This is a genomic window from Salmonella sp. SAL04214 (assembly GCF_046550615.1).
Classification (GTDB): domain Bacteria; phylum Pseudomonadota; class Gammaproteobacteria; order Enterobacterales; family Enterobacteriaceae; genus Salmonella; species Salmonella enterica.
Genome location: NZ_JBGDXT010000009.1, coordinates 76,913 through 134,583, shown reverse-complemented (window position 1 = coordinate 134,583; position 57,671 = coordinate 76,913). Strand labels below are relative to the sequence as shown.

General features: G+C 53.9%; 51 protein-coding genes (1 of these 51 cut by a window edge). 42 read left to right on the top strand and 9 right to left on the bottom strand.

What is annotated here, in order from left to right; all coding sequences use genetic code 11:
- The 4 genes from folC to purF all read left to right on the top strand — a co-directional run.
- Positions 1 to 587, top strand: the final stretch of a protein-coding gene (gene folC, locus ACLJQD_RS16015) for a bifunctional tetrahydrofolate synthase/dihydrofolate synthase (protein ID WP_000792275.1). It extends 682 nt beyond the left edge of the window; the window shows 587 of its 1,269 coding nt (coding positions 683-1,269); its start codon lies beyond the left edge, outside the window; the stop codon is at positions 585 to 587.
- A complete protein-coding gene (gene dedD / locus ACLJQD_RS16010; protein ID WP_000157032.1) occupies positions 577 to 1,251 on the top strand; it encodes a cell division protein DedD in 675 nt (224 codons plus the stop codon). The genes folC and dedD overlap by 11 nt, the downstream gene beginning before the upstream one ends.
- A 310-nt stretch (positions 1,252 to 1,561) precedes the next feature.
- Positions 1,562 to 2,050 (top strand): colicin V production protein, encoded by a 489-nt coding sequence (gene cvpA, locus ACLJQD_RS16005; protein WP_000262102.1) that lies wholly within the window; start codon positions 1,562 to 1,564, stop codon positions 2,048 to 2,050.
- A gap of 37 nt (positions 2,051 to 2,087) precedes the next feature.
- Positions 2,088 to 3,605 carry an amidophosphoribosyltransferase gene (gene purF, locus ACLJQD_RS16000; RefSeq protein WP_000334205.1) on the top strand — a complete coding sequence of 506 codons (1,518 nt, stop codon included), beginning with the start codon at positions 2,088 to 2,090 and terminating at the stop codon, positions 3,603 to 3,605.
- Positions 3,606 to 3,640: 35 nt separating this feature from the next.
- On the opposite strand, the gene ACLJQD_RS15995 is transcribed toward purF, so the two are convergent.
- Positions 3,641 to 5,068 carry a sigma-54 interaction domain-containing protein gene (locus tag ACLJQD_RS15995; RefSeq protein ID WP_000168925.1) on the bottom strand — a complete coding sequence of 476 codons (1,428 nt, stop codon included), beginning with the start codon at positions 5,066 to 5,068 and terminating at the stop codon, positions 3,641 to 3,643.
- A 210-nt stretch (positions 5,069 to 5,278) separates the two neighbouring features.
- Between ACLJQD_RS15995 and ACLJQD_RS15990 the strand changes: the two genes are divergently transcribed.
- From ACLJQD_RS15990 to hisP, 10 genes are all read left to right on the top strand, one after another.
- Positions 5,279 to 6,676, top strand: a complete 1,398-nt coding sequence (locus tag ACLJQD_RS15990) for a diaminopimelate decarboxylase family protein (protein ID WP_000132306.1) — start codon at positions 5,279 to 5,281, stop codon at positions 6,674 to 6,676.
- A 90-nt stretch (positions 6,677 to 6,766) separates the two neighbouring features.
- A complete protein-coding gene (locus ACLJQD_RS15985; protein ID WP_017441455.1) occupies positions 6,767 to 8,188 on the top strand; it encodes an APC family permease in 1,422 nt (473 codons plus the stop codon).
- A gap of 1 nt (position 8,189) precedes the next feature.
- Positions 8,190 to 9,293, top strand: a complete 1,104-nt coding sequence (locus ACLJQD_RS15980) for an alanine/ornithine racemase family PLP-dependent enzyme (protein ID WP_000281907.1) — start codon at positions 8,190 to 8,192, stop codon at positions 9,291 to 9,293.
- Positions 9,294 to 9,356: 63 nt separating this feature from the next.
- Positions 9,357 to 10,763 (top strand): amino acid permease, encoded by a 1,407-nt coding sequence (locus ACLJQD_RS15975; protein ID WP_000380353.1) that lies wholly within the window; start codon positions 9,357 to 9,359, stop codon positions 10,761 to 10,763.
- A gap of 26 nt (positions 10,764 to 10,789) precedes the next feature.
- Entirely contained in the window at positions 10,790 to 11,359 is a 570-nt protein-coding gene (locus ACLJQD_RS15970) for a UbiX family flavin prenyltransferase (RefSeq protein ID WP_000825682.1), read from the top strand.
- Between the two features lie 288 nt (positions 11,360 to 11,647).
- Positions 11,648 to 12,430, top strand: coding sequence for a lysine/arginine/ornithine ABC transporter substrate-binding protein ArgT (argT, locus tag ACLJQD_RS15965; RefSeq protein WP_000754423.1), 783 nt, complete (start codon positions 11,648 to 11,650; stop codon positions 12,428 to 12,430).
- A 237-nt stretch (positions 12,431 to 12,667) separates the two neighbouring features.
- The gene (gene hisJ, locus ACLJQD_RS15960) at positions 12,668 to 13,450 is read left to right on the top strand and encodes a histidine ABC transporter substrate-binding protein HisJ (RefSeq protein ID WP_000731868.1); all 783 of its coding nucleotides are present in this window, start codon (positions 12,668 to 12,670) and stop codon (positions 13,448 to 13,450) included.
- Positions 13,451 to 13,632: 182 nt separating this feature from the next.
- Entirely contained in the window at positions 13,633 to 14,319 is a 687-nt protein-coding gene (locus ACLJQD_RS15955; protein WP_000965498.1) for a histidine ABC transporter permease HisQ, read from the top strand.
- Positions 14,316 to 15,023 carry a histidine ABC transporter permease HisM gene (hisM, locus tag ACLJQD_RS15950; protein WP_000569771.1) on the top strand — a complete coding sequence of 236 codons (708 nt, stop codon included), beginning with the start codon at positions 14,316 to 14,318 and terminating at the stop codon, positions 15,021 to 15,023. Before ACLJQD_RS15955 ends, hisM begins: the two co-directional genes overlap by 4 nt.
- Positions 15,024 to 15,036: 13 nt before the next feature.
- On the top strand, positions 15,037 to 15,810 hold the full coding sequence (gene hisP / locus ACLJQD_RS15945; protein ID WP_001293591.1) for a histidine ABC transporter ATP-binding protein HisP: 774 nt from the start codon (positions 15,037 to 15,039) through the stop codon (positions 15,808 to 15,810).
- Between the two features lie 51 nt (positions 15,811 to 15,861).
- On the opposite strand, the gene ACLJQD_RS15940 is transcribed toward hisP, so the two are convergent.
- Positions 15,862 to 16,755 (bottom strand): TIGR01777 family oxidoreductase, encoded by an 894-nt coding sequence (locus ACLJQD_RS15940; RefSeq protein WP_001166274.1) that lies wholly within the window; start codon positions 16,753 to 16,755, stop codon positions 15,862 to 15,864.
- 125 nt (positions 16,756 to 16,880) lie between these two features.
- A complete protein-coding gene (gene yfcG, locus ACLJQD_RS15935) occupies positions 16,881 to 17,528 on the bottom strand; it encodes a GSH-dependent disulfide bond oxidoreductase (RefSeq protein ID WP_000566563.1) in 648 nt (215 codons plus the stop codon).
- 142 nt (positions 17,529 to 17,670) lie between these two features.
- Between yfcG and yfcF the strand changes: the two genes are divergently transcribed.
- From yfcF to yfcD, 3 genes are read left to right on the top strand one after another with little or no spacing between them, the layout of a single operon-like run.
- The gene (gene yfcF, locus ACLJQD_RS15930; protein WP_000043010.1) at positions 17,671 to 18,315 is read left to right on the top strand and encodes a glutathione transferase; all 645 of its coding nucleotides are present in this window, start codon (positions 17,671 to 17,673) and stop codon (positions 18,313 to 18,315) included.
- 55 nt (positions 18,316 to 18,370) lie between these two features.
- Positions 18,371 to 18,922 (top strand): phosphodiesterase, encoded by a 552-nt coding sequence (yfcE, locus tag ACLJQD_RS15925; RefSeq protein WP_000772458.1) that lies wholly within the window; start codon positions 18,371 to 18,373, stop codon positions 18,920 to 18,922.
- A 56-nt stretch (positions 18,923 to 18,978) separates the two neighbouring features.
- A complete protein-coding gene (yfcD, locus tag ACLJQD_RS15920) occupies positions 18,979 to 19,533 on the top strand; it encodes an NUDIX hydrolase YfcD (RefSeq protein WP_000230215.1) in 555 nt (184 codons plus the stop codon).
- A 5-nt stretch (positions 19,534 to 19,538) separates the two neighbouring features.
- On the opposite strand, the gene ACLJQD_RS15915 is transcribed toward yfcD, so the two are convergent.
- Positions 19,539 to 20,558: a LacI family DNA-binding transcriptional regulator gene (locus tag ACLJQD_RS15915; protein WP_000026949.1), complete on the bottom strand. Its 1,020-nt coding sequence runs from the start codon at positions 20,556 to 20,558 to the stop codon at positions 19,539 to 19,541.
- A 252-nt stretch (positions 20,559 to 20,810) separates the two neighbouring features.
- Here ACLJQD_RS15915 and ACLJQD_RS15910 point away from each other — a divergent pair, with 252 nt between their 5' ends.
- The 5 genes from ACLJQD_RS15910 to ACLJQD_RS15890 all read left to right on the top strand — a co-directional run bounded on the left by ACLJQD_RS15910 (position 20,811) and on the right by ACLJQD_RS15890 (position 24,792).
- Positions 20,811 to 21,254 carry a PTS sugar transporter subunit IIA gene (locus ACLJQD_RS15910; RefSeq protein ID WP_000901813.1) on the top strand — a complete coding sequence of 148 codons (444 nt, stop codon included), beginning with the start codon at positions 20,811 to 20,813 and terminating at the stop codon, positions 21,252 to 21,254.
- An 80-nt stretch (positions 21,255 to 21,334) separates the two neighbouring features.
- On the top strand, positions 21,335 to 21,607 hold the full coding sequence (locus tag ACLJQD_RS15905; RefSeq protein WP_000699818.1) for a PTS sugar transporter subunit IIB: 273 nt from the start codon (positions 21,335 to 21,337) through the stop codon (positions 21,605 to 21,607).
- Between the two features lie 20 nt (positions 21,608 to 21,627).
- Positions 21,628 to 23,019, top strand: a complete 1,392-nt coding sequence (locus ACLJQD_RS15900) for a PTS ascorbate transporter subunit IIC (RefSeq protein ID WP_001518515.1) — start codon at positions 21,628 to 21,630, stop codon at positions 23,017 to 23,019.
- Positions 23,016 to 23,846: a transketolase gene (locus ACLJQD_RS15895; RefSeq protein ID WP_001103256.1), complete on the top strand. Its 831-nt coding sequence runs from the start codon at positions 23,016 to 23,018 to the stop codon at positions 23,844 to 23,846. The genes ACLJQD_RS15900 and ACLJQD_RS15895 overlap by 4 nt, the downstream gene beginning before the upstream one ends.
- Positions 23,839 to 24,792 carry a transketolase family protein gene (locus tag ACLJQD_RS15890; RefSeq protein ID WP_000593035.1) on the top strand — a complete coding sequence of 318 codons (954 nt, stop codon included), beginning with the start codon at positions 23,839 to 23,841 and terminating at the stop codon, positions 24,790 to 24,792. Before ACLJQD_RS15895 ends, ACLJQD_RS15890 begins: the two co-directional genes overlap by 8 nt.
- Before the next feature lie 48 nt (positions 24,793 to 24,840).
- On the opposite strand, the gene yfcC is transcribed toward ACLJQD_RS15890, so the two are convergent.
- From yfcC to ackA, 3 genes are all read right to left on the bottom strand, one after another.
- Positions 24,841 to 26,361 (bottom strand): putative basic amino acid antiporter YfcC, encoded by a 1,521-nt coding sequence (gene yfcC / locus ACLJQD_RS15885; RefSeq protein WP_000117932.1) that lies wholly within the window; start codon positions 26,359 to 26,361, stop codon positions 24,841 to 24,843.
- Positions 26,362 to 26,578: 217 nt separating this feature from the next.
- A complete protein-coding gene (gene pta, locus ACLJQD_RS15880; RefSeq protein ID WP_000086692.1) occupies positions 26,579 to 28,723 on the bottom strand; it encodes a phosphate acetyltransferase in 2,145 nt (714 codons plus the stop codon).
- Positions 28,724 to 28,799: 76 nt separating this feature from the next.
- On the bottom strand, positions 28,800 to 30,002 hold the full coding sequence (gene ackA / locus ACLJQD_RS15875; RefSeq protein ID WP_000095689.1) for an acetate kinase: 1,203 nt from the start codon (positions 30,000 to 30,002) through the stop codon (positions 28,800 to 28,802).
- Between the two features lie 339 nt (positions 30,003 to 30,341).
- On the opposite strand from ackA, the gene yfbV reads away from it, so the two are divergent.
- From yfbV to ACLJQD_RS15855, 4 genes are all read left to right on the top strand, one after another.
- Positions 30,342 to 30,797, top strand: coding sequence for a terminus macrodomain insulation protein YfbV (gene yfbV / locus ACLJQD_RS15870; protein ID WP_000106617.1), 456 nt, complete (start codon positions 30,342 to 30,344; stop codon positions 30,795 to 30,797).
- 82 nt (positions 30,798 to 30,879) lie between these two features.
- Complete coding sequence (locus ACLJQD_RS15865) at positions 30,880 to 31,374, top strand: YfbU family protein (RefSeq protein ID WP_000426135.1); 495 nt, start codon at positions 30,880 to 30,882, stop codon at positions 31,372 to 31,374.
- Positions 31,367 to 32,044 carry a sugar phosphatase gene (locus ACLJQD_RS15860; protein ID WP_001555201.1) on the top strand — a complete coding sequence of 226 codons (678 nt, stop codon included), beginning with the start codon at positions 31,367 to 31,369 and terminating at the stop codon, positions 32,042 to 32,044. The genes ACLJQD_RS15865 and ACLJQD_RS15860 overlap by 8 nt, the downstream gene beginning before the upstream one ends.
- 76 nt (positions 32,045 to 32,120) lie before the next feature.
- Positions 32,121 to 33,947, top strand: a complete 1,827-nt coding sequence (locus ACLJQD_RS15855) for an SLC13 family permease (RefSeq protein ID WP_001012861.1) — start codon at positions 32,121 to 32,123, stop codon at positions 33,945 to 33,947.
- A 105-nt stretch (positions 33,948 to 34,052) separates the two neighbouring features.
- Here the strand turns inward: ACLJQD_RS15855 and yfbR are convergent, their stop codons facing one another.
- The gene (gene yfbR / locus ACLJQD_RS15850) at positions 34,053 to 34,652 is read right to left on the bottom strand and encodes a 5'-deoxynucleotidase (RefSeq protein ID WP_000813882.1); all 600 of its coding nucleotides are present in this window, start codon (positions 34,650 to 34,652) and stop codon (positions 34,053 to 34,055) included.
- A gap of 93 nt (positions 34,653 to 34,745) precedes the next feature.
- Complete coding sequence (alaA, locus tag ACLJQD_RS15845) at positions 34,746 to 35,960, bottom strand: alanine transaminase AlaA (RefSeq protein ID WP_000074540.1); 1,215 nt, start codon at positions 35,958 to 35,960, stop codon at positions 34,746 to 34,748.
- A gap of 931 nt (positions 35,961 to 36,891) precedes the next feature.
- On the opposite strand from alaA, the gene lrhA reads away from it, so the two are divergent.
- From lrhA to ACLJQD_RS15765, 16 genes are all read left to right on the top strand, one after another.
- Entirely contained in the window at positions 36,892 to 37,830 is a 939-nt protein-coding gene (gene lrhA, locus ACLJQD_RS15840) for a transcriptional regulator LrhA (protein ID WP_017441456.1), read from the top strand.
- A 79-nt stretch (positions 37,831 to 37,909) separates the two neighbouring features.
- Positions 37,910 to 38,062, top strand: a complete 153-nt coding sequence (locus ACLJQD_RS15835) for a hypothetical protein (RefSeq protein ID WP_001598667.1) — start codon at positions 37,910 to 37,912, stop codon at positions 38,060 to 38,062.
- Between the two features lie 394 nt (positions 38,063 to 38,456).
- Positions 38,457 to 38,900: an NADH-quinone oxidoreductase subunit NuoA gene (gene nuoA, locus ACLJQD_RS15830; RefSeq protein WP_000062993.1), complete on the top strand. Its 444-nt coding sequence runs from the start codon at positions 38,457 to 38,459 to the stop codon at positions 38,898 to 38,900.
- A 15-nt stretch (positions 38,901 to 38,915) separates the two neighbouring features.
- Positions 38,916 to 39,578, top strand: a complete 663-nt coding sequence (gene nuoB, locus ACLJQD_RS15825; RefSeq protein ID WP_000386728.1) for an NADH-quinone oxidoreductase subunit NuoB — start codon at positions 38,916 to 38,918, stop codon at positions 39,576 to 39,578.
- Between the two features lie 86 nt (positions 39,579 to 39,664).
- A complete protein-coding gene (gene nuoC / locus ACLJQD_RS15820; RefSeq protein ID WP_000247855.1) occupies positions 39,665 to 41,467 on the top strand; it encodes an NADH-quinone oxidoreductase subunit C/D in 1,803 nt (600 codons plus the stop codon).
- A 2-nt stretch (positions 41,468 to 41,469) separates the two neighbouring features.
- Positions 41,470 to 41,970, top strand: coding sequence for an NADH-quinone oxidoreductase subunit NuoE (gene nuoE, locus ACLJQD_RS15815; RefSeq protein ID WP_000545038.1), 501 nt, complete (start codon positions 41,470 to 41,472; stop codon positions 41,968 to 41,970).
- On the top strand, positions 41,967 to 43,304 hold the full coding sequence (gene nuoF, locus ACLJQD_RS15810; RefSeq protein WP_000800048.1) for an NADH-quinone oxidoreductase subunit NuoF: 1,338 nt from the start codon (positions 41,967 to 41,969) through the stop codon (positions 43,302 to 43,304). The genes nuoE and nuoF overlap by 4 nt, the downstream gene beginning before the upstream one ends.
- Before the next feature lie 30 nt (positions 43,305 to 43,334).
- Positions 43,335 to 46,061, top strand: coding sequence for an NADH-quinone oxidoreductase subunit NuoG (gene nuoG, locus ACLJQD_RS15805; RefSeq protein WP_017441457.1), 2,727 nt, complete (start codon positions 43,335 to 43,337; stop codon positions 46,059 to 46,061).
- Complete coding sequence (nuoH, locus tag ACLJQD_RS15800; protein ID WP_000118515.1) at positions 46,058 to 47,035, top strand: NADH-quinone oxidoreductase subunit NuoH; 978 nt, start codon at positions 46,058 to 46,060, stop codon at positions 47,033 to 47,035. The genes nuoG and nuoH overlap by 4 nt, the downstream gene beginning before the upstream one ends.
- 14 nt (positions 47,036 to 47,049) lie before the next feature.
- Positions 47,050 to 47,592, top strand: a complete 543-nt coding sequence (gene nuoI, locus ACLJQD_RS15795) for an NADH-quinone oxidoreductase subunit NuoI (RefSeq protein ID WP_000172747.1) — start codon at positions 47,050 to 47,052, stop codon at positions 47,590 to 47,592.
- A gap of 10 nt (positions 47,593 to 47,602) precedes the next feature.
- Positions 47,603 to 48,157, top strand: a complete 555-nt coding sequence (nuoJ, locus tag ACLJQD_RS15790; protein WP_000393522.1) for an NADH-quinone oxidoreductase subunit J — start codon at positions 47,603 to 47,605, stop codon at positions 48,155 to 48,157.
- Positions 48,154 to 48,456, top strand: coding sequence for an NADH-quinone oxidoreductase subunit NuoK (nuoK, locus tag ACLJQD_RS15785; RefSeq protein WP_000612687.1), 303 nt, complete (start codon positions 48,154 to 48,156; stop codon positions 48,454 to 48,456). The genes nuoJ and nuoK overlap by 4 nt, the downstream gene beginning before the upstream one ends.
- The gene (gene nuoL / locus ACLJQD_RS15780; RefSeq protein ID WP_001056582.1) at positions 48,453 to 50,294 is read left to right on the top strand and encodes an NADH-quinone oxidoreductase subunit L; all 1,842 of its coding nucleotides are present in this window, start codon (positions 48,453 to 48,455) and stop codon (positions 50,292 to 50,294) included. Before nuoK ends, nuoL begins: the two co-directional genes overlap by 4 nt.
- 76 nt (positions 50,295 to 50,370) lie before the next feature.
- Entirely contained in the window at positions 50,371 to 51,900 is a 1,530-nt protein-coding gene (gene nuoM, locus ACLJQD_RS15775; protein WP_000926428.1) for an NADH-quinone oxidoreductase subunit M, read from the top strand.
- Positions 51,901 to 51,906: 6 nt separating this feature from the next.
- Positions 51,907 to 53,364 (top strand): NADH-quinone oxidoreductase subunit NuoN, encoded by a 1,458-nt coding sequence (gene nuoN / locus ACLJQD_RS15770; protein WP_000156667.1) that lies wholly within the window; start codon positions 51,907 to 51,909, stop codon positions 53,362 to 53,364.
- A 608-nt stretch (positions 53,365 to 53,972) separates the two neighbouring features.
- Positions 53,973 to 57,671 (top strand): autotransporter-associated beta strand repeat-containing protein (locus ACLJQD_RS15765; protein WP_176169108.1); only part of this gene is annotated, 3,699 nt, incomplete at its 3' end.

Genomic DNA, 57,671 nt, shown 5'->3' with positions numbered 1-57,671 from the left:
GTTATGAGGTGACAGCGACCCACTGGGCGTTTACCGATGGCGACGGTACGCTTGCCGGACTGCCGTTGCCGCAGGTTCCCCAGCCGAATGCCGCCACCGCCCTGGCCGCGCTGCGCGCCAGCAGGTTGAACATTGACGAGCAGGCGATTCGCGACGGTATTGCGCAGGCTACCTTGCCGGGACGTTTTCAAATCGTGAGTGAGTCGCCGCGCGTTATCTTTGATGTCGCCCATAATCCCCACGCGGCGGAATACCTGACGGGTCGTCTGAAAATGTTGCCGAAACGCGGGCGCGTGCTTGCGGTGATTGGTATGCTGCATGATAAAGATATCGCCGGCACGTTAGCCTGGTTGAAAAGCGTGGTTGACGACTGGTATTGTGCTCCGTTAGAGGGGCCGCGCGGCGCGACGGCGGAACAACTTCTGGAACATCTGGGGAAAGGGAATGTCTATGATAGCGTCGCGCAGGCATGGCAGGCCGCTATCGACGCGGCGCAGCCAGAAGATACCGTGCTGGTGTGCGGATCGTTCCACACCGTCGCACATGTTATGGAAGTGATAGACGCGGGGAGAATCGGTGGCGAGTAAGTTTCAGAATCGTTTAGTCGGCACGATTGTGTTAGTCGCGCTGGGGGTTATTGTGCTTCCCGGTCTGCTGGACGGACAGAAAAAGCATTATCAGGATGAATTTGCTGCGATTCCACTGGTACCGAAGCCTGGCGACCGCGATGAGCCGGATATGATGCCTGCCGCAACGCAGGCGCTACCGACACAGCCGCCGGAAGGGGCGGCTGAAGAGGTGCGGGCGGGAGATGCGGCAGCGCCATCGCTGGACCCGTCGCGCATGGCGTCTAACAATGTCGAGCTTGATCCGATACCGGCGGAGACGCCTAAACCGAAGCCGGTTGAAAAACCGAAGCCGCAGCCTAAACCGCAACAGCCGGTTGTCGTCGCTTCCACGCCGACGCCCGCGCCGAAACCGGCCGCCGACGATAAACCTGCGCCGACCGGCAAAGCTTATGTCGTACAGTTGGGCGCGCTGAAAAACGCGGATAAAGTCAACGAGATAGTCGGCAAGCTTCGTTCCGCCGGGTTCCGGGTTTATACTTCCCCCTCAACGCCGGTACAGGGTAAAATAACCCGTATTCTCGTCGGGCCGGATGCGTCGAAAGATAAGATGAAAGGATCGCTTGGCGAGCTCAAGCAGATTTCCGGGTTAAGCGGCGTGGTGATGGGATATAGCCCGAACTAAGGCGCGTTTTGCCTGAGCGCGCAGCGTTAAGGCCTACGGTGTTCACCTGGTAATAGCCGAAGTTCTGTAGGCTGGATAAGGCGTTTACGCCGTCATCCGGCAGAAGGAATAAACCTGGTATCCTGAGCTTATCAGGCCGATGGCAGCTCTTCTGGTCGTGCCCGAAGAGATAAAAAGTGTGATGGCGTTGAATATTTTTTCAGCGCCATTTTTATTTACGCGTGGGAAGGAAATCCCTACGCAAACGTTTTCTTTTTCTGTTAGAATGCGCCCCGAACAGGACGACAGGGCGTAAAATCGTGGGACATCTATGGTCTGGATTGATTACGCCATTATCGCGGTGATTGCTTTTTCCTGTCTGGTTAGCCTGATCCGCGGCTTTGTTCGTGAAGCGTTATCGCTGGTGACGTGGGGTTGTGCTTTCTTTGTCGCCAGTCACTACTACACTTACCTGTCTGTCTGGTTTACGGGCTTTGAAGACGAACTGGTTCGTAATGGGATTGCTATCGCGGTACTGTTTATCGCGACGCTTATCGTCGGCGCTATCGTGAATTTTGTGATAGGTCAGCTAGTAGAAAAGACCGGCCTGTCGGGAACTGACCGGGTGTTGGGGATCTGTTTCGGCGCACTGCGAGGCGCGCTGATTGTCGCCGCCATTCTGTTCTTCCTTGATACCTTTACCGGCTTGTCGAAAAGCGAAGACTGGAGCAAATCGCAGCTCATCCCGCAGTTCAGCTTCATCATCAGATGGTTCTTTGACTATCTGCAAAGCTCGTCGAGTTTCTTGCCCAGGACGTAACAGGTTCTGAGATGTGGCTTAACGAGGAAAATGACGTATGTGCGGTATTGTCGGTATCGCCGGTGTTATGCCGGTCAACCAGTCGATTTATGACGCGTTAACAGTGCTCCAGCATCGTGGTCAGGATGCTGCCGGTATCATCACCATTGATGCGAATAACTGCTTCCGCTTGCGTAAGGCAAACGGGCTGGTGAACGATATTTTTGAAGCTCGCCACATGCAGCGTTTGCAGGGCAACATGGGGATTGGCCATGTACGCTACCCTACCGCAGGCAGCTCCAGCGCTTCGGAAGCGCAACCTTTTTACGTTAACTCGCCGTATGGCATCACGTTGGCCCATAATGGCAACCTGACTAACGCGCATGAGCTACGCAAAAAGCTGTTTGAAGAAAAGCGCCGTCATATCAACACCACCTCCGATTCCGAAATCCTGCTCAATATTTTCGCCAGCGAGCTCGACAACTTCCGTCACTATCCGCTGGAAGCCGACAATATTTTTGCCGCGATTGCCGCGACTAACCGTCAAATCCGCGGCGCCTATGCCTGCGTAGCGATGATTATCGGCCACGGCATGGTGGCTTTTCGCGATCCGCACGGCATTCGCCCGTTAGTGCTGGGCAAGCGTGACGTTGGCGATGGTCGTACGGAGTATATGGTCGCTTCTGAAAGCGTGGCGCTGGATACGCTGGGCTTTGAATTCCTGCGCGATGTTGCGCCAGGCGAAGCTATCTATATTACCGAAAAGGGGCAACTGTTCACGCGCCAGTGCGCGGATAATCCGGTCAGTAACCCCTGTCTGTTCGAGTACGTTTATTTTGCTCGCCCGGACTCCTTTATCGACAAAATCTCCGTCTACAGCGCTCGTGTGAATATGGGCACCAAACTTGGCGAAAAAATCGCTCGTGAATGGGAAGATCTGGACATCGACGTCGTGATCCCTATCCCGGAAACCTCCTGCGATATCGCCCTGGAAATTGCCCGTATTCTCGGCAAGCCATACCGCCAGGGATTTGTCAAAAATCGTTACGTGGGACGTACCTTTATCATGCCGGGCCAACAGCTACGCCGTAAATCCGTGCGCCGTAAGCTCAATGCTAATCGCGCGGAATTCCGCGATAAGAACGTCCTGCTGGTGGATGATTCCATCGTGCGTGGCACCACATCAGAGCAGATCATCGAGATGGCCAGGGAAGCCGGCGCGAAGAAGGTTTATCTGGCGTCCGCCGCGCCGGAAATTCGTTTCCCCAACGTCTATGGCATTGATATGCCGACCGCCAATGAGCTGATCGCGCATGGTCGCGAGGTGGATGAAATTCGTCAGATCATCGGCGCAGACGGGCTTATCTTCCAGGATCTGAACGATCTGATCGAAGCCGTACGCGCGGAAAATCCGGATATCCAGCAGTTTGAATGTTCGGTATTTAACGGGGTATATGTCACCAAAGACGTAGACCAGCAATACCTCGACTTCCTGGATTCATTACGTAATGACGACGCCAAAGCGGTGCTGTTCCAGAACGAAATGGAAAACCTGGAAATGCATAACGAAGGCTAATGGCTTTGCCAGCGGCGCGATGCCGCTGGCCGATGTCAATTACGCACCACGCCGAAGCGAATAGCGTATTTTTGTACTTTGTACTGTAACGTGGTGCGCGATACGTTAAGGCTGCGGGCCGCGGCGGCAATATTCCCCTGATGCGTATCCAGCGCGGTTTCTATTAAATGCCTTTCGTAGTTAGCAACCCGTACCTCCAGCGACCCTTCATACTGCGGATCGGGTGATGAGGGAAGGGGATTTTCCGGCGCGGTTTCCGGTACGCCTAAATTTAACTCGTCCTGTTCAAAAATGATGTGTTTCAGCAGCCCGTCTTTTTCCTGCATGATCATGCTGCGTACAATCGCGTTTTCCAGCATCCTGACATTACCCGGCCAGGCGTGATTGAGCAGATCAGCACGCGCCGTCTCGCTTAGTCCGTGAATGTCCTGCGGCACATCATTACGGTATTTATCAATAAAATAATTCGCCAGTAAGGGAATATCTTCCGGGCGGGCGCGCAGCGGCGGTAACGTCAACATTCCGACGCTCAACCGATAAAAAAGATCCGCCCGCAGGCGTTCTTGTTGAATTAATTTGACGGGCGCTTCGTTCATGGCGGCAACGATCCTGACATCAGAGTGGAGTTGCTGTTGTCCGCCGAGCCGCCAGAAGGTTTTATCCTGCAAGAATCGCAGCAGCTTACTTTGCATTTCTATCGGCATGGCGTTCAGCTCATCAAGAAAGAGCGTTCCCCCGTTTGCCAACTCCAGATAGCCCTGGCTATTTTCCGCGCCGGTATAGGCGCCGCGCACGGTGCCGAAAAGCGTACTTTCGATAAGCGTAGGCGGTAGAGCGCCGCAGTTCAGGGCGATGAAGGGTTTATTCGCCCGCTTGCTGCATTGATGTATCAGGCGGGAAAATAGCTCCTTACCCGTACCCGTCTCCCCGACAATCGTCACCGGAATATTACTGGCGGCCAGCCGTTTGGCTTTGGCGATATTACTGAGCATTTCCGGGTTTTCGGTAATAATGGCATGGTGCTTCTCATGGTGATCGGCATACAGCAGTTGGTTCAGTTCTACCACCTGCTCCTGGAGCCGCCTGACGCCGGACATATTCCTGCCGATTTCGATAACGCCGACCATGCCGCCATCGCTTGCATAGAGCGGCGCGGTGGTGTGCTGATAGTCAACGGCCTGGCCTCGCGCATTGTAATAAATTTGATAATGGCCAATGTATTCCACGCCTTTTTTTAACGATGAAAGCATCGTACTTTGCGTCTCTTTCATGCCCGGATAGACATCCAGCATATGTTTTCCCATTGCCCGTTCAATGCTGTAGCCGTCCAGATCCGCGCTTTCCTGATTGTAGTAAACGTATTCACCACGCTCATTAATGACGGCCAACGGCTGATGAATCAAATCGAAAAAGCGGGAAAACATCCTGAGCGCCGAGGCCAGTTCCTGATTGGTGGATGCCATACATGCATTCCTCATATCTATTATTCATGTTGTCATTATAAAAGTGACGAATTTTCGTCGTTGTGATGAATAACAAACTCAATGACGAAAATGAGAAATAGCTTGTTTTTATAACTAATTGATTATTTTTATAAAAAATAGTGGCATGCCTTTTGCCTTATCCCTGTAAAGAATGCGGATTTTTACCATAAACATTAAGCAGAGGGCGTTATGACTGACTCGATTATGCAGAATTACAACCAGCTACGTGAGCAGGTAATCAACGGCGATCGCCGTTTCCAGCACAAAGACGGTCATTTGTGTTTTGAAGGGGTCGATCTGGACGCTCTGGCGCGCCAGTACCCCACGCCGTTCTATGTGTTTTCTGAGCCGGAGATTATTCGTAACATTCATGAAATCCAGCAGGCATTTGCGGCGCATAAAAATACCAAAACCTTCTTTGCGTCAAAAACCTGCTCGGTCATGGGGGTGTTGAAAGCCATTCGTGACGCCGGAATTTGCGCGGAGGCAAACTCACAATATGAGGTTCGCAAGTGTCTGGAGATAGGCTTTCGCGGCGATCAGATCGTCTTCAACGGCGTGGTGAAAAAGCCTGCCGATCTGGAATATGCCATCGCCAACGATCTGTATCTTATTAATGTTGATAGCCTGTATGAGCTGGAACATATTGATGCCATCTCTCGCAAGCTGAAGAAAGTCGCCAATGTTTGCGTCCGCGTAGAGCCGAATGTTCCCTCGGCGACGCATGCGGAACTGGTTACCGCTTTCCATGCGAAGTCGGGTCTCGACCTGGAACAGGCGGAAGAAACCTGCCGCCGCATTCTGGCGATGCCTTATGTGCATTTGCGCGGCTTGCATATGCATGTGGGCGATCAGGTGCCGGAGTCAGAGCCTTTCGCAAAAGCGACTAAAGTGCTGGTGGATGAATCCCGTCGCCTGGAAGAGGTGCTCGGTATTAAATTTGATTTGATCAACGTGGGCGGCGGAATTCCGGTTCCCTATAAATATGACGACGAGAATGGCGACCCGTTAAAAGATAATATGTATGCCGGTATTACCGCCCAGGATTTTGCCGATGCGGTCATTCGCGAAGTGCATAAATGGCGTACCGATGTGGAAATATGTATTGAACCGGGGCGTAAAGTGACCGGGTCGGCGGCGGTTTTACTGACGGAAGTCTCCTGCGAAAAACGTAAAACAAATTACGATCTTAACGGCAATGTGGAATGCCACGTTGAATGGAAATTTGTCGACGCTGGTTACAGCGTACTCTCTGACAGCCAGCATTTTGACTGGTTCTTTTATGTCTATAACGCCTCTCGCATGACGGCAGCGCACGACGCCTGGATAAAATTAGCCGGGCCGCTGTGTGATGGCGGAGATTATTTCCACATGGGAGTGAAAGGTGAAGAGTTTTTACTGCCGAAGGAGACTCATGTTGGCGATATTGTCGCGTTTCTTGACGCCGGGGCATACACCATTGAAAGTCAAACCGTTTATAACAACCGTCCGCGCACGGGCGTGGTGATGATCGATAAAAATGGTGAGACGCGTCTGATTCGTCGGGAAGACAGTTACGAAGATATGGTCAAGTACGACATTTATTAATACTGTTTTGGGCTTCAGTTTCATGCTGAAGCCCGTCGTCAGATGATAAGAAGAGGGCAGTGATGCCTGAATGCATAACAGGAGATGGCCATGAGTAACACGAATTCTGGCTTACTTGGCATCAAAGACATTGTCTTTATGAATGTCATCGCTATTCTGAGTTTGCGGCAAATCCCTAACGTGGCGCCTTACGGGGCATCGGCCATGTTGTTATGGGTGATCGCCGCATTCTGTTTGTTTTTTCCTTTAGCGATGGTATGCGGCGAGCTGTCAACCGGCTGGCCGAAAGATGGCGGGATATTTGTCTGGATTAAAGAGGCATTTGGTAAACGTATTGCATGGATTGTTGTGGTTTGTTTTCTCTTTTCCTGCGTACTGTTTTTCCCATTAATGCTGCAATTCGGCTTTACCGCGTTGGGCTATATGATCGGCGGCGGCCTAGCGGAAAATAAAGCATTTATCGGTATTGGTTCCGCGGTAATTTTCTGGCTATTAACGCTGATGAATATCCGCGGGATGGAATGGACAAAAATTATTAATAGCATCAGCGCCTGGTGCGGCGTATTTATTCCCTCCGCCATCCTCATTTTGCTGGCGGTGGTATGGCTATGTACCGGACACCAGATGCAGACGGACTACACTACAGCGAAAAACTGGATTCCGGATCTCGGGCACTGGGATACGATCGTTTTCTTATCCAGCATGATGTTTGCGTTTGCCGGACTGGAGGTCGCCCCGATGATTGCTGGGCGTACCCGTAATCCACAGCGTGATTTTCCGCGAGCGATGGCCGTCTCCGCCGCCGTTATCGTCGGGATCTATATGGTCGGCACCTGGGCGCTAAATACGCTTTTACCCGCCGGGAAAACCGACATTGTGGCAGGCGTCATGCAGGCTATGCATGCTGCTGCGGATACGCTGCATATGCCGTGGTTAATTCCTGTTATGGCCATCTGTATGTTTTTTGGCGCTCTCGGGCAGATTAACTCCTGGCTGGTGGGGCCGATTTATATGCTCCAGGAAGCCTCGCGTGAAGATAATCTGCTGGGGGACCGAATCGGCAAATTACATCCGGTGTGGAAAACGCCCGCCTTTGCCTTGACTGTACAGGCGATTATTGTCACGGTCCTGTGTTTTTCGACTTTTATTTCGCCAAGCGTTGCGGCGGCTTACTGGATGTTAACGGCGCTAACGACCATCACCTATTTTATTCCTTACCTGGTGATGTTCCCGGCGTTCTGGCGTTTACGTAAGACTCAGCCGGATACGCCAAGAAGTTTTAAAATTCCGGGCAAGGTTTTACCGGCTATTTTACCCACGCTGGGCTTTCTTTCTATCGCCTTTGCCGTTGCGCTGTTATTTATTCCGCCTTCTCAAATTGATATGGGCGGATATTTCCAGTACGCCGGGAAAATTATTGGCGGAGCCGTGCTGGCGGTTGTCGTCGCGGAGTACATTTACCATCGGGCGCAGAAACGTAATGCCCGTTTAAGCATGGCGGGAGGAAAATAAAATGTATATGCCAGTTCTGGAAATAAATCTACGCAAGCTGGAAGAAAACGCCCGCACGGAAAAAGCTCTGCTGGCAAGCAGCGGTATTGACGTGATGGCTGTCAATAAAGTTTTTGACGGCTGCGTGGAAACCGCGCAGGCGGTGTTCAACGGCGGAATTACCGTTATTGCTGAATCACGAACCTATAATTTGAAAAAAATACGCGAGACAGGATGTACGACCTGCCTGTTACGCAGCCCGTGTCTGAGTGAAATCGAAGATGTGGTGCGCTACGCGGATATTAGTTTAAATAGCGAGCCGGTGGTATTACGGGCATTATCGCAAGAAGCCCAACGCCAGGGGAAAACGCATCAGGTATTACTGATGGTGGATATGGGCGATTTACGCGAGGGTATCTGGTTTGGTGAATATCAACGCATTCTTGAGACCGTGACTCTGATTACTGGTCTGCCCGGTCTGGAATTATATGGACTGGGCACCAACTTTAATTGTTACGGCACCGTGTTGCCAACGGTAAAAAATGGCGAGGATTTTCTGGCGCTGGCCGCCCGGCTGGAAGCCGACAGCGGTATTCCTGTCCGGCGGCTTTCTGCGGGAAACTGCACCAGCTATCACCTGCTGGATAAAGGTATCTGGCCGCAGGGACTGAATCATCTGCGCATCGGCGGACTGCATGAATTCGGCATTGAATATGTGGACATGAAATACCTGAATGAATTTCACCACTCCGCAAAACCGGTCGATAAAGCCTGTTCCGATATGTATATCCTGGAAGCGGAAATCATCGAACTGAACAGTAAACCGACCGTCCCGGTTGGGGAGCTGGGCGTCGATGCCTTTTTGCAAAGTAAAACCTTTGTCGATCGTGGCATACGCCGACGCGCATTGCTGGCGTTTGGTCGTCAGGATGTGCCGTCGGATAACTGTGTGCCATGCGACGACGCTATCACTATCTTAGGGCAAACCAGCGATCATACGCTGGTGGATATTGAAGATTGTCGTCAGTCGCTAAAAGTAGGCGATGTGGTTCGCTTTGAGCTGGATTATACGGGCCTATTAATGGCCTGCCAGACCAAAGGCGTCGCCTGGAGGTTTACGCGTTAACGCATAACCGCCGCGGCTATGTCGCGGCGGCATCTTTGACCTCACGAAAGACAGGGAGTAACGATGGATACCCTGCAACAATCTCCGCCAGCAGAGCCTGAAGGCGGTCTGCGGCGTAACCTGAAGAAGCGGCACCTGCTGATGATGTCGCTGGGCGGCACGATTGGCACCGGCTTATTTATCGGCATTGCCGAACCGTTAAGCAGCGTCGGGCCGGCGGGAACCTTACTGGCCTATCTGTTTGCCGGAACCATTATGCTGGCGACGATGATGTGTCTTGGCGAATTATCATGCGCTTTTCCTCACTCCGGTTCATTTCAACATTACGCGCTGATGTTTATGCCGTCACCTTGCTGGAGCTATACCATTGGCTGGCTTTACTGGTTTAGCTGGGTCTTTTCCCTGGCAGCCGACCTCACTGCCGCAGGGTTTATTGCTCACCAGTTTTTCCCCGCGGTTCCGGTATATATGTTCTGCCTGGCGATTCTGCTCATCCTGACGGCTATCAATCTCACCTCCGCAAAAAGTTTTGGCGAATGCGAATACTGGCTTTCGGCCATTAAGGTCTTCGCGATCGTGCTGTTTATCTGCGCGGGCGGGGTCATGATCTACTCGCTAATGGGCCATAGTGACTGGCACCCGACGTTAAAAATAGACGGAATGTGGTTTCCCCACGGTTGGGAGCAAATTGTGGTCTGTATGACGATCGTGATTTACTCCTTCCAGGGGGTGGAATTGGTAGGAAATGCGGCAGGGGAGACCGAATCGCCGCACATTATTTTACCGAAAGTGATCCTGGGGATCGGTCTCAGAATCATTTTGTTTTACGGCCTGGCGATTGCGGTGCTGGCGCTGGTCTATCCGCATGAACTGACGCCAAATGGACAAAGTCCCTTTGTATGGGTATTCTCCCACGCGGGCATTCCGGGGGCGGATACGCTGATGACGCTGGTGATCTTTTCCGCCGCGGTTTCTGCCGCTAACTCGGCCATTTACGCCAGTTCGCGTATGCTGTGGTCTATGGCGGGCGATCGCTTTGCGCCAGCCTGCTTTGGTAAAACGAACGGCGGCGGCGTGCCGGTGTATGCTATTTTAATCACGGCCTTGTTGGCGTTGGTGTCGTTGCTGACCCGCTATATTCCCGCACAGCAATTTTATTTATATCTGATCGCCAGTACCGGGCAGGTGGGTTGCCTGGCATGGATAACCATCGGATGGTGCCAGTATCGCTTCCGACAATCGGTGCGTAATGGAACGTACGCCAGCGATTTGCTACGCTATCGATCGCCGCTTTTCCCCTGGACGGCCCGATTTGTCATTATCACCAATTTTGCCATTATGGTCGGCACCTGGTTTAGTGAGCAAGGGGTAGTGATAATGTTGGTTGAGCTGGCTTTTATGATAGGGATTCTTTTGTCATGGTATCTCTTCAGACCCACTTTGAGCCGATTACGTAACACAGTGGGATGAACGGCGCTCGTAAACGGTAAGAGAACATGAAACGACTTATTGTAGGAATTAGCGGCGCCAGCGGAGCGATTTATGGCGTGCGCTTATTACAAATTTTGCGCGATGTCGATAGCGTGGAAACGCATCTGGTGATGAGTCAGGCGGCCCGGCAAACGCTGGCGCTGGAGACCCATTTTTCGCTGCGCGAGGTGCAGGCGCTGGCCGATGTGACGCACGATGCGCGCGACATTGCCGCCAGCATTTCCTCGGGCTCATACCCGACGGCGGGAATGGTTATCTTGCCCTGTTCGATTAAAACGCTGTCGGGGATTGTCCACAGTTATACTGACGGACTGCTTACCCGCGCGGCGGATGTGATATTAAAAGAGCGGCGACCTCTGGTGCTGTGTGTGCGCGAAACGCCGCTGCATATCGGGCATTTGCGTTTAATGACCCAGGCCGCTGAGATAGGCGCGGTGATTATGCCGCCGGTTCCGGCTTTTTATCATCTCCCTCAGACGTTAGATGATGTTATAAATCAAACGGTTAACCGAGTTTTGGATCAGTTTGATATCCCCCTTCCGCACGATCTTTTTGTTCGCTGGCAGGGCGCATAGCGTTGTCTGTTTAGCGTGCATTATTGTCCCTGTTGCCCTGTTTCAGGGCAATTTTGTAACCGCGATCATATCCTCAACATTTAATTCGTTAAAAGCCGCCGAAACGCTGCGGTTCAACCGTCATACCTGCTATCTTCAACATCAGGACAATATTGCAACGTTTTATTAACAAATTTAACGTCGAATCGTTTTGCTGACGTGAAAATGGCATAAGACCTGCATGAAAAAGTCTGCAAACACACAACACCACGTAAAACATAAGAAAATGACGCCACTTGAGGGGTATGTATGAAGAAGACCGTTCTCGCTTTGTCTTTGCTGATAGGTCTGGGCGCGACGGCGGCCAGTTACGCCGCGCTCCCGCAAACGGTTCGTATTGGAACAGATACCACCTACGCGCCTTTCTCATCAAAAGATGCCAAAGGCGAGTTTATTGGCTTTGATATCGATCTCGGTAATGAAATGTGTAAGCGTATGCAGGTGAAATGTACCTGGGTCGCCAGCGACTTTGATGCGCTTATTCCCTCACTAAAAGCGAAAAAAATTGATGCCATTATTTCATCGCTCTCTATCACTGATAAACGCCAGCAAGAAATTGCGTTTTCCGACAAACTTTACGCGGCGGATTCACGCCTGATTGCGGCAAAAGGGTCTCCCATTCAGCCGACGCTGGAATCGCTGAAAGGCAAGCATGTCGGCGTGCTGCAAGGGTCCACGCAAGAGGCTTACGCCAATGATAACTGGCGCACTAAAGGTGTGGATGTGGTGGCTTATGCCAACCAGGATCTTATCTATTCCGATTTAACCGCCGGTCGTCTGGATGCCGCATTGCAGGATGAAGTCGCCGCCAGCGAAGGTTTCCTGAAGCAGCCAGCGGGCAAAGAGTATGCGTTTGCCGGTCCTTCCGTGAAGGATAAAAAATATTTTGGCGACGGGACGGGGGTTGGGCTGCGTAAAGACGATACCGAGCTAAAAGCCGCGTTTGATAAAGCGCTGACCGAACTGCGCCAGGACGGAACTTACGACAAAATGGCCAAAAAGTACTTCGATTTTAATGTTTACGGCGATTGAGGGAAGGGGATAACGCGCCGCGCTGGGGAACTATCACGGTGCAAAATAGATGTTTTGCACCTTTTTGGTGCATAAGCCGTTGCGGAACAGGCGCATAAATGCATACTTAATCGATTTTTATGCAAAATAAACCGGCTGACAAGGTAGAATGCTTTGCCTTGTCGGCCTGATTAATGGCACGATAGTCGCATCGGATCTGTAAAGATCTCCTGGAAAGACAGTCTGTTGAGGATAGTTATGAAAAAACTGGCGTTATCCCTTTCTCTGGTGCTGGCATTTTCCAGCGCTACCGCAGCATTTGCCGCTATTCCACAAAAGATTCGTATCGGTACCGATCCTACATACGCACCGTTTGAATCCAAAAATGCACAAGGTGAATTGGTCGGCTTTGATATCGATCTGGCCAAAGAGCTGTGCAAACGTATCAACACACAGTGTACGTTCGTGGAAAACCCGCTGGATGCGCTGATTCCGTCTTTAAAAGCGAAGAAAATTGATGCCATCATGTCCTCGCTGTCCATCACTGAAAAGCGCCAGCAGGAAATCGCGTTTACCGACAAGCTTTACGCCGCTGATTCCCGTCTGGTGGTGGCGAAGAACTCTGATATTCAGCCGACTGTCGCGTCGCTGAAAGGCAAGCGCGTCGGCGTGCTACAGGGGACGACGCAGGAGACCTTCGGCAATGAGCATTGGGCGCCGAAAGGGATTGAGATCGTCTCTTACCAGGGGCAGGACAACATTTATTCCGATCTGACGGCTGGCCGTATTGATGCAGCGTTCCAGGACGAGGTCGCGGCCAGCGAAGGTTTCCTTAAACAGCCCGTCGGAAAAGACTATAAATTCGGCGGCCCGGCGGTGAAAGATGAGAAGTTATTCGGCGTAGGAACCGGTATGGGGCTGCGCAAAGAGGATAACGAGCTGCGCGAAGCGCTGAACAAAGCCTTTGCTGAAATGCGTGCTGACGGTACTTACGAAAAGCTGGCGAAAAAGTACTTTGATTTTGATGTTTATGGCGGTTAATCACCGTCGGTGCAGATAAAGCCCAAAGAATGTTGACTGTCTGCATTGCCTGATGGCGCTGTGCATGTCAGGCCTACGGGGAGCATCGTAGGTCGGGCAAGGCACAGCCGCCATCCGGCGTGATGTGAGGCAAAAATGCAAAAGAGGCTTCTTACTTCACCACACACAACAGGACAGGCTGCATGTTGTACGGGTTTTCAGGCGTAATTTTACAGGGCGCGATCGTCACGCTGGAACTGGCGCTCAGTTCCGTGGTGCTGGCCGTGCTTATCGGTCTTGTCGGCGCGGGGGCGAAGCTTTCGCAAAACCGGGTAACGGGGCTTATTTTTGAAGGATACACCACCCTGATTCGCGGGGTGCCGGATCTGGTCTTAATGCTGCTGATATTTTACGGATTGCAAATCGCGCTTAACGTGGTGACCGATTCGCTGGGTATCGACCAGATAGATATTGATCCAATGGTGGCCGGTATTATCACCCTTGGTTTCATTTACGGCGCCTATTTTACCGAAACCTTTCGCGGCGCGTTTATGGCGGTGCCGAAAGGCCATATCGAGGCGGCGACGGCTTTTGGTTTTACCCACGGGCAAACCTTCCGGCGGATTATGTTCCCGGCGATGATGCGTTACGCCCTGCCGGGGATCGGCAATAACTGGCAGGTGATACTCAAAGCGACGGCGCTGGTGTCGCTGCTGGGCCTGGAAGATGTCGTCAAAGCCACGCAGCTTGCCGGTAAAAGCACCTGGGAGCCTTTCTATTTTGCTGTGGTCTGTGGACTTATCTACCTGGTATTCACCACCGTTTCCAATGGTGTGCTGCTCTTACTTGAGCGTCGCTATTCCGTGGGCGTGAAGAGGGCCGATTTGTGATTGAGATCATTCAGGAGTACTGGAAATCCCTGCTGTGGACGGATGGCTATCGTTTTACCGGCGTGGCGATTACGCTGTGGTTGTTAATTTCGTCGGTGGTGATGGGCGGTCTTCTGGCAGTGATTCTGGCGGTGGGTCGCGTTTCCAGTAATAAATTCATCCGTTTTCCCATCTGGCTGTTTACGTATATTTTTCGCGGCACGCCGCTGTACGTACAGCTACTGGTGTTCTATTCGGGGATGTATACGCTGGAGATAGTCAAAGGCACCGATCTTCTTAACGCGTTTTTCCGCAGCGGACTGAACTGTACCGTACTGGCGCTGACGCTGAATACCTGCGCGTATACCACGGAGATTTTCGCGGGGGCGATTCGTTCGGTGCCGCACGGTGAAATTGAAGCGGCACGGGCCTATGGCTTCTCGTCATTTAAAATGTATCGCTGCATTATTTTGCCGTCGGCATTACGCATCGCCTTGCCTGCCTACAGCAACGAAGTGATTTTAATGCTGCACTCTACGGCGCTGGCGTTTACCGCGACGGTGCCGGATTTGTTGAAAATCGCCCGCGATATTAACTCAGCGACTTACCAGCCGTTTACCGCGTTTGGCATTGCCGCCGTGTTGTATTTACTCATTTCGTATGTCCTGATAAGCCTGTTCCGTCGGGCGGAAAGACGCTGGTTGCAGCACGTGTCCTCTAAATAATTCGAGTAACATGATGTCAGAAAATAAATTACACGTTATCGATTTGCACAAACGCTACGGCGGTCATGAAGTGCTGAAAGGGGTATCGCTGCAGGCCCGCGCCGGAGATGTGATTAGCATCATCGGCTCGTCCGGCTCCGGTAAAAGCACTTTTTTGCGCTGTATTAACTTCCTCGAAAAACCGAGCGAAGGCGCGATTATCGTGAACGGTCAGAACATTAATCTGGTGCGTGACAAAGACGGGCAGCTCAAAGTGGCGGATAAAAATCAGCTACGCTTGTTGCGTACCCGTCTGACGATGGTGTTTCAGCACTTTAACCTCTGGAGCCACATGACGGTGCTGGAAAATGTGATGGAAGCGCCGATTCAGGTACTGGGATTAAGCAAGCACGACGCGCGCGAGCGGGCGTTGAAATATCTGGCGAAGGTGGGGATTGATGAGCGCGCTCAGGGCAAATATCCCGTCCATCTCTCCGGCGGCCAACAGCAGCGCGTTTCTATTGCGCGCGCGCTGGCGATGGAACCTGACGTTTTACTGTTCGATGAACCCACATCGGCGCTCGATCCTGAACTGGTCGGCGAAGTGTTGCGCATCATGCAACAACTGGCGGAAGAAGGCAAAACGATGGTGGTGGTCACGCATGAAATGGGCTTCGCCCGCCATGTCTCTTCGCACGTTATTTTTCTGCATCAGGGGAAAATTGAAGAAGAGGGCGATCCGGAGCAGGTGTTCGGCAATCCGCAAAGCCCGCGTTTACAGCAATTCCTGAAAGGCTCGCTGAAATAAAAGAAGCCCGGCGGCGCATCGCTCACCGGGCAGGATACGGCGCTTTAGGAACTAGCGAATCACATCCGCCAGCGCCTCTTCTAAATCATACCAGCGAAATGCGAATCCGGCGGCTTCAAGCCGTTTTGGCAGCGCCCGCTGTCCGCCCAATACCAGCACTGACGACTCTCCCATCAATAAGCGAATTGCCGTCGCCGGAATGCGAATAATCGCCGGACGGCGCAGCGCGCGACCCAGCGCATGAGCAAAATGCTCATTATGGACGGGATACGGCGAGACCATATTGAAGGGACCGCGAAGATCGTTATCCAGCAGCCACAGGATGCCGTTGACCATATCGTCGATGTGAATCCAGGCCAGATATTGCCGACCATTACCCACCGGACCGCCGAGTCCGAGGCGAAACGGCGGAACCATTTTCCCCAGAATCCCGCCTTGCGGCGCCAGGACAACGCCGGTACGCAGCAGGCAGACGCGGGTCTGGTCGCTCTGCGCACGACAGGCAATCTGTTCCCAGCGGGCGCAAAGTTTATGCGTAAATTCGTTGTGCGGCGGCTCATCTTCAGTGACGACAACGTCGCCCAGATCGCCGTAATAGCCCGTGGCGGAGCCGGATATCAACACCGAGGGCGGCGTTGCGCTGGCATGAATTAAATCCACCAACTTTTGCGTGATAGCCCAGCGGCTTTGGCACAACCGTTCTTTTTGTTGCGACGTCCAGCGCTTGTCGGCAATCGGTTCGCCCGCCAGATTGATGATGGCATCAATCTCATTGAGGTGCTCACGTTCCGCCAGCCCTTTCCATAATGTCACTCTGGAATCGAGAATCTGACGCGCGTTATCGGGATTGCGCGTAACGACCGTCACCTGGTGCCCCAGTGTTAACAGCCGGGGAATGAGATGACGCCCTATCAGGCCCGTACCGCCGGTAATCAGAATCTGCATATGACCTCCAGAGTAGGGAGGATTTCCTCTTCCCTAATGTCAGGTTTTTAATACGAATAAGGGTGCCGGACGCAGGTTTTTTCCGTGTATACACCTCTACATCATACATGATGTATGCTACCGCGTTACGCTTTCGTACTGTTACAGTGCAGTTGCGCTTGTAACAGTGCGCGCGCTGTCGCAGGACGCGTGCGAATGCGTTCAAACCAGTTATACACCGCCGGGTAGGTATCAAGATCGATTCGCTGACGCTGATGTGCGTTAACCCACGGCCAACTGGCGATATCCGCAATACTGTAGTGGTCGCCGCCCAGCCACGGGGAGGTTTCCAGGCGTTTATTCAGGACGTTGTATAAGCGTTGCGTTTCAACCTGATAGCGTTCAATCGCATAGGGGATGGCCTGCGGCGCAAAATGGTTAAAGTGATGATTCTGGCCCAGCATCGGCCCTAACCCGCCGACCTGCCAGAACAGCCATTGCAGCGTGGTATGGCGTTCACGCAGCTCCCCGCTAAGCAGTTTGCCGCTTTTTTCCGCCAGGTAGAGAAGAATTTCGCCGGATTCAAAAAGACTAAGCGGTTGACCGCCGTCTGCCGGGGCGTGATCGACGATGGCAGGAATTTTATTATTGGGAGAGATAGCCAAAAAATCAGGGCGAAACTGATTGCCCTTGCTGATATCTACTTTTAGCAAACGATACGCCAGCTCCGCCTCTTCCAGAAACAGCGTTATTTTATGCCCGTTGGGCGTGGGGGCGTAGTAAAGGTCAATCATTTTGGCTCCTGCATGTGCGTAAAGAGTCTGGGCTGAATTAAGTATAGAAAGCCTCCTGATGTGTGTGAGTTTTCATCAGGTGACAGCAGGCGAAAGACGCTATATTTTGGGAAGAAACCTAATACGCCCTCAAGAGGACATTATGAGTAAGCCTGTTATTGTGCTGTGGTCGGATGCGAACTTTTTCTCTCCCTACGTCTTGTCCGCCTGGGTGGCATTACAAGAAAAAGGGCTTTCCTTTACTCTGAAAACTCGCGATCTGGACCAGGGAGAACATCTGCAACCTGGCTGGCGAGGATATGCGCTGACGCAGCGCGTACCGGTGCTTGAGGCCGACAATTTTGAGCTGAGCGAGTCGTCCGCTATTGCGGAATACCTGGAGGAGCGTTTCGCGCCGCCGCAGTGGGAGCGTATCTACCCGCACGATTTACAAAAACGCGCCCGCGCGCGACAGATTCAGGCGTGGCTACGCAGCGATTTACTGCCGCTTCGCGAAGAACGGCCTACCGACGTGGTGTTTGCCGGGGCGAAAAAAGCGCCGCTAAGCGAGGCTGGAAAAGCCAGCGCGGCAAAACTGTTTGCGACGGCTGAAGCGCTATTGGGGCAAGGGACGCAAAATTTATTTGGTGAATGGTGCATTGCCGATACCGATCTGGCATTGATGATCAATCGTCTGGCGCTGCATGGCGATGACGTGCCGGCGTCGCTGGCGGCGTATGCGACATTCCAGTGGCAGCGTGCTTCCGTACAGCGTTTTATTGCGCTTTCCTCGAAGCGTTCAGGCTGAAAATCTATTCATATTCCAGTATCATAACGCCGTTTTTCACAACGAGGAGTGAGCGATGAAACTGATGTTCGCATCGGACATTCATGGTTCTTTACCCGCCACGGAACGCGTGCTTGAGCGGTTCGCGCAAAGCGGCGCGCGTTGGCTGGTGATATTAGGCGATGTCCTTAACCACGGGCCGCGAAATGCGCTGCCTGAAGGCTATGCGCCCGCCCAGGTCGCCGAACGCCTGAACGCGGTGGCGACGCAAATCATTGCCGTGCGCGGCAACTGCGATAGCGAAGTGGATCAGATGCTGCTGCATTTCCCGATAACTGCGCCGTGGCAGCAAATATTGACGCAAGAGAGGCGGCTATTTTTAACGCATGGGCACCTCTTCGGGCCGACGAATCTGCCCGCTCTGCATACTGGCGATGTGTTGGTCTATGGTCATACGCATCTGCCGGTGGCGCAACAGCAGGAAGGACTGTATCACTTTAATCCTGGGTCAGTGAGCATCCCGAAAGGCGGGTATGCGGCAAGCTACGGTATTCTGGATGATAATGTGTTGAGCGTAATCGCACTCAATGATCAAAGTATCATTGCGCAGGTTGCAATTAACTCGTAATTTACCTCACAAACGTAAATGCGCCGTAAGAGCGCCAGAAATAAGAAGGTTTCCTGATGGTGGAACAGCGTCGTTTGGCAAGTACGGAATGGGTGGATATTGTGAATGAAGACAATGAAGTCATTGCACAGTCCAGCCGGGAACAGATGCGTGCGCAACGCTTACGGCATCGTGCGACGTATATCGTCGTTCATGATGGTATGGGTAAAATTCTGGTGCAGCGTCGTACCGAAACAAAAGATTTTTTGCCCGGTATGTTAGATGCTACCGCAGGTGGCGTGGTCCAGGCTGATGAGCAGCTACTGGAATCTGCCCGCCGCGAAGCGGAAGAAGAGTTGGGTATTGCAGGCGTGCCGTTTGCCGAACACGGTCTGTTTTACTTTGAAGACCAACATTGCCGGGTTTGGGGCGCGCTGTTTAGCTGCGTTTCCCACGGGCCTTTCGCGCTTCAGGAAGATGAAGTCAGCGAAGTGTGTTGGCTGACTCCGGAGGAGATCACCGCGCGCTGTGATGAGTTTACGCCGGACTCGCTCAAAGCGCTGGCGCTGTGGATGACCCGCAACGCCAAAAACGAAGCTGCGCTTCAGGAGAAACCGGAAGAGACGGAATAAGCGTTTTAGCAGCTTTCCCGCATACATAAACTGGAGGCGATGGATTTTCGATCGCTCCAGTTTCCCTGATTTAACCTTTCCAACAGCGCCCGTCCGGCTTCACTGCCAATCTTACGGTGCGGTACGGCCATGGTGGTTAACGGCGGCTGGCAGACCCGGCTGACATCGCTATCGCCAAACCCGACCACCGCTAAATCGTCCGGAACTTTGATCCGCCGTCGTTGGCACTCGTATAACGCGCCGCAGGCCAGCTCATCCGATACGCATACCAGCGCGTCCAGCTCCGGCCACGCCAGTAAAAACTCCGGCAGTTGCGACGCGCCGGTAGAAAAATTGGGCGGCAAGGCGGCATTAATCACCCGGTTTGGCGACATATGGTGGCGAAGCATCGCTTTGTACCAGCCGTGCAGATGTTGCTGAAAAATCCACTGTTCCTGATTGGCGCATAGCAGCCCGATATTCTGATAACCGCGCTGAATCAGCATTTCCGTCAGCTCATACATTGCCGCAACGTTATCAATACCGATATTCATATCAATAGGATCGCTGCGAATCGCGCCCATCTCCATCACCGGGATAGAGGCATTTTTCAGCCACTGGCGCACGGTAGTGCTATGTTCGACGCTAAGCAGAATCGCCGCGGCAATGTTGGAGGCCAGCAGCGTTTCGAGCAGCTTCTCCTCTTGTTCCACGCGATGCTGCGATTCCGCCAGCATAATCTGGTAGCCAGCGGGCTGTAAAATTTGTTGCAGCCCGGCGAACATTTCAGAACACCCCGCTTCCGCAAGGTTCGGTACGACCATCGCGATGGTGTGCGAGGAGGCAGACGCCAGCGCGCTGGCGGCGAGATTAGGCATATAGCCCAGCTCATGCACTGCCGCTTCGATTTTTTCCCGGAGTTTATCAGAGACCTGTTCCGGCGTGCGTAAGGCTCGTGATACGGTCATCGTGCCTACACCGGCAAGTTGGGCTACATCGGCGATAGTCACTTTACCGGTACTGCGCCGTTTACGGGGTATCGACATACAAATTCCTGCGTCATTACAACATGTTGAGATGCTTTTTTATTGTCGTTCTTTGCTTCGCATGACTGGCAGTATACGCCTTAAATCCGCTTTTTTGCTGTGATTTCACACCATGATTTTAATTTGATAGCGCTATCACAATTCTGAGTAATAGTCGCTGGTAGCGCTATCTTTGTGATAACGATCGCAGCTAATATCGAATGGCTTGAATAAAGTTTGTTCATAATTTCATACACCGTGGGGGCGAATAACATGCTGGGAACCTGGTTATCTGACGCAACCATCACGCTACAGGAGAGCGTGGAAACGTGGCCGCAGGCGCTGGAAATTTGCGGCAAACCCCTGCTGGACGCAGGTGTTATCGCACCGGAATACCTTACGGCGATTGTTCAGCAGCACCAAAAGCTTGGGCCGTATTATGTATTAGCGCCAGGGTTAGCGATGCCGCATGCGAGGCCGGAAGAGGGGGCGAAAGGGTTAGGTTTATCGTTACTGAAACTACAGCGCGGCGTTTCATTTGGCGCAGACGAATTCGATCCGGTTGACATCATTATTATGCTGGCGGCGCCTGATAAGCACAGTCATATCGAAATGATATCGGCGCTGGCGGAATTATTTTCCAGTGATGTAGATATGGAAAAATTACATCAGGCAAAAAACCTGGAGGACATTAAAACGATTATTGACCGTTTCTGATTTTATTCCATTTTCTTGCGGTAAATAACATTACGCCCGTGCGTGATGCAGACCAACTCTACTTTTAAAAGGTGACAATAATGAAAATCATGGCAATTTGCGGTTCCGGCCTGGGTAGTAGTTTTATGGTAGAAATGAACATTAAAAAAGTATTAAAGAAACTCAATATTGACGCTGAAGTGGAACACTCCGATCTCTCATCGGCCACGCCCGGGGCTGCCGATCTTTTTGTAATGGCCAAAGATATCGCGGCCAGCGCCAGCGTACCGGAAAGCCAACTGGTGGTGATCAATAACATCATCGACATCAACGAACTGGAAACGCAGCTGCGCGCATGGTTCGCTAAACAATAATTATTGCTGGCGAGGTGGATATGTTTATCCTTGAAACGCTGAATTTTGTTGTTGATATTTTAAAAGTGCCCTCGGTGCTTGTAGGGTTAATTGCGCTGATTGGTCTGGTGGCGCAGAAAAAAGCGTTTTCCGATGTGGTAAAAGGCACGATTAAAACCATTTTAGGTTTTATTGTGCTTGGCGGTGGCGCAACCGTACTGGTGGGTTCATTAAATCCGCTAGGGGGTATGTTTGAACACGCTTTTAATATTCAGGGCATTATTCCTAATAATGAAGCGATAGTCTCAATCGCGCTGGAGAAATATGGCGCGTCCACGGCGTTAATTATGGCATTTGGTATGGTGGCCAATATTGTCGTGGCGCGCTTTACGCGTCTTAAATATATCTTTTTGACCGGGCATCACACCTTTTACATGGCCTGTATGATTGGCGTAATCCTGACCGTGGCGGGGTTTGAGGGCGTAGGGCTGGTCTTCACCGGATCGCTGATCCTGGGGCTGGTGATGGCTTTCTTCCCGGCGTTGGCCCAACGTTATATGAGGCGGATTACCGGTACCGATGACATTGCGTTTGGTCACTTCGGTACCCTGGGATATGTGCTTTCCGGCTGGATTGGCAGCCTGTGTGGTAAAGGCTCCCGCTCCACGGAAGAGATGAACCTGCCGAAAAATCTCAGTTTTTTACGCGACAGTTCTATCTCGATTTCGCTGACCATGATGATTATCTATCTGATCATGGCAGTCAGCGCAGGGCGTGAGTATGTCGAAGCGACGTTTAGCGGCGGGCAAAACTATCTGGTGTACGCCATCATCATGGCAATCACCTTCGCTGCTGGCGTGTTCATCATTCTGCAAGGCGTCCGTCTGATTCTGGCTGAAATTGTTCCGGCCTTTACCGGCTTTTCAGAAAAACTGGTGCCAAACGCGCGTCCGGCGCTGGACTGCCCGGTGGTGTATCCCTATGCCCCTAACGCGGTACTGATTGGCTTCCTGTTCAGTTTTCTCGGCGGGCTGGTGGGTCTGTTCCTGCTGGGACAGATGAAGCTTGTGTTAATCCTGCCAGGCGTTGTGCCGCACTTCTTTACCGGCGCGACCGCAGGCGTCTTTGGCAATGCCACCGGCGGTCGCCGCGGGGCGATGATCGGCGCATTTGCTAATGGTCTATTAATCACTTTCCTGCCAGTGCTGTTACTGCCGGTTCTCGGCGCGATCGGCTTCGCCAATACCACGTTCTCGGATGCTGACTTTGGCGTAATCGGTATTTTGCTGGGCAACCTGGCGCGTTATCTGTCGCCGATGGCTATCACGGGGCTGGTGGTGGCGCTATTCGCGCTACTGGTGGCGTACAACGTGTTGGCCAAAAACAAAAAAGCGAATGCCGAAGTGCAGGAAAATAGCGGAGCGAAAGAATGAACGTAACCGAAATCACCCAACTGGCGCGCGACATTCGCGTCGCCACGCTCAAATCCTTAAACCATCTTGGCTTTGGTCACTATGGCGGCAGCATGTCGGTAGTGGAAACTCTGGCGGTTCTGTACGGCGCGGTGATGAAAATCGACCCTGCCGACCCGGACTGGCCGGAGCGCGATTACTTCGTGCTGTCGAAAGGCCATGCGGGCCCCGCGTTGTACAGTACCCTGGCGATTAAAGGCTATTTCCCGCTCGAAGAGCTGAATACGCTTAACCAGAACGGCACCCGTCTTCCCAGCCATCCGGATCGGCTAAAAACGCGCGGCGTGGACGCCACGACCGGCTCACTGGGACAGGGCATCTCTATTGCGGGCGGAATGGCGTTGTCGCATAAACTGGCGCGGCGACCCAACCGGGTATTTTGCATTGTCGGCGATGGCGAGCTCAATGAAGGGCAGTGCTGGGAGGCGTTTCAGTTTATTGCCCACCACCGCCTGAATAATCTGACCGTTTTCATTGACTGGAATAAACAGCAGCTTGACGGCGAGCTGGAGGAGATTATCAATCCATTCGATCTGGAAGGGAAATTCCGTGCGTTTGGTTTCGATGTCGTCACCGTCAAAGGCGATGATATCGCCGGACTACTGGCGGTGGTTCAGCCTGTGCCGCCCGCCGATGCCCAGCCAAGGGTAGTGATCCTTGACAGCATTAAAGGGCAGGGGGTGCCATGCCTGGAGCAGTTAACGAATTCTCACCACTTACGCCTGACGGATGGCATGAAGCAGACGCTCAATGAGGCCATTCATCAACTGGAGGTCATGCATGATTAAGCTTGCGCCCGCAGGGCTTAAAGACGATATCGAAATGCGCAAAGTTTACGCCGGTTTTGTCGCCGGGCAGATTGAGGCTGGAAGCCCAATTATTGCGCTTGAGGCTGATTTAATGAGCTCAATGGCGATGGACAGCGTGGCGCGTGACTACCCGCAGCATGTCATTAACTGCGGTATTATGGAGGCGAATGTGATTGGCACTGCGGCGGGGCTGGCGCTGACCGGTCGCAAACCGTTTGTGCATACTTTTACCGCTTTTGCCAGCCGTCGCTGTTTTGATCAGCTCTTCATGGCGCTGGATTATCAGCGTAACAACGTCAAAGTGATCGCCTCCGATGCCGGAGTGACGGCGTGCCATAACGGCGGCACCCATATGTCTTTTGAAGATATGGGGATTGTTCGCGGGCTGGCGCACTCCGTAGTACTGGAGGTGACGGATGCGGTGATGTTCGCGGATATTTTACGCCAGCTAATGGACCTGGACGGTTTTTACTGGCTGCGTACCATCCGTAAGCAGGCGACGAGTATCTATGCGCCAGGCTCTACCTTTACCATTGGCAAGGGCAACGTACTGCGCGAGGGCGATGATATTACGCTTATCGCCAACGGCATTATGGTGGCGGAGGCGCTGGAGGCGGCGCGCCAACTGGAGCAGGAAGGCGTGAGCGCCGCGGTCATTGATATGTTCACCTTAAAGCCTATCGATCGCATGTTGGTGAAAAACTACGCGGAAAAAACGCGGCGTATCGTCACGTGTGAAAACCACAGCATCCATAATGGACTGGGGTCAGCGGTGGCGGAAGTGCTGGTGGAAAACTGTCCGGTGCCGATGCGCCGTGTTGGCGTCAAAGAGCGTTATGGGCAGGTAGGAACGCAGGATTTCTTACAACAAGAGTACGGACTCACCGCCGAAGCGATTGTAGAAGCCGCGAAATCACTGCTTTAATCATGGAGATATTGCCGGATGGCGCTGACGCTCATCCGGCATTTTGGATCAATGATATCCCATCATCTGCGCGCCAATGACGACCACGCTGGACATAATAAACAGTAGTCCCAGCAGCGACGCCCCCACTTTCAGCCAGTTGCGAAAATCGACCCGGCACACGCCCAGCGTGGCCATCAGCGAAGCTGATGTCGGATAGATAATATGGCTGAAGCCATCGCCAAACTGGAAGGCCAGAACAGTCACCTGACGGTTAACGCCGACCAGATCGCCGAGCGGCGCCAGTAATGGCATGGTTAACGCCGCCTGACCCGAACCGGACGTGACAAAGAAATTAAATACCGCCTGGAAGAGCAGCATAAACCAGGCGGCGATAGCATTATTAAGCCCGCTGATGCCATGCGCGATACTGTTAAGCAACGTATTGAGCACGCTGGGTTCCCCGGCTTCGCCGTTACCGACCAGCAGCAGAATGCCTTTGGCAAAACCCACCAGCAAGGCGGGCGCGATCATCATCCTCGCCCCTTCGGTGAATGAGGACGCCATCACGTTGACCGTCATACCGTTGAGGCGGAAGATAACGCCAATGAGGCCGATCACCACGCCCATGGTGAAAAACTGGCTGGCGATCTCCGGAATAAACCAGGCGTGGACAATCACGCCCCAGACGACCCAAATCATTACGCCGGTCAGGACCAGCAGTACCAGCCAGTCACCAAAGGTGAAAGGGCGCTGGACGACTTCATCCTGCTGTTCGCGGAAATAGCGATCGGATTCGTGGACGCGGGAAAGCAGCGGATTCTTTTTCACGCGTGAGGCGTAGACCAGCGTAAAAACCAGCCCAATCAGCGTGGCGACAATCCAGACCACAATACGCAGCCCGGAGCCGGAAAGTACCGGCACGCCGGCAATCCCCTGGGCGACGACTACGCAGAAAGGGTTCATCCACGAACTGGCAAAGCCAATTTGGGTAGCGATATAGGTCACCAGGACGGTGGTAATGCTGTCATAGCCCAGCCTGACCATCAGCGGGGCTATGATAATTGCAAAGGCGACCGCCTCTTCGCCCATGCCAAATACGGCGCCCCCTAACGAAAAGAGGACAAATAGCACCGGAATAAACAGGACTTCGTTGCCCCGCGTGTGGCGAATAAGCGCCAGAATGCCGTTATCCACGGTGCCGGTACGCATCACGATGCCGAATGCGCCGCCAATCACCAACATAAACATAATGATGCCGACGGCAGTGCCGAATTTCGATCCGGATGTTAACCCTTCAAACGGAAAATTCATCAGCCCTGGTCTTTCATCGCCGGTAGTGAAAAATTGTACGCGATGATACTGCGCTTCCCCGGCCTCATTGGTCACAATGCGAAAAGAGTGCGGATCGACGACTTTGCGGGTTTTTGTCTGACCATCGACCTGATACTGCACTTCCTGGCTATCAAACATCCCAACGGGGACGACCCAGGTGGCGATACTGGTTAAAATGGCGACAAAAAAGATGATGACCAGCGTATCGGGCATTGCCCATTTTCTGGCTGTTTTTGATTCTGTAACGACAGACATGACAGACTATCCCTGTTGCAAAGCAAAGAGGCTAAGTATGAGAAGAAGGGAATAGTTATTCATTGATGCAGCGCAGTTAAGCAAAAAATTCCGCTTTGCAGGGTAAATAGCAGAATGCCGGATGGCGATGCTAACGCGTCTTATCCGGCCTACAACGGTATCTCACCTGTAGGCCGGACAAGGCGTTCACGCCGCCATCCGGCATTAGCTTTTACTGTTACTGCTGCTGTTGAGAAGCCTGGATTGCCGTCAGGGCGATGGTATAGACGATATCGTCAACCAGCGCGCCACGGGACAGGTCGTTCACCGGCTTGCGCATACCCTGCAGCATCGGCCCGATGGAGATCAGGTCGGCAGAACGCTGTACCGCTTTGTAGGTGGTGTTACCGGTGTTCAGATCCGGGAAAATGAACACGGTAGCGCGACCCGCAACCGGCGAGTTCGGCGCTTTGGATTTCGCTACGTCAGCCATGACCGCGGCGTCGTACTGCAACGGACCGTCGATCATCAGGTCAGGACGTTTTTCCTGCGCCAGACGCGTCGCTTCACGTACTTTCTCTACGTCGCTGCCCGCGCCAGAGGTGCCGGTGGAGTAGGAGAGCATTGCCACACGCGGTTCGATGCCGAAGGCAATGGCGGAATCCGCAGACTGAATCGCGATTTCTGCCAGCTGCTCTGCAGTCGGGTCTGGGTTGATTGCGCAGTCGCCGTAAACGTAAACCTGTTCCGGCAGTAGCATAAAGAACACAGAAGAGACCAGGGAGCTACCCGGCGCCGTTTTAATAAGCTGCAGCGGCGGACGGATGGTGTTGGCGGTGGTATGAACCGCGCCGGAAACCAGGCCGTCGACTTCGTCTTGCTCCAGCATCAGCGTGCCAAGCACCACGTTGTCTTCCAGCTGCTCGCGGGCAACCGGTTCGGTCATGCCTTTGCTCTTACGCAGCTCAACCAGGCGAGCGACATAGCTTTCACGCACCACTTCCGGATCGACGATTTCAATACCTGCGCCCAGCTCAACGCCCTGAGATGCCGCGACGCGGTTGATTTCATCCGGGTTGCCCAGCAGTACGCAAGTGGCGATGCCGCGTTCAGCGCAGATTGCCGCCGCTTTGACGGTACGCGGTTCGTCGCCTTCCGGCAGCACTACGCGTTTACCGGCTTTACGCGCCAGCTCGGTCAGTTGGTAGCGGAACGCCGGCGGAGAGAGACGACGGCTACGCTCGGAAGTGGCGGTCAGCGACTCGATCCACTCAGCGTTAACGTAGTTCGCGACGTATTCCTGAACTTTCTCGATGCGCTCATGGTCATCAACCGGGACTTCCAGATTGAAGCTTTGCAGGCTCAGCGAAGTCTGCCAGGTGTTGGTGTTCACCATAAAGACCGGCAGACCGGTGGCGAATGCGCGTTCGCACAGTTTAGAAATGCGTGCGTCCATTTCATAGCCGCCGGTCAGCAACAGGGCGCCGATTTCTACGCCGTTCATCGCGGCCAGGCAAGCTGCGACCAGTACGTCCGGACGGTCAGCGGAGGTCACTAACAATGATCCTGCGCGGAAATGTTCCAGCATATGCGGAATACTACGCGCGCAGAACGTGACGGATTTAACGCGGCGGGTTTTGATATCGCCTTCGTTAATGATGGTGGCGTTCAGGTGACGCGCCATATCGATAGCGCGGGTCGCAATCAGATCGAAGCTCCACGGCACTGCGCCCAGAACCGGCAGCGGGCTGGATTCCTGCAGTTTAGCAGGATCGATTTTGATCACCTGCGCTTTGGAAGAGTCGTCAAAAATCTCCGACAGATCCGGGCGAGTACGGCCTTGTTCATCAACCGGCGCATTCAGTTTGTTGATGATAACACCGGTGATGTTGGTGTTTTTCGCGCCGCCGAAGCTGCTGCGCGTCAATTCGATACGCTCGTTCAGCTGTTCTGGCGTGTCGGTCCCCTGAGACATGACAAAAACGATTTCCGCATTCAGCGTTTTCGCGATTTCATAGTTCAGAGACTGAGCGAACTGATGTTTACGGGTCGGAACCAGACCTTCAACCAGCACCACTTCCGCGTCTTTGGTATTCGCATGGTAGTTCGCGATGATCTCTTCCATCAGCACGTCTTTCTGGTTGCTGGAGAGCAGAGATTCAACGTGGCTCATCTTCAGCGGTTCAGCCGCCGGCAGGGTAGAGTTCGCGCGAACGATAGTGGTGGTCTGGTCAGGCGCATCGCCGCCAGCGCGAGGCTGGGCGATAGGCTTAAAGACGCTCAGACGAACGCCTTTGCGTTCCATAGCACGGATGACGCCGAGGCTGACGCTGGTCAGGCCGACGCTGGTTCCGGTAGGGATCAGCATAATAATACGGGACACGGTTTATCCTCTTTCGTTACCGTCTTTTGGGGACGGGTTACAAAACAGCACCGCCAGCGAGGCTGGCGGTGTGAAATCAGGCAGTCAGACGGCTCGCGTCCTGCGCGATAACCAGTTCTTCGTTGGTTGGGATCACCACCGCCGGACGGGTACCTTCTTTGTTGATGAAACCAGATTTGCCGAAGCGGGCCGCCAGGTTACGTTCGTGGTCGACTTCAAAGCCCAGTACGCCCAGTTTACCCAGAGACAGTTCGCGAACCATCGCGGCGTTTTCACCGATACCGCCGGTGAACACGACTGCATCCAGACGACCGTCCATCAGAGCGGTGTAAGAACCGATGTACTTCGCCAGGCGGTGGCAGTAAACGTCCATCGCACGTTTTGCGTCTTCTTTGGTGGCGTAGTTGTCTTCAACATAACGGCAGTCGCTGGTCACTTCAGTCAGACCCAGCAGACCGGACTCTTTGGTCAGCATTTTGTTGATCTGATCCACGCTCATGCCCAGAGTGTCGTGCAGGTGGAAGATAATCGCAGGGTCGATATCGCCGGAACGGGTACCCATGACCAGGCCTTCCAGCGGGGTCAGACCCATAGAGGTATCCACGCATTTACCGTTACGGATAGCGGAAACAGAACCGCCGTTGCCCAGGTGGCAGGTGATAATGTTCAGTTCTTCTACCGGCTTGTTCAGCATTTTTGCCGCTTCCTGAGTTACATAGAAGTGGCTGGTGCCGTGTGCGCCATAGCGACGAACGCCGTGTTCTTTATACAGGCTGTACGGCAGGGCATACAGGTAAGATTCTTCCGGCATGGTCTGATGGAAGGCGGTGTCGAATACTGCAACGTTTTTATCTTTCAGCTGCGGGAAAGATTTCAGCGCTTCGGCGATACCAATCAGGTGAGCCGGGTTATGCAGCGGTGCGAAAGAGGCGGAATCTTTGATGCCCTGAATGACGGACTCATCAATGACTACGGAGCTGGTATACTTCTCGCCGCCGTGTACGATACGGTGACCAATTGCAGTTAACTGCGCAGACAGTTCTGGTTTTTGTGCCAGAATAGTGTTAACGATAAAGTTCAGCGCTTCACTGTGAGCGGCGCCTGCACCTAAAGCCGCTTCTTGTTTACTGCCGTCCATTTTCCATTTGATGCGTGCTTCTGGCAGATGGAAACATTCGGCTAAACCAGAAAGGTATTCATCACCATTAACTGCATCAATAATTGCAAATTTCAGTGAAGAACTACCGCAGTTCAGAACCAGTACTAACTTACTCGACATGGAAGTACCTATTTATGATACGTGGCTAAAAAAACGTCAGTGAGCCATAGAGCGTAGCGCATGATAGCCCTGACATTTATGATTAACATCATGCGCAGGAGTTTTTTTGGGCATGATGGAAGAAATACCTTTGAGTCTATGCCATTTTGCGTATTTTTCAGCCAATGGCATACTATGTGTAATATTGACGACTCAATGATTTTAAACTACCGGCCTTTGACAGGCCGACACAGGATACCTGATAGTGGGTATCGAAGACAAAATGTTTTGAACGTTGTCCCTCGCAGTTGTTGTTTTGCACAAATTTTTTAAATTTTATATGTGAAGTTGAGGTAGGCCATGTCGACACCGGATAATCGCTCCGTAAATTTTTTTAGCTTATTTCGCCGGGGGCAGCACTACGCGAAGACGTGGCCGATGGAAAAGCGGCTGGCGCCCGTTTTCGTCGAAAACCGCGTCATTCGTATGACGCGCTATGCCATACGATTTATGCCGCCTGTCGCCGTCTTTACATTATGCTGGCAGATAGCGCTGGGCGGTCAGTTAGGTCCGGCCGTGGCGACCGCCCTGTTCGCCCTGAGCTTGCCTATGCAGGGATTATGGTGGTTAGGGAAACGTTCCGTGACGCCGTTGCCGCCTTCAATCCTTAACTGGTTTTACGAAGTTCGCGGTAAATTGCAGGAGGCTGGACAAGCGCTGGCGCCGGTAGAAGGAAAGCCGGATTACCAGGCATTAGCTGACACGCTTAAGCGCGCCTTCAAACAACTGGATAAAACTTTCCTGGATGATTTGTAATTGACCCCGGATTACGCATATAAAAGAAGGCATACCAATGCCTTCTTTTTTTCATCGCCATAGCGTGATACAGGAGTTCAAAATGGAAATGACCAACGCGCAACGTCTGATTTTGTCTAACCAGTACAAAATGATGACGATGCTCGATCCCACCAACGCCGAGCGTTACCGTCGCTTACAAACAATTATTGAACGCGGCTACGGCCTGCAGATGCGCGAGCTGGATCGCGAGTTTGGCGAGCTGACGGAAGAGACCTGTCGTACCATCATCGATATTATGGAGATGTACCATGCGCTGCACGTCTCCTGGACCAACCTCAAAGATACGCAAGCCATCGACGAACGTCGCGTCACCTTCCTGGGGTTTGACGCCGCGACGGAAGCGCGTTACCTCGGCTATGTCCGTTTTATGGTGAATATAGAAGGACGCTACACTCACTTTGACGCCGGGACGCACGGCTTTAATGCCCAGACGCCGATGTGGGAAAAATACCAGCGGATGTTGAATGTCTGGCATGCCTGCCCGCGTCAGTACCACCTGAGCGCGAATGAAATCAATCAAATCATTAATGCCTGAGGAGGCTCGCGTGCAGTGTAAAGGTTTTCTGTTTGATCTGGATGGAACGTTGGTTGACTCATTACCTGCCGTCGAACGCGCGTGGTGTAGCTGGGCCGATCGTTTTAACCTTGCTCATGATGAGGTGCTGGGCTTTATTCATGGCAAACAGGCGATCACCTCGTTGCGGCATTTTATGGCGGGTAAATCGGAGGCGGAAATTGCCGCTGAGTTTACGCGCCTGGAGCAAATAGAAGCCACTGAAACCGCAGGGATCACCGCGTTGCCGGGGGCAGTCGATTTACTCAATCACCTGAATAAAGCGGGCATTCCGTGGGCTATCGTCACCTCCGGTTCAATGCCGGTCGCGCGTGCGCGCCATCAGGTCGCGGGCCTTCCAGCGCCAGAGGTGTTTGTCACCGCCGAACGAGTCAAACGCGGCAAACCGGAGCCGGATGCGTATTTGCTGGGCGCACAACTGCTTGGCCTGGCCCCTCAGGAGTGCGTCGTAGTAGAAGATGCCCCGGCTGGCGTGCTGTCCGGGCTGGCTGCGGGCTGCCACGTCATTGCGGTCAATGCGCCGGCCGACACGCCGCGTCTGGCGGATGTTGATTTTGCGTTGGATAGCCTGACGCAATTATCGGTCGCTAAACAACCAAACGGCGATGTGGTGGTATTAAGAAAGACCTGATCATGATATCGCCCCGCTTTGGCGGGGCATATTTATGGCAGAATCGCGTTATCTTCTCATCTGACAAGGATATGTTGTGAACGGTGAATTGATTTGGGTTCTCTCTTTACTGGCGATTGCCGTCGTGTTGTTTGCGACGGGCAAAGTACGTATGGATGCGGTGGCTTTATTCGTCATTGTTGCTTTTGTCCTTAGCGGTACCTTGACCCTTCCGGAAGCCTTCTCCGGCTTTAGCGATCCGAATGTCATTCTTATCGCCGCCTTATTTATTATTGGTGACGGCCTCGTGCGCACCGGCGTTGCGACGGTGGTCGGTACCTGGCTGGTTAAAATGGCGGGCAGCAGTGAAATCAAAATGCTGGTTTTACTGATGATCACTGTCGCCGGACTTGGCGCTTTCATGAGTTCAACCGGCGTGGTGGCGATTTTTATCCCCGTTGTTCTTAGCGTTTCTATGCATATGCAGACCTCGCCTTCGCGCCTGATGATGCCGCTGAGTTTTGCCGGGCTTATCAGCGGAATGATGACGCTGGTGGCGACGCCGCCGAACCTGGTGGTTAACAGTGAACTGCTGCGTGAAGGCCTGCACGGGTTCAACTTTTTTAGCGTGACGCCGCTGGGGGTAGTGGTGTTGGCGCTCGGTATTGTTTATATGCTGGTGATGCGCTTCATGCTAAAAGGCGATGCGCCCGGACAACAGGCCGGTAAGCGGCGCACTTTCCGCGATCTTATCCGCGAGTACCGTCTGACGGGGCGCGCTCGCCGTCTGGCGATTCGCCCCGGTTCGCCGATGGTGGGACAGCGACTGGACGACCTTAAACTGCGCGAACGTTACGGCGCCAATGTCATCGGCGTTGAACGCTGGCGGCGCTTTCGGCGGGTTATCGTCAATGTGAACGGCGTATCGGAGTTTCGCGCTCGCGACGTTCTGCTGATTGATATGTCGGCGGCGGAGGTTGACCTCAGAGAGTTCTGCGCCGAGCAACTGCTGGAACCGATGGTATTGCGAGGAGAATATTTTTCCGATCAGGCGTTGGATGTCGGGATGGCGGAAATTTCGCTTATTCCGGAGTCTGAACTGATTGGCAAGTCGGTGCGTGAAATCGCCTTCCGTACACGTTACGGGCTGAATGTGGTCGGCCTGAAACGCGACGGCGTCGCGCTGGAAGGGTCGCTGGCCGATGAGCCGTTATTGATGGGCGATATCATTCTGGTCGTGGGGAACTGGAAGTTAATCAGCCTGCTGGGGCAAAAAGGCCGCGATTTTGTGGTGCTGAATATGCCGGTCGAGGTCAGCGAAGCCTCGCCGGCGCACAGCCAGGCGCCGCACGCCATTTTCTGCCTGGTACTGATGGTGGCGCTGATGTTGACCGATGAAATTCCCAACCCGATCGCGGCGATTATCGCCTGCCTGCTGATGGGAAAATTTCGCTGTATTGATGCTGAAAGCGCGTATAAAGCGATCCACTGGCCGAGTATTATCTTGATTGTGGGTATGATGCCGTTTGCGCTGGCGTTGCAAAAAACCGGCGGCGTCTCTCTGGTCGTGCAAGGGTTAATGGATATCGGCGGCGGCTATGGGCCATATATGATGCTGGGATGCCTGTTCGTGCTGTGTGCCGTCATAGGACTGTTCATTTCTAACACGGCAACGGCGGTGCTGATGGCGCCGATTGCGCTGGCGGCGGCGAAATCAATGGGGGTGTCGCCCTATCCGTTTGCGATGGCGGTGGCGATGGCGGCATCCGCCGCCTTTATGACGCCGGTTTCATCGCCGGTCAATACTCTGGTTCTGGGGCCGGGAAACTATAGCTTTAGCGATTTTGTGAAGCTTGGCGTGCCGTTCACGCTTATTGTGATGGCGGTTTGTATTGTGATGATTCCGATGTTGTTTCCGTTTTAACCCCAGGCTGGAAAAGGCCTGATGGCGCTGCGCTTATCAGGCCTGCGGATATCACGCTACGTCCAGGCCGGATAAGACGTTGACGTCGCCATCCGGCACAACCGTTTAAAGCGGTGAATCCTGGCTTATCTCGTCAAGAGAGAGATGGAAACTTGGTACGAACACCGCCATAAAATAGTCCATCTCCTGGCTGCGACGTAATTCCAGCGTTTTTTCCAGCCGCGTTTTTGCCAGTCCAAACTCATTGTTTCCCGCCGAGAGCTCTTCCAGGCATTTCAGGTAGGCGCAAAGCGCATCGGCCTGTTTTACGATTGCCTGTTCTTCTTCGCTCCAGGCATTCTCATCAATAAGCGGTGCGAAAATATCGCGTAATTCATCCGGCGCCATATCAACCAGCTTTTGCTGGGCGATTTTTTCGATCGCTTTATATTCCTGGGCTATCTGGGAATTAAAATATTTTACCGGCGTCGGCAGATCGCCGGTCAGTACTTCCGAGGCATCATGATACATCGCCAGAAGCGCGATGCGTTCAGCATTGAGCTGACCGCCAAATTTACGGTTTTTTATCGCCGCCAACGCATGGGCGACCATCGCCACCTGCAGACTATGTTCGGAGACGTTTTCCGTACGCACGTTACGCATCAGCGGCCAGCGGTTAATCAACTTCATGCGGGAGAGATGGGCGAAAAAATGGCTCTGCTTCATAGATTACCTTTTGTTTTCACTGCGGCAGACTTCATTGTGCGGGGAGGGGGATGAAGATGCAATTCAGGCTACCGAAGTAGCCTGAATTTAAGATTATTGATGGTAACCTGAGAGGAAACGCCCAAAACGGTTGATGGCCATCTCCAGGTCATCTTCACGCGGTAGCGTCACAATGCGGAAGTGATCCGGCCACGGCCAGTTAAAGGCGGTACCTTGCACCAGCAGCACCTTTTCCTGTAGCAGGAAGTCCAGCACCATCTTCTGGTCGTCGTGAATATTAAAACGTTTAGCGTCGATCCTGGGGAACATGTACAACGCGCCGCGCGGTTTTACGCAGGAAACGCCGGGAATATCGTTAATCAACTCCCAGGCGCGGTTACGCTGTTCATACAGTCGACCGCCCGGCAGAATAAATTCACTAATGCTTTGATAGCCGCCGAGCGCGGTCTGAATAGCATGTTGCGCCGGGACGTTGGCGCACAGGCGCATTGAGGCTAACATCTCCAGCCCTTCAATATAGCCCTTCGCATGTTTTTTCGGCCCGTTCAGCACCATCCAGCCCTGGCGGAAGCCGGCGACGCGATAGGTTTTAGACAACCCATTAAAGGTGATGGTCAGCAGATCAGGCGCCAGTGCGGCGATAGAGTGATGCTCGGCATCGTCATAGAGAATCTTGTCATAAATTTCATCGGCGAAGATGATGAGATTATGCTCGCGCGCAATGTTGACAATTTCCATCAACAATTCTTTAGAATAGACGGCGCCAGTAGGGTTGTTTGGATTAATAATGACAATACCACGCGTACGTGGGGTGATTTTGGCGCGGATATCGTCAAGGTCCGGGAACCAGTCGGAAGATTCATCGCAAAGATAATGTACCGCCTTGCCGCTGGAGAGCGATACCGCCGCTGTCCATAACGGATAATCGGGCGCGGGAACCAGCATTTCATCGCCACTGTTAAGCAACGCCTGCATCGCCTGAACGATCAGCTCGGAAACGCCGTTACCGATATAGATATCTTCCACGGTTACATCGCGCATTCCACGGGCCTGATAATGCTGCATAATCGCCTTACGGGCGGAATAAAGCCCTTTCGAGTCGCAATATCCTTGCGCCGTCGGCAAATTACGAATGACATCGACCAGAATTTCGTCCGGCGCTTCGAATCCGAAGGGGGCGGGGTTGCCGATATTCAGTTTAAGAACTTTATTACCTTCTTCCTCAAGGCGTTTCGCTTCTTTCAGAACGGGGCCACGAATGTCATAACAGACATTTTCGAGTTTGCTGGATTTTTCAATGGGGGACATGAATCTTGACCTTTTAGCTGTTATTGCCACTCCCTGCCGTGGAAGTCAGCACGAAACAATGTACTCCCACGACGGTGAGTTTTGAAGAGTGAACAGAAGAAGATTTTGTTTATTTTTAACGCGCTTTCGTGCTGTTTAAAACTTCATAAAATCATTTGTTTAGATGTATTTTCTATTTTTGTTTGTATGTATAGTGTTTTGTTCTGTGTGATTGCTGATAATGTGGTTTTTTATGTTGTCAGAAATTATCTGTTTTATGAGAGATAAGCATTCATCATTAGTGTCGCGTCGGCTATTTCGGAAATACCGAGTATTAAAGGTAAAATGAGAAGGTTAGACCTTTCCGGCGGCGGGGGGTGTGAAACTATTGTTAAGTATAATTAATGAATGGTAGAAATCTTAATTAATTATTATTTAATATTTAAAAAGCATTTACTAAAGTCGTAATAATATCTTTCTGGTCCGATTAGTATAACATATCCCAGGTTAAGATTATTCGTAATAATACTTATAAATATAGCGGTTTTAGGTTAAGATAATGATCCGAAACGGGGGCGTAGTCTGCGTTGTCTGCTAATTATCATGACGCGATTTTATACATAACCTATTGTTCAATATATTGTTTTTGTATCTGTGCGTCTCGGTAAACTATTTGACGCTGTTACAAGATTTACACGTCCATCATTAGCAGAAATCTGTAGACGCCTAAAGGTATGACACATTCTCTTTGATATATCCCGATCAGTTGCATTTGGTATTATATCAGTAAGTAAGAGAAGTGTTTTGGTCGTATTTTCAATTACATTCTAACATTTACCTGGGTAACCAGGCGGTACTGCGAAGGATGCACATTACAAATGGAATTGCTTGTTTCTGAATGCACAGCATTAACCAGGTCAGCCCGATATGACCCGCCAGTAAGTGAAAAATTATGATAAATGCAAATCGTCCGATAATTAACCTCGATCTCGATCTGCTGAGAACGTTCGTGGCCGTTGCCGATCTGAACACCTTCGCGGCGGCGGCGGCGGCGGTATGTCGTACTCAGTCTGCGGTCAGTCAGCAAATGCAGCGTCTTGAGCAACTCGTGGGAAAGGAATTGTTCGCCCGCCATGGTCGTAACAAACTTTTGACCGAACACGGTATCCAGCTTCTGGGGTACGCCAGAAAAATCCTGCGTTTTAATGATGAGGCGTGTTCATCATTAATGTTCAGTAATCTTCAGGGAGTGTTAACAATCGGCGCTTCTGATGAATCAGCTGATACTATCCTGCCTTTTTTGCTTAGCCGAATCAGCTCGGTTTATCCGAAACTCGCGCTTGATGTACGGGTAAAACGCAACGCCTATATGGTGGACATGGTTAAATCGCAGGAAGTAGATTTGGTGGTGACGACTAACCAACCTCATTCGCTGGACTGTCTGAATTTGCGGACCTCGCCCACCCATTGGTATTGTGCGGCTGAGTATGTTTTGCAAAGGGGAGAGCCCGTACCACTAGTCCTGCTGGACGATCCCAGCCCATTCCGCGATATGGTGCTGGAGACGCTAAATGCAGCGGGTATTCCCTGGCGGCTGGCCTATGTGGCGTCTACATTACCGGCGGTACGCGCGGCCGTTAAAGCCGGTCTTGGCGTAACGGCTCGACCTGTCGAAATGATGAGTCCCGACCTTCGCGTGCTGGGCGCCGCAGACGGATTACCGCCTTTGCCGGATACGGAATATCTGTTGTGCCGCGATCCCAATAGCCAGAACGAGCTGGCGATGGTGATTTTCCAAGCGATGGAAAGCTATCAAAACCCATGGCATTACAACCAGTTTTCTGCAGAGGGCGGAGATGATCCGCTGATGGTGGAAGGGGGTTTTGAGTAGCTCGCAGGCAAAAGGCGCTAAGTCGTAAATGTAAAAAAGAGCCGCTGGCGATGAAAAAACGCTCAGTGGCTCTTTTTTTGTGCCCATCTGTACGCGCTTAACCGCACAAATTGTAAAAGTTGCGGTAAATCAGCCAGTAGCGATTTGCAGTTCAATGTGGGTAAAAAACAACCAGAACATCCATTTTATGAATTTGCATGTTAAAAAACTAGAGAAATTGTTGCTGTTTTAGGGGGTGAATTAACAAAAGCGTGTCACAGATCAAGAAAATACTCCCATTTAGGGGGAGGCATCTTCACAAATTCCTGTCAAAATAGGTGTGTGTTATTTCTTTTGCTTCACAACGGACACGATTCAACAACATAAAATCCCCCCTGGTCGAAGAGTCATTTTCTCCAGGATGGCACTTAATGTTAATGATGATGAATTGATGTAAATTAATGTGAAGGAACTTTTGTTAAAGTTGACAAAAGGTTATAGAAAGGAGTAAAAAACCACATCAATTAGCTGTTTTTATCATTTTCTACAGTAATTGTAGGGTTTTTTTTATTCCTCCCCATGAATCGATGTGGCGTCCATCTGCCGTAAAGAGCAGAGGAACTGGCGCTACTTTTGATGAGTAAGCAATGAGTATGTCAACATCCACTGAAGTCATCGCTCATCACTGGGCATTCGCTATCTTTCTTATCGTTGCCATTGGCCTGTGCTGCCTGATGCTGGTAGGCGGTTGGTTTTTGGGCGGTCGCGCACGCGCGAGGCACAAGAACGTTCCGTTTGAATCAGGTATCGACTCGGTCGGCACCGCCCGCTTACGCCTGTCTGCCAAGTTTTACCTGGTAGCCATGTTCTTCGTTATCTTCGACGTTGAAGCGCTGTATCTGTTCGCATGGTCAACTTCTATCCGCGAAAGCGGCTGGGTTGGCTTTGTGGAAGCTGCAATTTTTATTTTTGTGTTACTGGCTGGTCTGGTTTATCTGGCGCGTATTGGCGCGTTGGACTGGACGCCCGCGCGTTCACGCCGCGAGCGTATGAACCCGGAAACGAACAGTATCGCTAATCGTCAACGCTAACCGCGAGGCATTAAGATGGATTATACGCTCACCCGCATAGATCCTAACGGTGAGAATGACCGTTACCCCCTGCAAAAACAGGAGATCGTAACCGACCCCCTGGAGCAGGAAGTTAACAAAAACGTGTTCATGGGCAAACTGCATGACATGGTTAACTGGGGCCGTAAAAACTCAATTTGGCCCTACAACTTCGGCCTTTCTTGCTGCTATGTAGAGATGGTGACCTCTTTTACCGCAGTGCATGACGTTGCCCGTTTCGGCGCGGAAGTGCTGCGTGCGTCGCCACGTCAGGCTGACCTGATGGTGGTGGCCGGTACCTGCTTTACCAAAATGGCCCCGGTTATTCAGCGTCTGTATGACCAAATGCTGGAGCCAAAATGGGTCATTTCTATGGGCGCCTGCGCCAACTCCGGCGGCATGTACGATATTTATTCGGTAGTGCAGGGCGTTGATAAGTTCATCCCGGTGGATGTGTATATCCCTGGCTGTCCGCCGCGTCCGGAAGCGTATATGCAGGCGTTGATGCTGCTGCAAGAATCGATTGGCAAAGAGCGCCGTCCGCTCTCATGGGTGGTGGGCGATCAGGGCGTGTATCGCGCCAATATGCAGCCAGAACGCGAACGTAAACGCGGCGAGCGTATTGCCGTCACGAACCTGCGTACCCCGGACGAGATTTAATTTGCGCCTGTCGGCAGCAGCACTTCACTTCGCTAACCACTATTTTAATAGCGCGAAGCACTGCCGACCACCACGGACCATTTGCAATGGTGAACAATATGACCGACTTAACCGCGCAAGACGCCGCATGGAGTACCCGAGATCACCTTGATGATCCGGTTATCGGCGAACTGCGCAACCGTTTTGGGCCGGATGCCTTTACCGTTCAGGCGACCCGCACCGGTATCCCCGTTGTTTGGGTCAAGCGTGAACAACTACTGGAGGTTGGCGATTTCTTAAAGAAACTGCCGAAACCTTACGTCATGCTGTTTGACTTACACGGCATGGATGAACGCCTGCGTACGCACCGTGACGGGTTACCCGCCGCGGATTTTTCCGTTTTCTACCACCTGATTTCCATTGAGCGTAATCGCGATATCATGCTCAAGGTGGCGTTGTCTGAAAACGACCTGCGCGTGCCGACCTTCACTAAACTTTTCCCTAACGCCAACTGGTACGAGCGTGAGACCTGGGAGATGTTTGGTATTGATATCGAAGGCCACCCGCACCTGACGCGCATCATGATGCCGCAAACCTGGGAAGGCCATCCGCTGCGTAAAGATTATCCGGCGCGCGCGACCGAATTCGACCCGTTTGAGCTGACCAAAGCCAAGCAGGATCTGGAGATGGAAGCGCTGACCTTTAAGCCGGAAGACTGGGGGATGAAGCGCGGGACTGACAACGAGGACTTTATGTTCCTCAACCTCGGCCCGAACCACCCATCTGCGCACGGTGCGTTCCGTATTATCCTGCAACTTGACGGCGAAGAAATCGTCGACTGCGTGCCGGATATCGGCTATCACCATCGCGGCGCCGAAAAAATGGGCGAGCGCCAGTCCTGGCATAGCTACATTCCCTATACCGACCGTATCGAATACCTCGGTGGTTGCGTCAATGAAATGCCGTACGTGCTGGCGGTAGAAAAGTTGGCAGGGATCACCGTCCCGGATCGTGTGAACGTCATCCGCGTGATGCTCTCTGAACTGTTCCGCATTAACAGTCATCTGCTGTACATCTCGACCTTTATTCAGGACGTCGGCGCGATGACGCCGGTCTTCTTTGCCTTTACCGACCGGCAGAAAATTTATGACCTGGTGGAAGCCATTACCGGTTTCCGTATGCACCCGGCCTGGTTCCGTATCGGCGGCGTCGCGCACGACTTGCCGCGCGGTTGGGATCGCCTGCTGCGAGAGTTCCTTGAGTGGATGCCGAAGCGTCTGGATTCTTACGAGAAAGCCGCGCTGCGTAACACCATTCTGAAAGGGCGTTCGCAGGGCGTTGCCGCTTACGGCGCGAAAGAGGCGCTGGAGTGGGGCACCACTGGCGCAGGGCTGCGCGCGACCGGGATCGACTTCGACGTGCGTAAATGGCGTCCATACTCTGGCTACGAAAACTTTGACTTTGAAGTGCCGGTGGGCGGCGGTGTTTCCGACTGCTATACCCGCGTGATGCTGAAAGTGGAAGAGCTGCGCCAGAGTCTGCGCATTCTTCAGCAGTGCCTCGATAACATGCCGGAAGGCCCGTTCAAAGCGGATCACCCGCTGACCACGCCGCCGCCGAAAGAGCGCACGCTGCAACATATCGAAACCCTGATCACCCACTTCCTGCAGGTCTCCTGGGGCCCGGTGATGCCGGCGCAGGAGTCCTTCCAGATGGTGGAAGCGACGAAGGGGATTAACAGTTACTACCTGACCAGCGACGGCAGCACTATGAGCTACCGTACCCGCGTGCGCACGCCGAGCTTTGCGCACCTGCAGCAGATTCCCTCGGCGATCCGCGGTAGCCTGGTCTCCGACCTGATTGTCTATCTGGGTAGTATCGATTTTGTTATGTCAGATGTGGACCGCTAATTATGCACGAGAATCAACAACCACAAACCGAGGCTTTTGAGCTGAGTGCGGCAGAGCGTGAAGCGATAGAGCACGAGAAGCACCACTACGAAGACCCGCGTGCGGCGTCCATTGAAGCGCTGAAAATCGTTCAAAAGCAGCGTGGCTGGGTGCCGGACGGCGCGATCTACGCTATTGCCGATGTGCTGGGTATTCCGGCGAGCGACGTCGAAGGCGTCGCCACATTCTACAGCCAGATCTTCCGTCAGCCGGTCGGTCGCCACGTGATTCGCTACTGCGACAGCGTGGTGTGCCATATCACCGGCTATCAGGGGATTCAGGCCGCGCTGGAAAAAAATCTCAACATCAAACCGGGGCAGACGACCTTTGATGGTCGCTTTACGCTGCTGCCGACCTGCTGCCTGGGGAATTGCGATAAAGGGCCGAACATGATGATTGATGAGGATACTCACAGCCATCTGACCCCGGAAGCCATTCCTGAACTACTGGAGCGGTATAAATGAAAAACGTTATCCGTACTCCCGAAACCCATCCGCTGACCTGGCGTCTGCGCGATGACAAACAGCCGGTCTGGCTGGATGAATATCGTAGCAAAAACGGCTACGAAGGCGCGCGTAAGGCGCTGACCGGCCTGTCTCCGGATGAAATCGTCAGCCAGGTAAAAGACGCCGGTCTGAAAGGGCGCGGCGGCGCGGGCTTTTCCACCGGTCTGAAGTGGAGCCTGATGCCGAAAGATGAATCCATGAACATCCGTTACCTGCTGTGTAACGCCGATGAAATGGAACCGGGCACCTATAAAGACCGTCTGCTGATGGAACAGCTGCCGCACCTGCTGGTGGAAGGCATGCTGATCTCCGCGTTCGCGCTGAAAGCGTATCGTGGTTACATCTTCCTGCGCGGCGAATATATCGAAGCGGCTGTACATCTGCGCCGTGCGATTGCTGAAGCAACCGAGGCCGGGCTGCTTGGCAAAAATATCATGGGCACCGGGTTCGACTTTGAACTGTTTGTCCACACCGGAGCAGGGCGTTACATCTGTGGTGAAGAAACGGCGCTGATTAACTCCCTCGAAGGCCGCCGTGCGAACCCGCGTTCCAAGCCGCCCTTCCCGGCGACCTCCGGCGTATGGGGCAAGCCGACCTGTGTGAATAACGTCGAAACGTTGTGCAACGTCCCGGCAATCCTCGCCAACGGCGTGGAGTGGTACCAGAACATCTCGAAGAGCAAAGATGCGGGTACTAAGCTGATGGGCTTCTCGGGCCGCGTGAAGAATCCGGGTCTGTGGGAATTACCGTTCGGCACCACCGCGCGCGAGATCCTCGAAGACTACGCGGGCGGTATGCGCGATGGCCTGAAATTCAAAGCCTGGCAGCCGGGCGGGGCGGGAACCGACTTCCTGACCGAGGCGCATCTTGACCTGCCGATGGAGTTCGAAAGCATCGGTAAAGCAGGCAGCCGTCTGGGCACCGCGCTGGCGATGGCGGTAGACCACGAAATCGGCATGGTGTCGCTGGTGCGTAACCTGGAAGAGTTCTTTGCCCGCGAATCCTGCGGCTGGTGTACGCCATGCCGCGACGGGTTGCCGTGGAGCGTGAAAATTCTGCGCGCGCTGGAGCGTGGCGAAGGCCAGCCGGGGGATATCGAGACACTTGAGCAACTGTGTCGTTTCCTCGGACCGGGTAAAACCTTCTGCGCGCATGCGCCGGGCGCGGTTGAGCCACTGCAAAGCGCAATTAAGTATTTCCGCGAAGAATTCGAAGCTGGCATCAAGCAGCCGTTCAGCAATACCCATTTAATCAATGGTATTCAGCCGAACCTGCTCAAAGAGCGCTGGTGAGTTAACGATTTTTAATTTGGAAGCATGCTAATGGCTACGATTCATGTAGACGGCAAAGAATACGAGGTCAACGGCGCGGACAACCTGCTACAGGCATGTCTGTCCCTCGGCCTTGATATTCCGTATTTTTGCTGGCACCCGGCGCTGGGAAGCGTCGGTGCTTGCCGCCAGTGTGCGGTGAAGCAATACCAAAACGCGGAAGATACGCGTGGTCGCCTGGTGATGTCCTGTATGACGCCAGCCACCGACGGTACCTTTATCTCTATTGACGATGAAGAAGCGAAACAGTTCCGTGAAAGCGTGGTGGAGTGGCTGATGACTAACCACCCGCACGACTGTCCGGTCTGTGAAGAGGGCGGTAACTGCCATCTTCAGGATATGACCGTGATGACGGGTCACAGTTTCCGTCGCTACCGTTTCACCAAACGTACCCACCGCAACCAGGATCTGGGGCCGTTCATCTCTCACGAAATGAACCGCTGCATCGCCTGCTACCGTTGTGTGCGTTACTACAAAGATTATGCCGACGGCACCGATCTGGGCGTCTATGGCGCGCATGACAACGTCTACTTCGGGCGTCCGGAAGACGGTACGCTGGAAAGCGAATTCTCCGGTAACCTGGTCGAGATTTGCCCGACCGGCGTCTTCACCGATAAAACGCACTCCGAGCGTTACAACCGTAAATGGGACATGCAGTTTGCGCCGAGCATCTGCCAGCAGTGTTCCATCGGCTGTAACATCAGCCCGGGCGAGCGCTATGGCGAATTACGCCGTATCGAAAACCGTTATAACGGTACCGTTAACCACTACTTCCTCTGCGACCGCGGTCGTTTCGGCTATGGCTATGTGAACCTGAAAGACCGTCCGCGTCAGCCAGTTCAGAGCCGTGGCGATGACTTTATTACTCTCAACGCCGAGCAGGCGATGCAGGGCGCGGCGGATATTCTGCGCCAGTCGAAGAAAGTGATCGGTATCGGTTCGCCACGCGCCAGCATTGAGAGCAACTTTGCGCTGCGTGAGCTGGTTGGTGCGGAAAACTTCTACACCGGTATCGCGCGCGGCGAGCAGGAACGTCTGCAACTGGCGCTGAAAGTGCTGCGTGAAGGCGGAATTTACACCCCGGCGCTGCGGGAAATCGAATCTTATGACGCGGTACTGGTATTGGGCGAAGACGTTACCCAGACCGGCGCGCGCGTTGCGCTGGCGGTACGCCAGGCGGTGAAAGGTAAAGCGCGTGAAATGGCGGCGGCGCAGAAAGTGGCCGACTGGCAGATTGCGGCCATCCTTAACATCGGCCAGCGTGCCAAACATCCGCTGTTCGTGACCAACGTGGACGACACCCGTCTGGATGATATCGCCGCCTGGACCTATCGCGCGCCGGTGGAAGATCAGGCGCGCCTGGGCTTTGCGATTGCCCATGCGCTGGACAATACAGCGCCTGCGGTTGACGGTATCGACAGCGACTTGCAAAACAAAATTGATGTCATTGTGCAGGCGTTGGCCGGCGCGAAAAAACCGCTGATTATCTCCGGCACTAACGCCGGTAGCAGTGAGGTGATTCAGGCGGCCGCCAACGTGGCGAAAGCGCTGAAAGGCCGTGGCGCCGACGTCGGTATTACTATGATTGCCCGCTCCGTGAACAGCATGGGGCTGGGTATGATGGGCGGCGGTTCGCTTGATGATGCGTTGGGCGAGCTGGAAACCGGCAGCGCGGACGCGGTGGTGGTGCTGGAAAACGATCTCCACCGTCATGCAAGCGCTACGCGCGTGAACGCCGCGCTCGCCAAAGCGCCGCTGGTGATGGTGGTTGACCATCAGCGCACGGCGATTATGGAAAACGCGCATCTGGTGCTTTCCGCGGCAAGCTTCGCCGAAAGCGATGGTACGGTCATCAACAACGAAGGCCGCGCGCAGCGCTTCTTCCAGGTTTATGATCCGGCCTACTACGATAACAAGACGATTATGCTGGAAAGCTGGCGCTGGCTGCATTCGCTGCACAGCACCGTCGAAAACCGCGAAGTGGACTGGACACAGCTTGACCATGTGATCGACGCGGTCATTGCCGCCATGCCGCAATTTGCCGGCATTAAAGACGCCGCGCCGGATGCGACCTTCCGCATTCGTGGGCAGAAGCTGGCGCGCGAACCGCATCGTTACAGCGGTCGTACGGCGATGCGCGCCAATATCAGCGTGCATGAACCACGTCAGCCGCAGGATAAAGACACCATGTTCGCCTTCTCGATGGAAGGGAATAACCAACCGACTGCCCCGCGATCTGAAATTCCGTTCGCCTGGGCGCCGGGCTGGAACTCCCCGCAGGCGTGGAACAAATTCCAGGATGAAGTGGGCGGCAAACTGCGTCACGGCGATCCGGGCGTGCGTTTGATTGAAGCGACTGAGGGCGGTCTGGATTATTTCACTACCGTGCCGGCAAGCTTCCAGGCGCAGGACGGTCAGTGGCGTATTGCGCCGTATTACCACCTGTTTGGCAGCGACGAATTGTCTCAGCGTTCTCCGGTCTTCCAGAGCCGTATGCCGCAGCCGTATATCAAACTTAACCCGGCGGATGCCGCGAAGTTGGGCGTCAATGCCGGGACGCGCGTCTCCTTTAGCTACGATGGCAATACGGTGACGCTGCCGGTTGAAATCTCTGAAGGGTTAGCGGCAGGGCAGGTAGGGCTGCCGATGGGTATGCCTGGCATCGCGCCGGTTCTGGCTGGCGCGCGTCTTGAAGATCTGCGGGAGGCGCAACAATGAGTTGGATTACACCGGATCTGATTGAGATCCTGCTGAGCATTCTCAAAGCGGTGGTGATTCTGCTGGTGGTCGTCACCTGCGGGGCCTTCATGAGCTTCGGCGAACGTCGTCTGCTGGGTCTGTTCCAGAACCGTTATGGACCAAACCGCGTTGGCTGGGGCGGCTCGCTCCAGCTGGTCGCGGACATGATCAAGATGTTCTTTAAAGAAGACTGGATCCCGAAATTCTCGGATCGCGTCATCTTTACCCTGGCGCCGATGATCGCGTTTACTTCGCTGCTGCTCTCCTTCGCCATTGTGCCGGTTAGCCCTAATTGGGTGGTGGCCGATTTAAACATCGGGATTTTGTTCTTCCTGATGATGGCCGGTCTGGCGGTTTACGCGGTGCTGTTCGCCGGTTGGTCGAGCAACAACAAATACTCGCTGCTGGGCGCGATGCGCGCGTCTGCCCAGACGGTGAGCTACGAAGTGTTCCTTGGTCTTTCCCTGATGGGCGTGGTGGCGCAGGCCGGTTCATTTAATATGACCGATATCGTCAATAACCAGGCGCATCTGTGGAACGTGATTCCGCAATTCTTTGGGTTTGTTACTTTCGCCATCGCGGGCGTAGCGGTCTGTCACCGTCACCCGTTTGACCAGCCGGAAGCCGAGCAGGAACTGGCGGACGGTTACCACATCGAATATTCCGGTATGAAATTCGGTCTGTTCTTCGTGGGGGAGTACATCGGCATCGTCACCGTTTCCGCGCTGATGGTAACGCTGTTCTTCGGTGGCTGGCATGGCCCGTTCTTACCGCCATTCGTCTGGTTCGCGCTGAAAACCGCGTTCTTCATGATGATGTTCATTTTGATTCGTGCGTCGTTACCGCGTCCGCGTTATGACCAGGTAATGTCCTTCGGCTGGAAAGTTTGCCTGCCGCTGACGCTCATCAACTTGCTGGTAACGGCGGCTGTCATTCTGTGGCAGGCGCAATAAGGGACACAAAGACCATGACCTTAAAAGAATTATTAGTAGGTTTCGGCACTCAGGTACGCAGTATCTGGATGATCGGCCTGCATGCGTTCGCCAAACGCGAAACGCGGATGTATCCGGAAGAGCCGGTCTATTTACCGCCCCGTTACCGTGGCCGTATCGTGCTCACGCGCGACCCGGACGGTGAAGAGCGCTGCGTTGCCTGTAACCTGTGTGCGGTAGCCTGTCCGGTAGGCTGTATCTCTCTGCAAAAAGCGGAGACCAAAGATGGCCGCTGGTATCCGGAATTTTTCCGCATTAACTTCTCACGCTGCATCTTCTGCGGCCTGTGCGAAGAAGCGTGCCCGACCACGGCGATTCAGTTGACCCCGGACTTCGAACTGGGCGAATACAAACGTCAGGATCTGGTGTACGAAAAAGAGGATCTGCTGATTTCCGGTCCGGGCAAATACCCGGAATATAACTTCTACCGGATGGCGGGTATGGCAATCGACGGCAAAGATAAAGGCGAAGCAGAGAACGAAGCCAAGCCTATCGACGTCAAGAGCCTGTTACCGTAAGGAGAGGGCAATGGAATTCGCTTTTTATATCTGTGGCCTGATAGCCATCCTCGCGACCCTGCGAGTGATCACCCATACCAATCCGGTACACGCGCTGTTGTATCTGGTGATATCGCTACTGGCGATTTCCGGGGTGTTCTTTTCGCTGGGCGCTTATTTTGCCGGTGCGCTGGAAATTATCGTCTACGCAGGCGCCATCATGGTGCTGTTTGTGTTCGTGGTGATGATGCTCAACCTCGGCGGCAGCGAAATCGAACAGGAACGCCAGTGGCTGAAGCCGCAGGTGTGGATTGGTCCGGCGGTTTTGTCGGCCATTATGCTGGCGGTCATTGTGTACGCCATTCTGGGCGTTAACGACCAGGGCATCGACGGCACGCCGATTAGCGCGAAAGCGGTGGGCATCACGCTGTTCGGGCCTTATGTTCTGGCGGTCGAACTGGCGTCGATGCTGCTGCTGGCAGGCCTGGTGGTGGCGTTCCACGTCGGTCGTGAAGAGCGTGCGGGTGAAGTGCTAAGCAACCGCGCCGATGACCGCGCGAAAAGAAAAACGGAGGAGCGCGCATGATCCCCTTAACACATGGACTGATCCTCGCTGCGATTTTATTCGTCCTGGGTTTAACCGGTCTGGTTATCCGCCGCAATCTGCTGTTTATGCTGATCGGGCTGGAAATCATGATTAACGCCTCCGCGCTGGCCTTTGTGGTCGCCGGGAGCTACTGGGGCCAGACCGATGGTCAGGTGATGTACATTCTCGCCATCAGCCTTGCGGCTGCGGAAGCGAGTATTGGACTTGCGCTGTTGCTGCAACTCCATCGCCGTCGCCAGAACCTGAACATCGATTCAGTAAGTGAGATGCGTGGATGAACATGCTTGCCTTAACCATTATTCTGCCATTGATTGGCTTTGTCTTGCTGGCGTTCTCTCGCGGACGCTGGTCGGAAAATCTCTCCGCGACCATTGGCGTGGGCTCCGTTGGTCTGGCGGCGTTGGTGACAGCGTTTGTCGGGATGGATTTCTTCGCCAACGGCAAACAGGCGTTCAGCCAGCCGCTGTGGACGTGGATGTCGGTCGGTAACTTCAACATCGGTTTTAACCTGGTGCTGGACGGCCTGTCGCTGACCATGCTCTCTGTGGTCACCGGCGTCGGCTTCCTGATCCACATGTTCGCGTCCTGGTACATGCGTGGAGAAGAGGGTTACTCCCGCTTCTTCGCTTATACCAACCTGTTTATCGCCAGCATGGTTGTTCTGGTGCTGTCCGATAACCTGCTGTTGATGTACCTCGGCTGGGAAGGCGTGGGCCTGTGCTCTTATCTGTTGATCGGCTTCTATTACAGCGATCCGAAGAATGGCGCGGCGGCAATGAAAGCCTTCGTGGTGACCCGTGTCGGTGACGTATTCCTCGCCTTCGCGCTGTTCATCCTCTACAACGAACTGGGCACGCTGAACTTCCGCGAAATGGTCGAGCTGGCGCCAGCGCACTTTGCTGACGGCAACAACATGCTGATGTGGGCGACGCTGATGCTGCTGGGCGGCGCGGTCGGTAAATCTGCGCAGCTACCGTTGCAGACCTGGCTTGCCGACGCGATGGCCGGTCCGACGCCGGTCTCCGCGCTGATCCACGCCGCTACCATGGTGACTGCCGGTGTCTACCTGATCGCTCGTACCCATGGTCTGTTCCTGATGACCCCGGAAATTCTGCATCTGGTGGGCATTATCGGGGCGATTACGCTGGTCATGGCGGGTTTCGCCGCGCTGGTGCAGACCGACATCAAACGCGTGCTGGCCTATTCCACCATGAGCCAGATTGGCTACATGTTCCTGGCGCTTGGCGTGCAGGCGTGGGATGCGGCGATTTTCCATCTGATGACGCACGCCTTCTTTAAAGCGCTGCTGTTCCTGGCCTCCGGCTCGGTAATTCTGGCCTGCCATCACGAACAGAACATCTTTAAGATGGGCGGTCTGCGTAAGTCGATTCCACTGGTGTATGCCTGCTTCCTGGTGGGGGGCGCGGCGCTGTCGGCGCTGCCGCTGGTCACTGCGGGCTTCTTCAGTAAGGATGAGATCCTGGCTGGCGCGATGGCGAACGGTCATATCAATCTGATGGTGGCGGGTCTGGTCGGCGCGTTCATGACCTCGCTGTACACCTTCCGGATGATTTTCATCGTATTCCACGGGAAAGAACAAATTCATGCTCATGCAGGGAAGGGGATTACCCATCATCTGCCGCTGATTGTCCTGATGATCCTGTCTACCTTTGTTGGCGCGCTGATTGTACCGCCATTGCAGGGGGTGCTGCCGCAGACAACTGAACTGGCGCATGGTCGCGTCATGACGCTGGAAATTACCTCTGGCGTAGTGGCGATTGCCGGCATCCTGATTGCCGCATGGCTGTGGCTGGGTAAACGCACGCTGGTGACGTCGATCGCCAACAGCGCGCCGGGCCGTCTGCTGGGGACCTGGTGGTATAACGCCTGGGGCTTTGACTGGCTGTACGACAAAGTATTCGTCAAGCCATTCCTCGGTATCGCCTGGCTGCTGAAGCGCGACCCGCTTAATGCGTTGATGAACATTCCGGCTATCCTTTCCCGTTTTGCAGGCAAAGGCCTGGTACTAAGCGAGAACGGTTATTTGCGCTGGTATGTGGCATCCATGAGCATCGGCGCGGTTGTGGTGCTGGCGCTGTTGATGGTACTGCGTTGATCGTAAAGTGAATTTTATCCAAATTCGTTGAAAATCAGGCCTCTGTCAGAGGCCTTAAAAAGGAATAAAAATCGCCATGTTACTACCCTGGCTAATATTGATTCCCTTTATCGGCGGCTTTCTGTGCTGGCAGACCGAACGCTTTGGCGTGAAGGTGCCGCGCTGGATAGCGCTGATTACCATGGGGCTGACGCTGGCGCTCGGTCTGCAATTGTGGTTGCAGGGCGGCTACTCACTGACGCAATCCGCCGGTATTCCGCAGTGGCAATCTGAATTTGTCCTGCCGTGGATCCCGCGTTTTGGCATCTCTATCCATCTGGCGCTCGACGGACTGTCGCTGCTAATGGTGGTGCTGACCGGCCTGCTCGGCGTTCTGGCGGTGCTTTGCTCCTGGCGAGAAATCGAAAAATATCAGGGCTTCTTCCACCTGAACCTGATGTGGATCTTAGGCGGCGTTATCGGCGTGTTCCTGGCCATCGACATGTTCCTGTTCTTCTTCTTCTGGGAAATGATGCTGGTGCCGATGTACTTCCTGATAGCGCTGTGGGGCCACAAAGCTTCTGACGGGAAAACGCGTATCACGGCGGCGACCAAGTTCTTCATCTACACCCAGGCGAGTGGTCTGGTGATGTTGATTGCCATCCTGGCGCTGGTCTTTGTGCACTACAACGCGACCGGCGTGTGGACTTTCAATTATGAAGAGCTGCTGAACACGCCGATGTCCCACGGTGTGGAATATCTGCTGATGCTGGGCTTCTTCATCGCCTTCGCGGTGAAAATGCCGGTGGTGCCGCTGCATGGCTGGCTGCCGGATGCGCACTCCCAGGCGCCGACCGCCGGTTCTGTCGACCTGGCCGGTATCTTGCTGAAAACCGCCGCTTACGGTCTGCTGCGTTTCTCCCTGCCATTGTTCCCGAACGCGTCGGCGGAGTTTGCGCCGATCGCTATGTGGCTTGGCGTTATCGGCATTTTCTACGGCGCGTGGATGGCCTTTACCCAATACGACATCAAGCGTCTGATTGCTTATACCTCCGTTTCCCACATGGGCTTCGTGCTGATCGCTATCTACACCGGCAGTCAGCTGGCGTACCAGGGCGCGGTGATTCAGATGATTGCGCACGGTTTGTCCGCAGCCGGTCTGTTCATTCTGTGTGGCCAGTTGTACGAACGTCTGCATACGCGTGACATGCGTATGATGGGCGGCCTGTGGGGCAAAATGAAATGGTTGCCTGCGCTGTCTATGTTCTTTGCGGTGGCGACGCTCGGGATGCCGGGCACCGGTAACTTCGTTGGCGAATTTATGATTCTGTTCGGCAGCTACCAGGTGGTGCCGATGATTACCGTGATCTCCACCTTTGGGCTGGTATTCGCCTCTGTATACTCGCTGGCGATGCTGCATCGCGCTTACTTCGGTAAAGCGAAGAGCCAGATTGCCAGCCAGGAACTGCCAGGGATGTCGCTGCGCGAGCTGTTTATCATTCTGTTGCTGGTGGTGCTTCTGGTACTGCTTGGCTTCTATCCGCAGCCGATTCTGGATACCTCGCATTCTGCGATGAGCAACATCCAGCAGTGGTTTGTTAATTCCGTTACTACTACAAGGCCGTAAATCGCCATGACAATAACTCCACAACACCTGATTGCGCTGCTACCGCTGCTGATCGTCGGCTTGACGGTGGTGGTTGTGATGCTCTCCATTGCGTGGCGACGCAATCACTTCCTCAATGCCACGCTGTCGGTCATTGGGCTTAACGCTGCTCTGGTTTCGCTTTGGTTTGTCGGCCAGGCCGGGGCAATGGACGTCACGCCGCTGATGCGCGTTGACGGCTTTGCGATGCTCTACACCGGGCTGGTGCTGCTGGCGAGCCTCGCCACCTGTACCTTTGCCTACCCGTGGCTGGAAGGCTATAACGATAACCAGGAAGAGTTCTACCTGCTGGTGTTAATCGCCAGCCTGGGCGGAATTCTGCTGGCGAACGCCAACCATCTGGCGGCGCTGTTCCTCGGTATTGAACTGATCTCGCTGCCGCTGTTCGGCCTGATTGGTTATGCTTTCCGCCAGAAACGCTCGCTGGAAGCCAGTATCAAATACACCATCCTCTCCGCCGCCGCCTCGTCTTTCCTGCTGTTCGGGATGGCGCTGGTCTATGCGCAGTCCGGCAACCTGTCTTTCGAAGCGCTCGGTAAGAGCCTCGGCGATGGTATGCTGCACGAGCCGTTGCTGCTGGCGGGCTTTGGCCTGATGATTGTCGGTCTGGGCTTTAAACTCTCTCTGGTGCCGTTCCACCTGTGGACGCCAGACGTTTACCAGGGCGCGCCTGCGCCGGTTTCCACCTTCCTGGCGACGGCGAGCAAAATTGCTATCTTCGGCGTGGTGATGCGTCTGTTCCTCTATGCGCCGGTAGGCGACAGCGAAGCGGTACGCGTGGTGCTGGGCATTATCGCCTTTGCCTCTATCATCTTTGGTAACCTGATGGCGCTGAGCCAGACCAACATCAAACGTCTGCTCGGTTACTCTTCTATCTCTCACCTCGGCTATCTGCTGGTGGCGCTGATTGCCCTGCAGAGCGGCGAGATGTCGATGGAAGCGGTTGGCGTTTACCTGGCCGGTTATCTGTTCAGCAGCCTCGGCGCGTTTGGCGTGGTCAGCCTGATGTCCAGCCCGTTCCGCGGCCCGGATGCCGATTCCCTGTACTCTTACCGTGGTCTGTTCTGGCACCGCCCGGTTCTTGCCGCGGTGATGACGGTGATGATGCTGTCGCTGGCAGGTATCCCGATGACGCTGGGCTTTATCGGCAAATTCTACGTGCTGGCGGTCGGCGTTCAGGCCAGCTTGTGGTGGCTGGTCGCCGCCGTGGTAGTGGGTTCCGCGATTGGTTTGTACTACTACCTGCGCGTTGCGGTGAGTCTCTACCTGCACGCGCCGCAGCAACCGGGACGCGACGCGCCGACAAACTGGCAGTACAGCGCAGGCGGTATCGTGGTGCTGATCTCCGCGTTGCTGGTGTTGGTACTGGGCGTCTGGCCGCAGCCGCTGATTAGCCTTGTGCAACTGGCGATGCCGCTGATGTAATGCCGCGTTGATGATGTCAATAACCGCCGATTTATCGGCGGTTGAGGCTGATGGCCAACACCGGAGCCTCTAAATGTTGGATTGCATCCAACTTATGAAAACCTGTGACGCATAGAGACCATAGACTCGTTGGGTGAGGCGTAGCCGAAACCCAACACTTTTCCAACGAACACAGAACCAGATGCCGGATAAGGCGTAGCCGCCATCCGGCATCAACGTTGTATTCTCCTTTGTCAGCCATCCGACAGCGCCGCCAGGCGCTATTATATTCACACCTCCTCTATATTCCCCCTGAATAATAGATCAAAGCGATAAAATTCAACGCCAGTCAGCTTTGTTAATATAATTCGCAGTAATGTTATTTTGATTTATTTAATTTACATGAATCCAAACGGTAGAATTACTAATTATTACCGCAACCTCTAAGTGCATATAATCGTTAAATAAATTTATTTACACACCATGTCATGCTAATGTTCATTTATAAAATTTAATAAAATGAAAAATTCCGATTTATTATGTCGTAAACGTTACTCCGATATAGCCGGGTTTTGTGCTGCTTCACGGAGGTAAACAGAAAGGACAAAAAGAAAATAAGGACATAGTAAGTGAACAAAACCTACAATATTATATGGAACGCCGCCCGCGGCATGTATATTGTCACCTCCGAACTGGCGCGCAGTGGTAGCCGCGCTATCGTCAGCGTCAGCGCCTCGTGCGCGGTAACTCTGCTGGCGATGGATGCTGCCCCCGCCGTCGCAGAGGAAACGCGAGTTTCCATTCCCTCCCAGACCACCACCTACACCCTGTCAGGCGCTACGCCGTTCGTCGTGGAAACGGGCAATACCGTCGCCACCGACATAGCGACCAGCGCCGCCATCGTCGGCGATAACAGCAACGACTGGGATCTGCTGATTGAAAGCGGCGCTGTCGTGGGGAGCAGCCTGACCGACAGCCAGGCGATGAACCTGGATTCGTTAACGGGCGCCACCAGCGTACATAACCAGGGGACGATCACCGGTTCCAACGAGGATGGAACGATAATGCTTCAAAACGGCGGCAGCGTGATCAACGATGGCCGGATCGAGAACAGCGCAATCTACGTTCATAATCTCGACTACGGCGCTCCCGAAATAGATGCCGCCATTTATATGCTCAACGGCGGCAGTTATGTCAGCAGCGAAAACGGTGTGTTGGAAGGCGTTTCCGGGGTGATCGTCCAGAGCGGCGAGGTCCACATCACCAACGGCGGGATGATTAACTCCGACGGCTCCTGGCGCTCTTATGGCGTCGAGCTTCGGGGCGGCGCTTACGGTACGATTGTCAATACCGGCACCATTATCACCACGGCCAGCGATGGTTCAGGCGAGATTGAGGATGCGGCGATTTATGCCCATACCTTTGATGATATCGCGGCGGGCGATTATGTTTCTGTTGATAATAGCGGCCTTTTGCAGTCTGATTTTATTGCCGTCGCGCTGTACCACGGCGCGCATTTTGAAGTGATCAACCGCGTCGGCGGGGTAATCACGGCGGGAAACAGCAGCCTCGTCGGCATCCAGTCCGCCGCCATGGAACTTAAAGCGGGCGTCGGCAACCTCGTCACCAATGACGGCACGATTTCCGCATATGGCACCGCCAATACTTACGGCATCCATTATGGCGAAAGTACCTCCGGCGGCGTTATCACCAATACCGGCTCCATTACCACCACGGGCGGCGGCGCGGGAGACGCCAGCGTCTATGTCCACGGCAACGGCGACGGCACCGTCGTCAACAACAGCGGAACCATGAGTTCCAGCGTCTATGGTGTCTATCTCGACTCGGCACGTTCCAAAGGCCATACGCTCAATAACCAGGCCGGGGGCGCAATCTCGGCCAACACGGCGGTGGCGATTAATGGCAACGGCAATACCATCACCAACCAGGGGAAGATGACCGGCGTAAGCGACGGCCTCCTTATCAGCGGCAATAACAATATCGTTACCACCTCAGGCGGTGAAATTTCAGGCAAAAATGGTATCCGCGTCAGTAAAGGCAGCGGCAACCAGATAACGGCCAAAAGTGGAAGTAAGATCACCACCACCAGCACCGGCATCAGTATCGCTGGCGGCAATAACCAGGTCACGACCGAAAGCGGAAGCGCTATCGTCGCCAAAGACAACGGCATTCTGATTAACAGCGGCGCCAACAACGTCACCAATGGCGGCAGCATCACGGCGACCGGCTCCAGTATCTCTTACGGCATCCAGTACAATAGCGGCGCCAGCGGCACTATCACCAACACCGGCACCATTACCACAACGGGTAAAGGCGCCGGGGACGCGAGCGTCTATGCCCACGGCGGCGCTGTCACGATTAACAACAGCGGCACGATGGACTCCTCGGTATTCGGCGTCTACGTCACCACGGGCCACACGCTCAATAACCTGGCGGGCGGCTCCATCACGGCAAATACCGCCGTTCAGCTCAACGGCAATAACAATACGCTCGCTAATGCGGGAGCAATCCTGGGCGACACCAATGGCGTAACCATCAACGGCTCCGGCAACACCCTGACCAGTCAGGGGAAAATAACCGGCGGAACCAACGCCATTCTCATCAACAGCGGTAGCAAGAACAACACCCTCACCCTCAATACCGGTACGGAGATATCCGGCAGCATTACCGACGGCAACAACAGCGCCAGCGCCAACAATAATCTGATTCTGGACGGAGAGGGTACGCTGGGCAGCAGCATCAGCGGCCTGAACAGCGTGACCAGCAGCGGCGACTGGACGCTGTCGGGCGCGACGATGAACCTCTCGGGAACGACCAACAGCGCGCTTTGGGTAAAATCCGGCACGCTGATACTGAACGGCGCGATGACCGCCAAAGGCGCGACCGTCGATAGCGGCACGACGCTGCAGATTGGCAACGGCGGCACGCTGGGCGCGTTCAACGGCGACATCGTTGACAACGGCACGCTGACGTTTAATCGCAACGATGTCGCCGCCTACGGCAGCGTCATCAGCGGCAGCGGCAACGTGATAAAACAGGGCGGCGGCGAGCTGACGCTCAGTAACAACAACAGCTACAGCGGCGGCACCACCATTGCAGAGGGAACGCTGACCGCCACCGCTGGCGGCGCGCTGGGCAGCGGCAATATCGACAACCGCGCTTACCTCAAACTGGACGCGGCAAACTCCAGCGATCCCTTTATCGTCGCGGATCTCACCACCCACAGCGGCGCCACCGTTGAAATCGGCGCGGGCAGCACGCTACAGGCCAATACCCTGACCCAGCAGGACGGCAGCACGCTGACGGCCGATTTGACGACGACCAACGGCCCCGCCATCAGCGCAAAAAACGTTAATCTGGACGGCACGCTGCATGTCGCCTCACCCGCCAGCCAGGAGCCGATACGCAGCACCGACGATCTGATCTCCCTGGCGCTTATCGAATCGGACAACGCCATTAGCGGCGATTTTGACGGCATCACTATCAACGGCAGCGCCATGAACCCGGACGCGTTCATTACCGTCGTGGGGCAGAAAAACGTCAATGACACACACTATGATCTGGTCGAGACGTTGACGTGGTATGCCGATCGCTACAACGCCGCCATCGACGCCCACGGCATCTTCAACCTGGCGGATGCCGACGACAGCTTTACGGTCAACACGGTGCTGGAAGACGTTGACGCCAACAGCGCCAGCGACTGGGACGGCCAGTCGCTTACCAAAACCGGCGCAGGCACGCTGATCCTGAATGCGGAAAACACCTATACCGGCACCACCACCATCAGCGGCGGCACGCTGATTGCCACCAACGTTGAGGCGCTGGGTACCGGCGACGTCACCGACAACGCCACGCTGGAACTGAACGCCAGCGGTACCTTCGACAACGCCATCAGCGGCAGCGGCCAGGTAGTGAAATCCGGCGACGGCGCGCTGACGCTCTCCGGCGCCAACAGCTACAGCGGCGGCACGCTTATCAGCGGCGGTACGTTGATTGCCGGGCGCGTTGATGTATTGGGCAGCGGCGACGTCACCGATAACGCCACGCTGGAGATGAATACCGGCGGTGACTTCGCCAACAATATCGGCGGTACGGGCAGCGTGGTGAAATCCGGCGATAAGACGCTCACACTCTCCGGCACCAATACTTATCGCGGCGGCACCACCATCAGCGGCGGCACGCTGGTCGCCAGCAACGTTGATGCGCTGGGCAGCGGCGATGTTACCGACAACGCCACGCTGGAGATGAATACCGGCGGTGACTTCGCCAACAATATCGGCGGTACGGGCAGCGTGGTGAAATCCGGC

Excerpts from the sequence above, each read along its gene's own strand:
- nuoB (WP_000386728.1), top strand. The coding sequence starts at position 38,916 with ATGGATTATACGCTCACCCGCATAGATCCTAACGGTGAGAATGACCGT.
- ACLJQD_RS15910 (WP_000901813.1), top strand. The coding sequence starts at position 20,811 with ATGCTGGGAACCTGGTTATCTGACGCAACCATCACGCTACAGGAGAGC.
- ACLJQD_RS15860 (WP_001555201.1), top strand. The coding sequence starts at position 31,367 with ATGCCTGAGGAGGCTCGCGTGCAGTGTAAAGGTTTTCTGTTTGATCTG.
- ACLJQD_RS15970 (WP_000825682.1), top strand. The coding sequence starts at position 10,790 with ATGAAACGACTTATTGTAGGAATTAGCGGCGCCAGCGGAGCGATTTAT.
- lrhA (WP_017441456.1), top strand. The coding sequence starts at position 36,892 with ATGATAAATGCAAATCGTCCGATAATTAACCTCGATCTCGATCTGCTG.
- argT (WP_000754423.1), top strand. The coding sequence starts at position 11,648 with ATGAAGAAGACCGTTCTCGCTTTGTCTTTGCTGATAGGTCTGGGCGCG.
- purF (WP_000334205.1), top strand. The coding sequence starts at position 2,088 with ATGTGCGGTATTGTCGGTATCGCCGGTGTTATGCCGGTCAACCAGTCG.
- nuoA (WP_000062993.1), top strand. The coding sequence starts at position 38,457 with ATGAGTATGTCAACATCCACTGAAGTCATCGCTCATCACTGGGCATTC.
- nuoF (WP_000800048.1), top strand. The coding sequence starts at position 41,967 with ATGAAAAACGTTATCCGTACTCCCGAAACCCATCCGCTGACCTGGCGT.
- ACLJQD_RS15865 (WP_000426135.1), top strand. The coding sequence starts at position 30,880 with ATGGAAATGACCAACGCGCAACGTCTGATTTTGTCTAACCAGTACAAA.
- yfcE (WP_000772458.1), top strand. The coding sequence starts at position 18,371 with ATGAAACTGATGTTCGCATCGGACATTCATGGTTCTTTACCCGCCACG.
- ACLJQD_RS15915 (WP_000026949.1), bottom strand. The coding sequence starts at position 20,558 with ATGTCGATACCCCGTAAACGGCGCAGTACCGGTAAAGTGACTATCGCC.
- ACLJQD_RS15980 (WP_000281907.1), top strand. The coding sequence starts at position 8,190 with ATGTATATGCCAGTTCTGGAAATAAATCTACGCAAGCTGGAAGAAAAC.
- ACLJQD_RS15890 (WP_000593035.1), top strand. The coding sequence starts at position 23,839 with ATGATTAAGCTTGCGCCCGCAGGGCTTAAAGACGATATCGAAATGCGC.
- hisP (WP_001293591.1), top strand. The coding sequence starts at position 15,037 with ATGTCAGAAAATAAATTACACGTTATCGATTTGCACAAACGCTACGGC.
- yfcD (WP_000230215.1), top strand. The coding sequence starts at position 18,979 with ATGGTGGAACAGCGTCGTTTGGCAAGTACGGAATGGGTGGATATTGTG.
- yfbR (WP_000813882.1), bottom strand. The coding sequence starts at position 34,652 with ATGAAGCAGAGCCATTTTTTCGCCCATCTCTCCCGCATGAAGTTGATT.
- ACLJQD_RS15990 (WP_000132306.1), top strand. The coding sequence starts at position 5,279 with ATGACTGACTCGATTATGCAGAATTACAACCAGCTACGTGAGCAGGTA.
- nuoM (WP_000926428.1), top strand. The coding sequence starts at position 50,371 with ATGTTACTACCCTGGCTAATATTGATTCCCTTTATCGGCGGCTTTCTG.
- ACLJQD_RS15995 (WP_000168925.1), bottom strand. The coding sequence starts at position 5,068 with ATGGCATCCACCAATCAGGAACTGGCCTCGGCGCTCAGGATGTTTTCC.
- ACLJQD_RS15985 (WP_017441455.1), top strand. The coding sequence starts at position 6,767 with ATGAGTAACACGAATTCTGGCTTACTTGGCATCAAAGACATTGTCTTT.
- yfcG (WP_000566563.1), bottom strand. The coding sequence starts at position 17,528 with ATGATTGACCTTTACTACGCCCCCACGCCCAACGGGCATAAAATAACG.
- ACLJQD_RS15940 (WP_001166274.1), bottom strand. The coding sequence starts at position 16,755 with ATGCAGATTCTGATTACCGGCGGTACGGGCCTGATAGGGCGTCATCTC.
- nuoI (WP_000172747.1), top strand. The coding sequence starts at position 47,050 with ATGACCTTAAAAGAATTATTAGTAGGTTTCGGCACTCAGGTACGCAGT.
- ACLJQD_RS15955 (WP_000965498.1), top strand. The coding sequence starts at position 13,633 with ATGTTGTACGGGTTTTCAGGCGTAATTTTACAGGGCGCGATCGTCACG.
- yfbV (WP_000106617.1), top strand. The coding sequence starts at position 30,342 with ATGTCGACACCGGATAATCGCTCCGTAAATTTTTTTAGCTTATTTCGC.
- alaA (WP_000074540.1), bottom strand. The coding sequence starts at position 35,960 with ATGTCCCCCATTGAAAAATCCAGCAAACTCGAAAATGTCTGTTATGAC.
- nuoJ (WP_000393522.1), top strand. The coding sequence starts at position 47,603 with ATGGAATTCGCTTTTTATATCTGTGGCCTGATAGCCATCCTCGCGACC.
- nuoN (WP_000156667.1), top strand. The coding sequence starts at position 51,907 with ATGACAATAACTCCACAACACCTGATTGCGCTGCTACCGCTGCTGATC.
- nuoL (WP_001056582.1), top strand. The coding sequence starts at position 48,453 with ATGAACATGCTTGCCTTAACCATTATTCTGCCATTGATTGGCTTTGTC.
- nuoC (WP_000247855.1), top strand. The coding sequence starts at position 39,665 with ATGGTGAACAATATGACCGACTTAACCGCGCAAGACGCCGCATGGAGT.
- ACLJQD_RS15895 (WP_001103256.1), top strand. The coding sequence starts at position 23,016 with ATGAACGTAACCGAAATCACCCAACTGGCGCGCGACATTCGCGTCGCC.
- hisJ (WP_000731868.1), top strand. The coding sequence starts at position 12,668 with ATGAAAAAACTGGCGTTATCCCTTTCTCTGGTGCTGGCATTTTCCAGC.
- nuoG (WP_017441457.1), top strand. The coding sequence starts at position 43,335 with ATGGCTACGATTCATGTAGACGGCAAAGAATACGAGGTCAACGGCGCG.
- cvpA (WP_000262102.1), top strand. The coding sequence starts at position 1,562 with ATGGTCTGGATTGATTACGCCATTATCGCGGTGATTGCTTTTTCCTGT.
- yfcC (WP_000117932.1), bottom strand. The coding sequence starts at position 26,361 with ATGTCTGTCGTTACAGAATCAAAAACAGCCAGAAAATGGGCAATGCCC.
- ackA (WP_000095689.1), bottom strand. The coding sequence starts at position 30,002 with ATGTCGAGTAAGTTAGTACTGGTTCTGAACTGCGGTAGTTCTTCACTG.
- ACLJQD_RS15905 (WP_000699818.1), top strand. The coding sequence starts at position 21,335 with ATGAAAATCATGGCAATTTGCGGTTCCGGCCTGGGTAGTAGTTTTATG.
- nuoH (WP_000118515.1), top strand. The coding sequence starts at position 46,058 with ATGAGTTGGATTACACCGGATCTGATTGAGATCCTGCTGAGCATTCTC.
- ACLJQD_RS15900 (WP_001518515.1), top strand. The coding sequence starts at position 21,628 with ATGTTTATCCTTGAAACGCTGAATTTTGTTGTTGATATTTTAAAAGTG.
- nuoK (WP_000612687.1), top strand. The coding sequence starts at position 48,154 with ATGATCCCCTTAACACATGGACTGATCCTCGCTGCGATTTTATTCGTC.
- ACLJQD_RS15975 (WP_000380353.1), top strand. The coding sequence starts at position 9,357 with ATGGATACCCTGCAACAATCTCCGCCAGCAGAGCCTGAAGGCGGTCTG.
- nuoE (WP_000545038.1), top strand. The coding sequence starts at position 41,470 with ATGCACGAGAATCAACAACCACAAACCGAGGCTTTTGAGCTGAGTGCG.
- yfcF (WP_000043010.1), top strand. The coding sequence starts at position 17,671 with ATGAGTAAGCCTGTTATTGTGCTGTGGTCGGATGCGAACTTTTTCTCT.